Annotated in this window: 51 protein-coding genes (1 of these 51 running past the window's edge); 26 read left to right on the top strand and 25 right to left on the bottom strand. The window is 67.7% G+C overall.

All coding sequences use genetic code 11. The features are described from left to right. The 6 genes from ACWDUA_RS21585 to ACWDUA_RS21560 form a co-directional block, all read right to left on the bottom strand. Positions 1-683, bottom strand: the 5' portion of a protein-coding gene (locus ACWDUA_RS21585) for a metal ABC transporter permease (protein WP_449753055.1). Its footprint begins 193 nt before the window's first position; 683 of the gene's 876 nt are visible here — the first part of the coding sequence; the start codon lies at positions 681-683; the stop codon falls past the left edge of the window. Next, complete coding sequence (locus tag ACWDUA_RS21580) at positions 680-1,459, bottom strand: metal ABC transporter ATP-binding protein (protein WP_449753054.1); 780 nt, start codon at positions 1,457-1,459, stop codon at positions 680-682. Before ACWDUA_RS21580 ends, ACWDUA_RS21585 begins: the two co-directional genes overlap by 4 nt. After that, the gene (locus tag ACWDUA_RS21575) at positions 1,456-2,385 is read right to left on the bottom strand and encodes a metal ABC transporter substrate-binding protein (protein WP_449753053.1); all 930 of its coding nucleotides are present in this window, start codon (positions 2,383-2,385) and stop codon (positions 1,456-1,458) included. The genes ACWDUA_RS21580 and ACWDUA_RS21575 overlap by 4 nt, the downstream gene beginning before the upstream one ends. A 130-nt stretch (positions 2,386-2,515) precedes the next feature. After that, positions 2,516-3,871, bottom strand: coding sequence for an AAA family ATPase (locus ACWDUA_RS21570; protein ID WP_449753052.1), 1,356 nt, complete (start codon positions 3,869-3,871; stop codon positions 2,516-2,518). A 205-nt stretch (positions 3,872-4,076) separates the two neighbouring features. Continuing rightward, positions 4,077-4,268 (bottom strand): hypothetical protein, encoded by a 192-nt coding sequence (locus ACWDUA_RS21565; protein ID WP_449753051.1) that lies wholly within the window; start codon positions 4,266-4,268, stop codon positions 4,077-4,079. Then, positions 4,265-5,440, bottom strand: coding sequence for an LLM class flavin-dependent oxidoreductase (locus ACWDUA_RS21560; protein WP_449753050.1), 1,176 nt, complete (start codon positions 5,438-5,440; stop codon positions 4,265-4,267). Before ACWDUA_RS21560 ends, ACWDUA_RS21565 begins: the two co-directional genes overlap by 4 nt. Before the next feature lie 186 nt (positions 5,441-5,626). On the opposite strand from ACWDUA_RS21560, the gene ACWDUA_RS21555 reads away from it, so the two are divergent. Together ACWDUA_RS21555 and ACWDUA_RS21550 are read left to right on the top strand one after the other, a co-directional pair. Further along, positions 5,627-6,796 (top strand): LLM class flavin-dependent oxidoreductase, encoded by a 1,170-nt coding sequence (locus tag ACWDUA_RS21555; RefSeq protein ID WP_449753064.1) that lies wholly within the window; start codon positions 5,627-5,629, stop codon positions 6,794-6,796. Continuing rightward, the gene (locus ACWDUA_RS21550) at positions 6,793-8,157 is read left to right on the top strand and encodes an NtaA/DmoA family FMN-dependent monooxygenase (RefSeq protein ID WP_449753049.1); all 1,365 of its coding nucleotides are present in this window, start codon (positions 6,793-6,795) and stop codon (positions 8,155-8,157) included. Before ACWDUA_RS21555 ends, ACWDUA_RS21550 begins: the two co-directional genes overlap by 4 nt. Here ACWDUA_RS21550 and ACWDUA_RS21545 read toward each other — a convergent pair. The 4 genes from ACWDUA_RS21545 to ACWDUA_RS21530 form a co-directional block, all read right to left on the bottom strand. Continuing rightward, the gene (locus tag ACWDUA_RS21545) at positions 8,129-8,548 is read right to left on the bottom strand and encodes a DUF1801 domain-containing protein (RefSeq protein ID WP_449753048.1); all 420 of its coding nucleotides are present in this window, start codon (positions 8,546-8,548) and stop codon (positions 8,129-8,131) included. The genes ACWDUA_RS21550 and ACWDUA_RS21545 overlap by 29 nt on opposite strands. Positions 8,549-8,691: 143 nt before the next feature. Continuing rightward, positions 8,692-9,087, bottom strand: coding sequence for a VOC family protein (locus ACWDUA_RS21540; RefSeq protein WP_449753047.1), 396 nt, complete (start codon positions 9,085-9,087; stop codon positions 8,692-8,694). A 2-nt stretch (positions 9,088-9,089) separates the two neighbouring features. Further along, positions 9,090-10,727, bottom strand: a complete 1,638-nt coding sequence (locus ACWDUA_RS21535; protein WP_449753046.1) for an AMP-binding protein — start codon at positions 10,725-10,727, stop codon at positions 9,090-9,092. 91 nt (positions 10,728-10,818) lie between these two features. Then, positions 10,819-11,721, bottom strand: coding sequence for a bile acid:sodium symporter family protein (locus tag ACWDUA_RS21530; protein ID WP_449753045.1), 903 nt, complete (start codon positions 11,719-11,721; stop codon positions 10,819-10,821). A gap of 335 nt (positions 11,722-12,056) precedes the next feature. Here ACWDUA_RS21530 and ACWDUA_RS21525 point away from each other — a divergent pair, with 335 nt between their 5' ends. From ACWDUA_RS21525 to ACWDUA_RS21515, 3 genes are all read left to right on the top strand, one after another. Continuing rightward, positions 12,057-12,662, top strand: a complete 606-nt coding sequence (locus tag ACWDUA_RS21525; RefSeq protein WP_449753044.1) for a TetR/AcrR family transcriptional regulator C-terminal domain-containing protein — start codon at positions 12,057-12,059, stop codon at positions 12,660-12,662. 196 nt (positions 12,663-12,858) lie between these two features. Beyond that, the gene (locus ACWDUA_RS21520) at positions 12,859-13,665 is read left to right on the top strand and encodes a hypothetical protein (RefSeq protein ID WP_449753043.1); all 807 of its coding nucleotides are present in this window, start codon (positions 12,859-12,861) and stop codon (positions 13,663-13,665) included. Between the two features lie 52 nt (positions 13,666-13,717). After that, the gene (locus ACWDUA_RS21515; RefSeq protein WP_449753042.1) at positions 13,718-15,220 is read left to right on the top strand and encodes an alpha-amylase family glycosyl hydrolase; all 1,503 of its coding nucleotides are present in this window, start codon (positions 13,718-13,720) and stop codon (positions 15,218-15,220) included. A gap of 388 nt (positions 15,221-15,608) precedes the next feature. Here ACWDUA_RS21515 and ACWDUA_RS21510 read toward each other — a convergent pair whose 3' ends face one another. Then, positions 15,609-16,529 carry a phosphatase PAP2 family protein gene (locus tag ACWDUA_RS21510; RefSeq protein WP_449753041.1) on the bottom strand — a complete coding sequence of 307 codons (921 nt, stop codon included), beginning with the start codon at positions 16,527-16,529 and terminating at the stop codon, positions 15,609-15,611. A 225-nt stretch (positions 16,530-16,754) separates the two neighbouring features. On the opposite strand from ACWDUA_RS21510, the gene ACWDUA_RS21505 reads away from it, so the two are divergent. The 12 genes from ACWDUA_RS21505 (at position 16,755) to ACWDUA_RS21450 (ending at position 29,310) form a co-directional block, all read left to right on the top strand. Then, entirely contained in the window at positions 16,755-17,138 is a 384-nt protein-coding gene (locus ACWDUA_RS21505) for an ethanolamine utilization protein (protein WP_449753040.1), read from the top strand. 5 nt (positions 17,139-17,143) lie between these two features. Continuing rightward, on the top strand, positions 17,144-17,752 hold the full coding sequence (locus tag ACWDUA_RS21500; protein ID WP_449753039.1) for a dimethylamine monooxygenase subunit DmmA family protein: 609 nt from the start codon (positions 17,144-17,146) through the stop codon (positions 17,750-17,752). Beyond that, positions 17,749-18,741: a PDR/VanB family oxidoreductase gene (locus tag ACWDUA_RS21495; RefSeq protein ID WP_449753038.1), complete on the top strand. Its 993-nt coding sequence runs from the start codon at positions 17,749-17,751 to the stop codon at positions 18,739-18,741. Before ACWDUA_RS21500 ends, ACWDUA_RS21495 begins: the two co-directional genes overlap by 4 nt. A gap of 5 nt (positions 18,742-18,746) precedes the next feature. Beyond that, positions 18,747-20,330, top strand: a complete 1,584-nt coding sequence (locus ACWDUA_RS21490; protein ID WP_449753063.1) for a heme-dependent oxidative N-demethylase subunit alpha family protein — start codon at positions 18,747-18,749, stop codon at positions 20,328-20,330. Further along, entirely contained in the window at positions 20,327-21,346 is a 1,020-nt protein-coding gene (locus ACWDUA_RS21485) for a PDR/VanB family oxidoreductase (protein WP_449753037.1), read from the top strand. Before ACWDUA_RS21490 ends, ACWDUA_RS21485 begins: the two co-directional genes overlap by 4 nt. After that, on the top strand, positions 21,343-22,398 hold the full coding sequence (locus ACWDUA_RS21480) for a heme-dependent oxidative N-demethylase family protein (RefSeq protein WP_449753036.1): 1,056 nt from the start codon (positions 21,343-21,345) through the stop codon (positions 22,396-22,398). Before ACWDUA_RS21485 ends, ACWDUA_RS21480 begins: the two co-directional genes overlap by 4 nt. Before the next feature lie 58 nt (positions 22,399-22,456). Beyond that, positions 22,457-23,794, top strand: coding sequence for an ammonium transporter (locus ACWDUA_RS21475; RefSeq protein ID WP_449753035.1), 1,338 nt, complete (start codon positions 22,457-22,459; stop codon positions 23,792-23,794). A gap of 224 nt (positions 23,795-24,018) precedes the next feature. Continuing rightward, positions 24,019-25,365: a type III glutamate--ammonia ligase gene (gene glnT, locus ACWDUA_RS21470; RefSeq protein ID WP_449753034.1), complete on the top strand. Its 1,347-nt coding sequence runs from the start codon at positions 24,019-24,021 to the stop codon at positions 25,363-25,365. 66 nt (positions 25,366-25,431) lie between these two features. Beyond that, positions 25,432-26,328 (top strand): glutamine amidotransferase, encoded by an 897-nt coding sequence (locus ACWDUA_RS21465; RefSeq protein ID WP_449753033.1) that lies wholly within the window; start codon positions 25,432-25,434, stop codon positions 26,326-26,328. Continuing rightward, entirely contained in the window at positions 26,316-27,038 is a 723-nt protein-coding gene (locus ACWDUA_RS21460; RefSeq protein ID WP_449753032.1) for a GltB/FmdC/FwdC-like GXGXG domain-containing protein, read from the top strand. The genes ACWDUA_RS21465 and ACWDUA_RS21460 overlap by 13 nt, the downstream gene beginning before the upstream one ends. Before the next feature lie 54 nt (positions 27,039-27,092). After that, on the top strand, positions 27,093-28,445 hold the full coding sequence (locus ACWDUA_RS21455) for an FMN-binding glutamate synthase family protein (protein WP_449753031.1): 1,353 nt from the start codon (positions 27,093-27,095) through the stop codon (positions 28,443-28,445). A 178-nt stretch (positions 28,446-28,623) separates the two neighbouring features. After that, on the top strand, positions 28,624-29,310 hold the full coding sequence (locus ACWDUA_RS21450; RefSeq protein WP_449753030.1) for a helix-turn-helix domain-containing protein: 687 nt from the start codon (positions 28,624-28,626) through the stop codon (positions 29,308-29,310). A gap of 387 nt (positions 29,311-29,697) precedes the next feature. Here the strand turns inward: ACWDUA_RS21450 and ACWDUA_RS21445 are convergent, their stop codons facing one another. Next, positions 29,698-30,309: a hypothetical protein gene (locus ACWDUA_RS21445; RefSeq protein ID WP_449753029.1), complete on the bottom strand. Its 612-nt coding sequence runs from the start codon at positions 30,307-30,309 to the stop codon at positions 29,698-29,700. A gap of 56 nt (positions 30,310-30,365) precedes the next feature. Then, the gene (locus tag ACWDUA_RS21440; protein WP_449753028.1) at positions 30,366-31,316 is read right to left on the bottom strand and encodes an ERCC4 domain-containing protein; all 951 of its coding nucleotides are present in this window, start codon (positions 31,314-31,316) and stop codon (positions 30,366-30,368) included. Between the two features lie 121 nt (positions 31,317-31,437). On the opposite strand from ACWDUA_RS21440, the gene ACWDUA_RS21435 reads away from it, so the two are divergent. Continuing rightward, on the top strand, positions 31,438-32,628 hold the full coding sequence (locus ACWDUA_RS21435; protein WP_449753027.1) for a lipase family protein: 1,191 nt from the start codon (positions 31,438-31,440) through the stop codon (positions 32,626-32,628). A 140-nt stretch (positions 32,629-32,768) separates the two neighbouring features. Here ACWDUA_RS21435 and ACWDUA_RS21430 read toward each other — a convergent pair whose 3' ends face one another. The 3 genes from ACWDUA_RS21430 to ACWDUA_RS21420 form a co-directional block, all read right to left on the bottom strand. Then, positions 32,769-33,653, bottom strand: a complete 885-nt coding sequence (locus ACWDUA_RS21430) for a TY-Chap domain-containing protein (RefSeq protein WP_449753026.1) — start codon at positions 33,651-33,653, stop codon at positions 32,769-32,771. A gap of 146 nt (positions 33,654-33,799) precedes the next feature. After that, entirely contained in the window at positions 33,800-35,713 is a 1,914-nt protein-coding gene (locus tag ACWDUA_RS21425; protein WP_449753025.1) for a SulP family inorganic anion transporter, read from the bottom strand. A gap of 322 nt (positions 35,714-36,035) precedes the next feature. Then, positions 36,036-37,562, bottom strand: a complete 1,527-nt coding sequence (locus ACWDUA_RS21420; protein ID WP_449753024.1) for a PucR family transcriptional regulator ligand-binding domain-containing protein — start codon at positions 37,560-37,562, stop codon at positions 36,036-36,038. A gap of 181 nt (positions 37,563-37,743) precedes the next feature. On the opposite strand from ACWDUA_RS21420, the gene ACWDUA_RS21415 reads away from it, so the two are divergent. Both ACWDUA_RS21415 and ACWDUA_RS21410 read left to right on the top strand, forming a co-directional pair. Beyond that, the gene (locus tag ACWDUA_RS21415) at positions 37,744-39,276 is read left to right on the top strand and encodes a cytosine permease (protein WP_449753023.1); all 1,533 of its coding nucleotides are present in this window, start codon (positions 37,744-37,746) and stop codon (positions 39,274-39,276) included. Between the two features lie 33 nt (positions 39,277-39,309). Continuing rightward, the gene (locus ACWDUA_RS21410) at positions 39,310-40,881 is read left to right on the top strand and encodes an amidohydrolase family protein (RefSeq protein ID WP_020792597.1); all 1,572 of its coding nucleotides are present in this window, start codon (positions 39,310-39,312) and stop codon (positions 40,879-40,881) included. A gap of 18 nt (positions 40,882-40,899) precedes the next feature. Here ACWDUA_RS21410 and ACWDUA_RS21405 read toward each other — a convergent pair whose 3' ends face one another. From ACWDUA_RS21405 to ACWDUA_RS21395, 3 genes are all read right to left on the bottom strand, one after another. After that, positions 40,900-42,024: a protein kinase domain-containing protein gene (locus tag ACWDUA_RS21405; RefSeq protein ID WP_449753022.1), complete on the bottom strand. Its 1,125-nt coding sequence runs from the start codon at positions 42,022-42,024 to the stop codon at positions 40,900-40,902. Between the two features lie 114 nt (positions 42,025-42,138). Further along, positions 42,139-43,335, bottom strand: a complete 1,197-nt coding sequence (locus tag ACWDUA_RS21400) for an acyl-CoA dehydrogenase family protein (protein WP_449753021.1) — start codon at positions 43,333-43,335, stop codon at positions 42,139-42,141. Further along, on the bottom strand, positions 43,332-44,699 hold the full coding sequence (locus ACWDUA_RS21395) for an LLM class flavin-dependent oxidoreductase (protein WP_449753020.1): 1,368 nt from the start codon (positions 44,697-44,699) through the stop codon (positions 43,332-43,334). Before ACWDUA_RS21395 ends, ACWDUA_RS21400 begins: the two co-directional genes overlap by 4 nt. 121 nt (positions 44,700-44,820) lie before the next feature. Here ACWDUA_RS21395 and ACWDUA_RS21390 point away from each other — a divergent pair, with 121 nt between their 5' ends. From ACWDUA_RS21390 to ACWDUA_RS21375, 4 genes are all read left to right on the top strand, one after another. Next, positions 44,821-46,485, top strand: a complete 1,665-nt coding sequence (locus tag ACWDUA_RS21390) for an ABC transporter substrate-binding protein (protein ID WP_449753019.1) — start codon at positions 44,821-44,823, stop codon at positions 46,483-46,485. Positions 46,486-46,502: 17 nt separating this feature from the next. Further along, complete coding sequence (locus ACWDUA_RS21385; protein ID WP_449753062.1) at positions 46,503-47,501, top strand: ABC transporter permease; 999 nt, start codon at positions 46,503-46,505, stop codon at positions 47,499-47,501. A gap of 131 nt (positions 47,502-47,632) precedes the next feature. Next, positions 47,633-48,439, top strand: coding sequence for an ABC transporter permease (locus ACWDUA_RS21380; RefSeq protein ID WP_449753061.1), 807 nt, complete (start codon positions 47,633-47,635; stop codon positions 48,437-48,439). Continuing rightward, positions 48,436-50,133: a dipeptide ABC transporter ATP-binding protein gene (locus tag ACWDUA_RS21375; protein ID WP_449753018.1), complete on the top strand. Its 1,698-nt coding sequence runs from the start codon at positions 48,436-48,438 to the stop codon at positions 50,131-50,133. Before ACWDUA_RS21380 ends, ACWDUA_RS21375 begins: the two co-directional genes overlap by 4 nt. A 101-nt stretch (positions 50,134-50,234) precedes the next feature. Here ACWDUA_RS21375 and ACWDUA_RS21370 read toward each other — a convergent pair whose 3' ends face one another. Both ACWDUA_RS21370 and ACWDUA_RS21365 read right to left on the bottom strand, forming a co-directional pair. Further along, a complete protein-coding gene (locus tag ACWDUA_RS21370; protein ID WP_449753017.1) occupies positions 50,235-51,611 on the bottom strand; it encodes an LLM class flavin-dependent oxidoreductase in 1,377 nt (458 codons plus the stop codon). A 46-nt stretch (positions 51,612-51,657) separates the two neighbouring features. Beyond that, complete coding sequence (locus ACWDUA_RS21365; protein WP_449753016.1) at positions 51,658-52,851, bottom strand: acyl-CoA dehydrogenase family protein; 1,194 nt, start codon at positions 52,849-52,851, stop codon at positions 51,658-51,660. A 183-nt stretch (positions 52,852-53,034) separates the two neighbouring features. Here ACWDUA_RS21365 and ACWDUA_RS21360 point away from each other — a divergent pair, with 183 nt between their 5' ends. Continuing rightward, positions 53,035-53,646 (top strand): histidine phosphatase family protein, encoded by a 612-nt coding sequence (locus ACWDUA_RS21360; protein WP_449753015.1) that lies wholly within the window; start codon positions 53,035-53,037, stop codon positions 53,644-53,646. A gap of 33 nt (positions 53,647-53,679) precedes the next feature. On the opposite strand, the gene ACWDUA_RS21355 is transcribed toward ACWDUA_RS21360, so the two are convergent. Next, positions 53,680-54,882: a TY-Chap domain-containing protein gene (locus ACWDUA_RS21355; protein WP_449753014.1), complete on the bottom strand. Its 1,203-nt coding sequence runs from the start codon at positions 54,880-54,882 to the stop codon at positions 53,680-53,682. Positions 54,883-54,888: 6 nt separating this feature from the next. Beyond that, positions 54,889-55,338, bottom strand: coding sequence for a TY-Chap domain-containing protein (locus tag ACWDUA_RS21350; RefSeq protein WP_449753013.1), 450 nt, complete (start codon positions 55,336-55,338; stop codon positions 54,889-54,891). Between the two features lie 262 nt (positions 55,339-55,600). Between ACWDUA_RS21350 and ACWDUA_RS21345 the strand changes: the two genes are divergently transcribed. Continuing rightward, on the top strand, positions 55,601-56,173 hold the full coding sequence (locus ACWDUA_RS21345) for a hypothetical protein (protein WP_449753012.1): 573 nt from the start codon (positions 55,601-55,603) through the stop codon (positions 56,171-56,173). A 32-nt stretch (positions 56,174-56,205) separates the two neighbouring features. On the opposite strand, the gene ACWDUA_RS21340 is transcribed toward ACWDUA_RS21345, so the two are convergent. Together ACWDUA_RS21340 and ACWDUA_RS21335 are read right to left on the bottom strand one after the other, a co-directional pair. Then, positions 56,206-56,496: an HNH endonuclease domain-containing protein gene (locus ACWDUA_RS21340; protein ID WP_449753011.1), complete on the bottom strand. Its 291-nt coding sequence runs from the start codon at positions 56,494-56,496 to the stop codon at positions 56,206-56,208. Beyond that, on the bottom strand, positions 56,424-56,918 hold the full coding sequence (locus ACWDUA_RS21335) for a hypothetical protein (protein ID WP_449753065.1): 495 nt from the start codon (positions 56,916-56,918) through the stop codon (positions 56,424-56,426). Before ACWDUA_RS21335 ends, ACWDUA_RS21340 begins: the two co-directional genes overlap by 73 nt. Between the last annotated feature and the right edge of the window lie 753 nt (positions 56,919-57,671).

Raw genomic sequence — 57,671 nt, 5'->3', positions numbered from 1 at the left:
GCGATGAGCAGCATGCGGTGGAACCTATCGGTGAGCAGGTGTGCGGTGGCCCCCGGGATGATCAGCATCGCGACGACGAGGACGATGCCGACCACCTGCAGGGCGGTCACCGCGGTGAGGGCGAGCAACCCGAGCAGCAGTGCGCCAAGGAGTTTGGGGTTGAGTCCGATGGCGTACGCATGGGTGGGGTCGAAGGCATAGAGGGTGAGGTCGCGTCGTTTGACGATGAGCACGATCGCCACGATGGCCCCGAGTACCGCGATCTGGATCAGATCCGAGCGCGAGACGCCGAGCAGGTTGCCGAAGATGATGTGGTTGAGGTCGGTTTGGCTGGGGGTCACCGAGATCAGGACGAGGCCGAGCGCGAACAGCGTGGTGAACACGATGCCGATGGCGGCGTCTTCCTTGATCCGGCCGGGATTGCGGACGGCACCGATGAGTCCGACGGCGAGAAACCCGAAGACGATGGCGCCCAACGCGAACGGCACGCCGACGATGTAGGCGAGGACCACCCCCGGCAACACCGCATGTGAGACGGCGTCACCCATGAGCGACCAGCCGATCAGCACCAGCCAGCACGACAGCAGCGCACACACGAGGGAGGCGATCAGTGTCGCGGCGAGCGCGCGGGTCATGAAGGAGTAGTCGAACGGGTCGAGGAGGAGATCGACGATCGTGGTCATGGGTGCTGTTCCTGGGGGCCGGCCGTGGGGGAGGCGTCGAGGGGATCGATACCGAAGGCACGGATGAGGTTGTCGGGGGTGATCACCACATCGGGGGTGTCATGCACCAGGACCCGGCGCATCAGCAGTACGGCCTGGTCGGCGAGTCGGGGCAGGGCGTGCAGGTCGTGGGTGGAGACCAGGATGGTGGCCCCGCCGTCGGCCAGCTCCCGCAGCAGCGTGCTGATGGTGGCCTCGGTGCGTTTGTCGACGCCGGCGAACGGTTCGTCGAGCAGCAGGATGGACGCCTGTTGGGCGATGCCGCGGGCGACGAAGGCACGTTTGCGTTGCCCACCGGAGAGTCGGCCGATCTGGCGGTGCTGGTACTCGCCGAGTTCGACCCGTTCCAGCGCCTCGTCGACGGCGGCGTGGTCGGCGCGGCGCGGTCGACGGGTCGGCCCCAGGTGTCCGTAGCGGCCGGTCATCACCACCTCGCGCACCGAGATCGGGAACGACCAGTCGATGTCCTCGGACTGCGGGACGTAGCTGATCGCGCCGTTGCGGCGGGCGGCTGCCGGGGGCCTTCCCCCGACGCGGACCGTGCCGGCATCGGGGCTGATCATCCCCATGATGGCCTTGAACAGCGTGGACTTGCCGGAACCGTTCATCCCGATCAGTCCGCAGACGGTGCCCGTCCCGAGACGCAGCTCGGCGCCGTCGAGGGCCACGGTGTCGCCGTACCGGACGCTGAGGTCACGCACGTCGATCACCGGTTGCTGTGCGGTGGATTCGGTCATGATGCGGGGCTCGTTCCGGTCAGCCCGGTGACGATGGTGTGGACGTCATGGCGGATCAGGTCGAGGTAGGTGGGGACGGGACCGTCCGCCTCGGACAGGGAGTCGACGTAGAGGGTGCCGCCGAAGCGGGCATCAGTGGCCGAGACGACCTGCTGCATCGGCTTGTCGGAGACCGTGGACTCGCAGAACACGGCCGGCACCCGGTTGTCGTGGACGAAGTCGATGGCCGCCGCGACCTGCTGAGGGGTGGCCTGTTGCTCGGCGTTGACCGGCCAGATGTAGCGCTCGGTCAGCCCGGCGTCTCGGGCGAGGTAGGAGAACGCGCCCTCGCAGGTGACCAGCGCCCGTTCGTTGGCGGGCAGGGCGTCGAGCGAGGAGACGAGGTCCTTCTGTACCGCCGCCAGCTCGTTCTTGTACGCGGCGGCATTGGCGCGGTAGCCCTCGGCGCCGTCGGGATCGAGTTCGGCGAAGGCCTCGGCGAGGTTGTCGGCGTAGATCCCGACGTTGAGCGGACTCATCCATGCGTGCGGATTCGGTTTGCCCGCATAGGCATCCGAGGTGATGTCGATCGGTGTGATGCCATCACTGACCACCACGTGCGGGACATCGAGGTCGTCCATGAACTGGGCGAACCAGGCCTCCAGGTTCAACCCGTTGTCGACGATCAGCGATGCCTGCGCGGCGCGGCGGATATCGGCCGGGGTCGGCTCGTATCCGTGGATCTCGGCACCCGGTTTGGTGATCGACTCCACCTGCAGCCGATCTCCGGCGACGTTGGCGGCGATGTCGGCCAAGACGGTGAACGTGGTCAGCACCACCGGCTTGTCACCGTCGTCCGACGACGTGGTCGAGCACGCCACCGCGGTCCAGGCGACCAGCAGCGAGGCCATCAGTGTCGCGAGGAGCCGCACCCTGTGTTTTGGCATGCCGATACTATAAGTTCGGACACCCTGATTTGCGCAAGTGGCAGATTCCGGACAAGGGGTGACCCGGGGGTTCGTGGTCCCGCAGGAGCGCGGTGTCGGGGTGCCGACGCGACGCAGTCCCCACCCTCGGCTACAGGTACTGCCCCTGCACGGGGGCTTCGGCGCGATAGCGGCCCGAGCCGATCTCGGCCAGTAACGCCCGGGTCGTCAGAGCTCCGTCACTGCCGCCGAGGACCGCGCGGCGCACGATCTCCCGCAGGTCACTGCCGCTCGTCCGTTCCGGCAGCCGGGCCGCGACCGCTGCGCAGTCCACCTCCCCGGGCATGTCCTCGACCAGTGCGGCGAGGATCCGTGCGGCTGCGGCGGTGTCGGGGTAGCCGACCTCCACGATGCTGTCGAACCGTCCGGTCCGGACCGCAGCGGCGTCGAGCGTGGCGGGGTCGTTCGTCGAGGCGAGGGTCAGGATGCGTGCATCGGAGGCGATGTCCATGGCCTGCAGCAACTCGCCGAGCCCGCCGCCTCCTTCGCGGCGGTCCCGCACGAACAGGTCCACATCCTCGAGCACGATCACCACCGGCCCGCCCAGCCGCTGCGCCTCCTCGATCACCTTGGTCAGCAGGTACTTTCCGGCGTCGGCCTCCACATAGATCACGGTGAAGCCGGCCTCGACCGACTCGGAGGCGACGACCGCAGACACCGCACTCTTGCCGGTCCCCGGCGGACCGGCCAGCAGAACTCCCCGGCGGGAACCGAGACCGTGCGCGTTGAGGATCTCGTGGCGATCACGCACCGCGGCGATCCCGAGGTCGATCTCCCGCCACACATTCGCGTCGACCACCACCGTCTCGCGGCGCAGTGCCGCAGGCAGGCTCACCGCGGAGAACCTCAAGACCTCGCCCGCACCCGCGCGGACGATCCGCCCGCGGTACGGATGCAGCGCGTAGGCGCGCGCCATCAGCGTGTCCAGTACCCCGCGTGCCTCCACCTGATGCCCGCGCGTCACGAATGCGGTGATCTCGGGCTCGTGGTGGATACCGGTCCGAGCGTCGATACCGATCACCATCGGTGCACCGTGGAGCAGCGTGCCGGCCGGGAAGATCGCCCGCAGGAGCTTCGGGTGGTGGTACGCCGTCTCGCCGACCGTGGTCTGTGTGTAGGAGGGAGGGATGGTGTAGTCCTCGGGACCGAGCTCGGCGTCATACCGCGAGATCAGCTCGCCGAGCGCGAGAGCGACGGACATCGCCTGCACACCATTGAGATCCGTACTCTCGTAGAGGATTCCGGACCAGCGGGCGAGGCCGAGTCCACGAACCGTGAACATCTCCTCGGTCTCGGGCTCCGCGTGGTGCCGGGTGGTGCCGACGAGCAGCTCGCCGAGGGCTCGCAGGGCCTGCGTCGAACCGTCGGGCAGCGCATCGATCCACGCCGCGGCGTCGGTGATGGGGGCCTGTACAGCTCTGGTCGTACCGGTTTCGGTCAGTGTCATGGGTATCCGTCGTGGCGGGCAGCCCCGCGTCGCCGACACCATGGGTGGTGAAGGTTTCCGTTGTACACGCTCATCCCGACGATGTCACGCGGACAAGCGGCCGCACCTGCGGACTGATGTTGTCGGTGCAACGATGCTCACCGAGAACACACGTTGCGACGCAACATGTTACGACATCTCGTTCCCTGTGCCGGCCGAGCGCCGGTCACCCAGACGTGCGGTCCGCACCGAGCGGTATCGACGTGCGTGGTGCCTCGGGATGAAGGGCCGCGGCGGCGGCCAGGGCGCTCGGGTCGACGTCGAGTCGGTGTACCCACCGGGTGACACAGGTGGTCACCGCACTGTTCAGACGCGCGTGGATGGCCCGCCCGGGTCGTATCCCACCGATGTCGGTCATTCCGATCCCTCCGCCAATCCCCAAGCACGGGCGAGTAATTCGTGAGACGCGAGACGATGGTGGAAGTCGTGGGTGACACTCGTGATCACCAGCTCGTCGGCCCCGGTCACCCTGGCGAGGGTGCGCAGGCCGTCGACGATGGTGTCGGGCCCGCCGACGAACTGGGTGCGGATCCGGTCGTCGACCAGCGCACGGGCGTCCGCGTCGAGCGGCGGTGCGGTGTCGGGGTCGGGATACGGCTGCGCGCCCGCCCCGCTGCGGATGCCGTGCACCCAGTGTCCGTACGTCGAGGCCAGGTGTGCCGCGGTCGCATCGTCGTCGGCGACGACCACATCCGCCGACACCACCACGTAGGGTTCGGCGAGGTCGGCCGACGGTGTGAACGCGCTACGGTAGGCCTCCACCGCCTCGAGGACGGTGGACGGGCTGACGTGATAGTTGGCGACGAACGGCAACCCACGTGCCCCGGCGGTCTGCGCGCTCTGCCCCTTGCTGCTCCCGAAGATCCACACCGCGACGTCGGCCCCCTCACCCGGGACCGCCGACAACCCGATGTCATCGTGCCGGAATCGTCCTTCCAGCAGGGCCAGCACATCGCCGACGGCGTCGTCGAAATCCGGGGGAGTCGCACCGTCGAACTGGGTCGCCTCGAAGGCCGCCACGATCCGGGGTGCGCCGAGCAAGGTCTCGACGGGGAACGGTGCCGGGATCAGCAGACCGTCGACGACCTGGTCGGGCTGGGGCGTCGACGCCACCACGGGCGGGATCGACCCGGCCAGCTCGGTGCGACGCTGCGCCGACCGCCCCAGACCCAGATCCAGGCGTCCCGGGTACAGCGCATCGATCGTACCGAAGGCCTCGACGATCGACACCGGCGTGTGCAGGCCGCTCTGGACGGCCGCCGAGCCCACCCGGATGGTGTCGGTGGCGGCGGCGACCAGCCCGATCAGTGTCGTCGTGGACGAGCTGGCCACCGCGACCAGGTGATGTTCGGCCAGCCAGTACCGGCGATATCCGAGTCGCTCGACGTGTCGGGCCAGTTCGACGCTGCGCCGAACGGCGGTCGCGGCGTCGCTGCCCTCGGTCACCGGGGCAAGGTCGAGCACCGACAGCGGGATCGGGGGCGCGGGTGTCGGGGACGCGGGGATCGGAGTTGCGCCGGCTTCTGACATGTCGCTCCTCGTGCGATCCGGATCGCCGCGTACGCAGCCTGCCCTTCCACCGAAGCCCGAAGGGCGTGCGATCGACAGGGTTTGACCCACGCCGATTCGATCCCGCAGACCATGGAATCCCGCCCGCCGGCCGATGGTTCGTGGCGAGGACGGCAAAGTCAGACGATCCGACCGATGGAGGAAGTGATGGCCGACCACGTGCACCTCGCTGTCGCGCTCGAGGGTGCGGGATCGCACCCGGGCGCGTGGCGGGCACCCGATGCCCAGCCGCAGGCGCTGACGCGAGCGGACTACTGGCGTCGACTGCTCGTCGAGGCCGAGTCCGGACTGCTCGACTTCGCCACGATCCCGGATTCGTTCGCGCTGCATCGTGGACGTCCCCGCACCGACCGTGCCGTGGGCCGGCTCGACGCGGTACTCCTGGCCTCTCGGCTGGCCCCGGCCACCGGTCACATCGGGCTGGTCCCCACGACCACCGTCACCCACACCGAACCGTTCCACGTGTCCAAGGCGATCGCCACCCTCGACCACATCAGCGAGGGGCGCGCCGGGGTCTCGCTGCGCACCACCGCCGATCCCGACGAGGCCGCACTGTTCGGCCGGCGTCGCTTCGCCGACAACCCTTCCGTACTCTCCGACCTCGCTTCCGAGGCAACCGATTTCGCCACCGTTCTGTCCCGATTGTGGGACTCGTGGGAGGACGACGCGGAGATCCGTGATGTGGCGACCGGACGCTTCGTCGACCGCGACAGACTGCACTACATCGACTTCGTCGGCGAGCACTTCGCCGTCCGCGGTCCCTCGATCACCCCGCGGCCGCCGCAAGGGCGGCCGATCATCGCCTCCACCGGAACCCATGCCACCGATCTGCAGCTCATCGGCGCAGCCGCCGACGTCGGCTTCATCACCCCGCGTGACCCCGACGACGCCGCCCGCGCGGTGACGGCCATCGCCGCCGCGCGTACCGCAGCAGGTCGCGCAGAGGATCCGCCGGCGCGAGTGTTCGTCGACCTGTTCGTTGTCCTCGGATCATCGAATGATGCTGCTGTCCAACGCCTCGAGCAGCTCGATGCCTGGGCAGGGGAGGGTCACACCGCTGCGGGGACCGTCGTCGGGACCGCGCAAGGCCTGGCCGACGAGATCGAACGCTGGACCTCGGTGGACGGTGTGCACGGCATTCGTCTGCATCCGGCGTCGTTGCCGTACGACATCCAGGCCATCGTCGCCGATCTCATCCCAGAATTGCAGCGTCGCAACCTGTTCCGCACAGAGTACGCCGAGCGGAACCTGCGGCGACGCCTCGGGCTCACCCGCCCGCAGAACCACTTCACCACACGGAAGACCGGTGTCGCATGACCAAGCAGGTACATCTGGCCGCCCACTTCCCGGGGGTCAACAACACCACGGTGTGGAGCGACCCGGCGTCGGGAAGCCAGATCGACTTCGCATCCTTCGTCCACCTCGCGCAGACCGCCGAGCGTGGCAAGTTCGACTTCTTCTTCCTCGCCGAGGGATTGCGACTGAGGGAGCAGAACGGGCTGATCTATGACCTCGACGTCGTCGGCCGGCCCGACACCTTCACCGTGCTGTCCGCGCTCGCCGCGGTCACCACCCATCTCGGCCTCACGGGCACCATCAACTCCACCTTCAACGAACCCGTCGACGTCGCACGGCAGTTCGCGACCCTCGACCACCTGTCCGACGGGCGTGCCGCATGGAACGTGGTGACCTCCTGGGATGAGTTCACCGGGGAGAACTTTCGGCGCGGCGGCTACCTGCCCGAGGATCAACGCTACGCCCGCGCCACCGAGTTCCTGGACGCCGCGGCCGTGCTGTGGGACTCGTGGCGCGACGACGACATCCTCGCCGACAAGGCGGACGGCCGATTCCTCGCGCGCGAGGATGCCGGTGAATTCGATTTCCACAGTTCCCAATTCGACATCCACGGGTACTTTCCCGCGCCCCGCCCACCGCAGGGCCGGCCGGTGATCTTCCAGGCCGGTGACTCCGACGAGGGGCGTGAGTTCGCCGCGGCCACCGCCGATGCGATCTTCTCCCGGCACGCCACCTATGACGCCGGCCGCGCCTTCCACGCCGACGTCAAGCGACGCCTGCCGTCCTACGGGCGGCGCGCCGAGGACCTCCTGGTGCTGCCTGCGGCCACCTTCGTCGTCGGCGACACCGATGCGCAGGCCGCCGAGCTGGCCCACGAGGTGCGGTTGCAGCAGGTCAGCGGCCAGACGGCGATCAAATTCCTGGAGCAACTGTGGAACCGGGATCTCTCCGATCACGACCCCGACGGCCCGCTGCCTCAGGTGGATCCGCTCCCGGGGGAGAACACCGTCGCCAAGGGCCGGGCGAGCGTGCGCATGCACCGCGATCCGATCGCGGTGGCGCGGGAGTGGCGGGACCTGGCCGAGGCCAAGAATCTGACGACCCGTGAACTGATCATCGAGGTCACCGGGCGGCAGGCGTTCATCGGCTCCCCGGAGACCATCGCGCACACCATCAACCGTTTCGTGCAGGACGACGTCGCCGACGGCTTCATCCTGGTCCCACACATCGTGCCCGGCGGCCTCGACCGGTTCGTCGACGACGTGGTGCCGGTGCTGCAGGATCTCGGTGTCTACCGCACGGAGTACGAGGGCACCACTCTGCGTGACCACCTCGGGTTGGCGCGGCCGCAACTCAGCGTGGCGGATCGTCCGGTCGCGTGAACGCGATCCGGATGAGCTGCCGGAGCACCTGCTCATCGATCCGGTCGAGCCGTTTGACGTAGACGCATCCGGCGCCCTCGGTGTACTCGCCGAGGCGCGGCAGCAGGGCCGCGCCGTCGGGGAGGTCCTTGAGTCCATACAGCGAAATCGCCGACTTGCGGGGCGAGAACCCCACCTTGGGCCAATCACCCTCGGTGCGTGACGTGGTCGACGGTGACACATGGTGATAGGTGCCATAGCCGACGATGGATGGTCCCCACATCACCGCGGTGGCGCCGGTCTCCTCGCGCATGATCGCATCGAGCCGATGCCCCTCGTCGACGCGTCGCGCAGGGGTCGCGGCGTCGAGGAACTCGGGCACCGACGCATCGGTGGGTCGGGTCTTCGCCATCCTTCGAGGGTAGGTGGCGTGCCCGCCGTCGGATCGGTGGGGAGCACTCCACGGTTGTGGACGTGCTCCCCCGAGCTGTCCGGGATCGCCCTACAACGTGAGTGCACCCGGCGCCTGGTGAGCACCACGCTCCATCCTGCCTCCTATGTGGTCACGAAATAGCGCCGAGACTCGGGTTCGGTGACGGTGAAGAGTTCCATGAGAAGGCCGTCCGGCCCCTGAGCCATCGCGAACCCACCACCGGGGGTGACGGTGATATCGCTGACCTCGACACCTTGACTGCGGAGTTCTGCCACGAAGTCCGGGAGGTCGTCGATCATGAAGCCGATGTGGTGGAAGACGTTGCGGGCGCGCGGGGGCGCCTTGCGCGATTGGAATAGGTGGATACGGCCCGTCCCGATCGTCATGAAGACGTTGCGGTCGCCATCGATCTCGGCGTCATAGACGACCGTTGCGCCGAAGTGCTGCTCGAAGAACTCGCAGAACGAGGTCACGTCGTCGGTGACGAGATGGACATGGTGCAAGGAAACATCGGCCATGGTCAGGATTCCTTTCGTGTGGGTACGAGACTGCGCTTCTTGAGATCTCGGCAGTCATGCAGGCCGGGCACGGGGGCACTGCCGTCGAAGCCCGCCGGAGTGAGGAGATGCTTTTGGACCTTCTGTGTGCCGGTCGTCGGCAGGGTCGCAACGAACCGTATCCAGCCGGGGATCTTGTAGTAGGCCAGTTGTTCTCGAGCTGCGAGACAGATCGAGCGGGCGACGAGCTCGTCGGCCGAATCGTCGTGGGGGACGATGACCGCCAGAACCTCTTCGTCGCGCATGGCGTCTGGCACGGCGAGGACAACTGCCTGCGAGACGCGGGCGTCCTCGGTCAGAACGGCCTCGACCTCCGCGGACGAGATGTTCTCACCGCTCCGACGGATGATGTTCTTCGCGCGGTCGACGAAGTAGAACATTCCCGAGGCATCGCGCCTGCACAGGTCACCGGTGTGGAACCATCCACCGAGCCAAGCTGTCTCGGTGGCATCGGGGTCGTGTAAGTACCCGGTGAAGAAGCCCCTGCGCGGGTCTTCGGCGCTGTCGCGTACGACGAGTTCACCGAGTTCACCGTCGTCGGCGGTGCTGCCGTCCTCGCGTGCGATCCTGGCCTCGATACCCATCGGCCGGCCGCAGGCCCGGGTACTGATCTGTCGGGGCTCGTCGGCAACCAGAAGCCCCCTCCCCGTCTCTGTCATTCCCCAGACCTCATGCAGCGGGATGCCGAATCGCTCTTCGAATGCACCGTGCACCACGGGATCAACCCCTGCCCCGAAAGCACTTCGCACCGAGTGCTTCCGATCCTCGGGACTGGCCACCGCGGTCATCAGCGCCGGGATCATGATCCCGAGGTAGTGAAACCGCGTCGCGCCCGTCTCGCGGATGTCGTCCCACCAGTTCGACAGGCTGAAACGCCCGGGAACAACGAGACAGGCACCTCGGTCGACCACGCCACCGAAGGTGAGCATCAGGGAGTTCATGTGGTAGAGGGGTAGCGGGTTGAACACCCGGTCTGCACCCGGCCGGAGGGTGAGGGCCTCGGTGGATGTGCCGTAGTTCCGCCCGGACTCGAGTGCGTAGAGATTGTCGATCACACACCCTTTGGGTCGACCGGTGGTACCGGACGTGTACAGGATCGCGGCAGGATGCCGGATCGGGTCCATGTCGTTTGTGCTGTGCCGGGCGCGGTTGGCCGACGCGTCCGGTAGATCCTCTGGCCCACCGGCCACAGGCAGATCACGGTCGGTCATCGCCGCGGCAGCGCCGACTATGTCGCGCAGAGTGTCGAGACAGACCGTCGCGCACGCACCGGAATGATCGAGCACGTAGGCGAGCTCCGGCGCGGTGAGGTCGGTGTTGAGCGGAACGGTGCAGGTGCCGATGCTGTTCAGCGCGAGATGGTGGAGAAGGTGTTGAGGCCGGGAATCGAAGGCCAAGGCAATGATGTCGCCGTTGCCGTAACCGCGGTGTGCGTAGGCCGAGGCCAGCGCGTCGACCTGGTCGAGGGCGTCGGCATAGGTGGTCTCGGCGGGAAATCCCCATTCCCCGCACAGTCGTCGTGGTACCGCGAGGACCGGGTGATCGCGGAACGTTGTGGCGCGGTCGGCGAAAAGGCCGTAGATGCTGCTGTGCCCGCTCATGTGGTCTCCTTCGGGTTCCTTCTGATGGCTGGTTGAGTCGTGATCGCCATGTCTGACGCATCCGCTCAGCTGCTGTGTCTGTCGCATCCGCTCAGTGCGCATCGAGCTCCGTGACCACGCTGCGCTGCGCACGGCTCTGCCGCGCCAGTCGGACCAGCGCCACACCGAACAACGGGGCGGTGACGTACATGACGACGGAATACACAGCCGTGGGCAGGGCCAGCTGGACGTCGCCGAGAACACCGACGGCGACGAAGATCGCGAGCGTCGAGTTGTGGATTCCGACCTCGAAACTGATGGCTGTGGCATCGCGATGGTCGAGTCGCGCTCCCCGGCTCAGCGCATAACCGAGACCCAGCGCGGCGAGGTTGAAGATCAAGACGGGCACGCCCAGTGTGGCGAGGTTGTCGACGACGTCACTCCACTCCGAGGCGATGGAGGCCAGCACCACGATCACCAGCACGGCCGCGCTGAACACCTTGACGGGCTTTTCCATCCGCGCTTTGAGCGCGGGCCATCGCGCTCCGGTGATCATTCCGAGGATCACCGGTATCACGATCATCAGGATGACCTCGGTGAGTTTGCCGAACTGGAGTGGGACGACCTGTTCGTCGGTCGCGAACTGGTGAATGGCCAGGTTCACGATGAGCGGGATGCTTGCGACGGCGACGATGGTGTTGACAGCGGTCACGGTGATGTTCATCGCGACGTTCCCACCGAACAGGTGTGAAAACAGGTTCGCTGAGATCCCACCCGGTGAGGCGGCGAGGATCATCATTCCGACCGCGAAGACGGGGGAGATGTCGAAGCCCACGATGATCGCGGCGCACACCGCGGGCAGAACGATCAGTTGGATCACGATCGCTACGACCACCGGGACGGGATAGCGCACCACGCGCACGAAATCGCCGGTCGTGAGTGAGAGTCCCAGGCCGAACATGACGAGCGCCAGCGATGCCAGCAGTGCGTTCGCGAAGATCTCGATCGAGCTCATGCAGCCTCCAGGGTGCCTGAAGCGGTAACTTGTATCGGGACCAAATTAGTATCAGATACAAGTTTTAAGCGTCAAGGGTCACCTCGTTGCGTCGAACGCCTCGCGGAACGGGGGTTCTCGTTCCTCAGCCGGCGACGTCGGTCTCTCGGTTTCGGGCATAAGGCCGGTGGCATGATGGGAGACCGTCGACCAATCGATCAGCGTGGCCGACGCTGACGGTGGATGGATATGTCGCGGAGGTGCGTGTGGACCGGACTCGCGAAGCGGGTACTGCACGGTGGGCCACGGGGCCCGGCGCGGGAGACCTCGACAGATTGCCCGGCCTGGAACCGCAGGTGCAGCGCCGTGCTCGCAACGACGGGGAGCGGACCCGGGCGGCCCTGCTCAACGCCGCCATTCCACTCTTTCTCGAGCGTGACTTCGACAAGGTGTCGGTTGCCGAGGTCGCGGCTGCAGCGGAGGCATTTCCGAACCAGGTCACCTACCATTTCGGTGGCAAGGAAGCACTGTTCGTCGAGGCGGCTTGTCGTGCCGTGCTGCGAACCGCGATGGAGGCCGAGCGTCGCACTCGTGCGAGCAATACCCCGGACGAACACAGGCGAACCCTGATGGAGTACCTCCTCGGCTCGGGAGCCGGAGCCGTTGCACTCTTCGCCGACGCAATGCTGATGGCCCGGCGCAAGGAGCCGCTCCGTGAGATGGTGCGCGGCACAGTACATGAGCTACATGTCGCCGGTGAGGCGGCAATGGTCGATACCTTTCGACGCACCGGGTGGCCGGTTCGCGCGAGCCCCGAATCGATCACGCGTGGATTCTGGACCGTGGTGCTCGGATTGGCGCTGGAGAAGGCCGCACTCGGGCAGGCCTTCGACGACACGAGCACGGATGCTGCCCTCCGTATGCTCGCCAAGGTGAACGCACCGGACGAGACCGACGCCTGATTACAGTGCTGCCGACTCCCGCGGTGTCGGAGTTCGAGGCCGTACGGCGGGCATGAGATCGTCGATGGGGAGAAATCCCCAGGTCTGCGGGTGCATCGTTGAATGGACAAACCCCTTCCCGCACGGCGTCCGCGGGTCTACGTTTGCCTCGAATCCCCCAAAACCGATCCACAGCACACCCCGATCCGAGGCAGCCATGTCCTACCCCGACCCCCAGTACCGTCCGAACAACGCCGTGCCCGGCGGAACACCGCCGTGGCAGCCACCGGCCCAGGTCGACCCGGCCGCGCCGACACAGGTCCACGGCGCGGCGTCGGCCGGACCTGCGCAACCCGGGTATGCCCAACCGGGACCCGCACAGCCGGGATACGGTTCCGCCGGACAAGCACAGCCGGGATACCCGCAGCACGGATCCGCCCCGCAGGCCCCGCCACAGTTCGGGCACGGTGGGCCACCGCCGGTGCCGGACTTCGCGCAGCCGCAGCACGCCTACGGCCAACCCCAACCGGGACAGGCCGTCCCCGGTCAGCCCGGCTACGGGCAACCTGCCCCGTACGGCGCCACACCGGCCACACCGGCCCCGGCGTCGGGCCCGATCTCCGTAGCGGTCTCCGTCATCGCAGGTCTGATCGCATTCTCGGGCCTGGTCCTGATCGTCTCGGCATTCCTGCCCTGGGTCGCGGGCTTCGTCACCGTCAAGGGCCTCGGTGATTCCGACACCGGCGCCACCGACGGCGCCCTGACCCTCGTCATCGGTGCGGTGCTGCTGATCCTCGGCGGTGTCAGCGCGATCATCCGCAAACGGTCGGTGCTTCATCCGATCGCCGGGGTCGTCGCCGTTCTCGCCGGCGCGCTCACCGCATTGATCGCCCTCGTCGACATCAACGATGTCAGAGATCTGTCGTTCCTCGATGTCCACGTGGGGATCGGACTGTGGCTCACCCTGGTCTTCGGGATACTCGCCGCGATCGTCGGGATCGTCGCGATCGTCAAGCGGTCCTGATCCCGATCGACATGGTGAGCGCACGTCACCGACCTCTGGCAGGGTGGACGCCATGCGCGCCGAGCACGTGCCGATCGCACGCCACCCGGTCATCTACGAGATCAACACCTGGCCCTGGCTGTCCGGCCTGAGTTCCACGTTCGGACGCGAGGTGACGCTCGGATCGGTGCCGGAGGAGATCTGGGACGAGGTCACCGCATCATCCATCGGCTCCGGTCCGATCGACGCGGTGTGGCTGATGGGTGTGTGGCAACGTAGTCCCGCGGGTGTCCGCATCGGACTGGCCGACGACCCGCTGGTCGGCACCTTCCGGGCGGCGCTGCCCGATTTCACCGCCGACGACGTGGTCGGCTCGCCGTATTCGATCCGTGACTACGTCGTCGACCCCCACCTCGGCGGGCCCGAGGGGCTGGCTGCGGCCCGCCGCGCGCTCGCTGCGCGGGGTGTCGGTCTGATCCTCGACTTCGTCCCCAATCACGTTGCCACCGACCATCCGTGGGCCACGGCGTCTCCGCAGCGATTCGTCGCCGGTACCGACGCCGATCTCACCGCACATCCCACGGAGTTCGTGCAAGTGGGCGGCACGGTGATCGCCAACGGCCGGGATCCCTACTTCGCACCGTGGCGGGACGTTCTGCAGCTCAACGCCTTCGATCCGGGTCTTCGATCGGCGGCTCGCGACACGGTGCGTTCGATCGCCGAACAGTGCGACGGTGTGCGCTGCGACATGGCGATGCTGATGTGCAACCGGATCTTCGGGGAAACCTGGTCCGGCCGGGTCGGTCCGGCCCCGGAGGTCGACTACTGGGACGCGCTGATCCCCGCCATCCGGGCCGATCATCCCGACTTCCTGTTCATCGCCGAAGCCTATTGGGGCACCGAGGGTCTGCTCCGATCGCAGGGCTTCGACCATTGCTATGACAAGGGATTCACCGATGCTCTCGAGCACCATCCGCACAGCGTCGGCACGCTGATCGCCGAGGCGCCCGATCGCGACGGTGCGGTGCACTTCATCGAGAACCACGACGAGTCACGCGCGCAGAAGGTCTTCGGTGATCGCCATCGGACGGCGGCGATCACCGCGTTGACCCAGCCGGGCGCCCGGCTGGTCTACGAGGGTCAGTTCGACGGCCGCACCGTGCGGTTGCCCGTGCAGTTGCGCCGCGAGCCCGAGCAGCCGGTGGTGGAAGGACTCCCCGACTTCTACCGGCGCTTGTTGGCCGTCCTCGGCGACGAGGCCCTGCATACGGGCGGGTTCAGTGCGTTGGAGATCCACGGCTGGCCCGACCATCCCGCGGGTCCGGGGCTGGCGGCATGGTCGTGGTCGGGTCCCGGGCGGCGGTGGCTGTTCGTCGTGAACCTCGACGACGCCGGCGGCGCGGGCCTGGTGCATACGGTGTGGGACGATCTGGCCGGCCGCCCGGCAACATTGTCCGATCCGATCGCCGACGTCACCTACGAGCGTCCCGACGACCGGGACCCCACGATCTTCGTGATGCTCCCGCCATGGGGTGCCCACGTCTTCGAGGTCGACGGCACCGACCCCATCAGGTGATCGAGCCGGGATTCCCTGTGCTGATTGAGCCGGGACCGAGCATCGCGAGGACTCGTGTCGAAATCTGTGGAGGTTGCCTCGGGTGGTGTCCACTTCGGTGGTGGTCATGTTGGCGATGTCGGCTGTCTGAGGTTTCGACTCGCCTTGTCGCTGCGCTCCTCGTCGGCTCAACCACCGTTGTTGATCGGGAACGGCGCCTTGTCGCTGCGCTCCTCGTCGGCTCAACCACCGTTGTTGATCGGGAACGGCGACGTGTCGCTGCGCTCCTCGTCGGCTCAACCGTCGACTGCCGCTGTTTCTTTCGGTGATTGAGCCGGGACCGAGCATCGCGAGGACCCGTGTCGAAATCTGTGGAGGTTGCCTCGGGTGGCGACCACCGCAGAGGTGGTCACCTGCCGCGCCCGGAGGTCCGCCCGACGCTCCGACGCGCCCCGTACGCACACGGCCGGTAGACGAGTAGTGCGAGTCCCACCACCACGGCGATCCCGCCCGCGGTCAGCACCTGCCGTGTGTCGGCGTAGGACTGTCCGACGAGCAGAGGAGTCGCGATCACCGAGGCGAGCACGGCGAGTACCGAGAACACGCCGGTCCCGCGTGGTGCCGCCGAGGCCGCATGCGGATCCGGGAGCAACGCTCCGAGGCCGATCACGATCAGCACCGACATCACCACATCACTCGGCCGATGCCAGCCGTCGGCGATCAGCCCGAACGCGATCACCGACGCCCACGTGCCGCCGAGCGCGATGACGATTGGCCGCAACCACTTGGGTGCGGCAGCGATGAGCACGACGACACACGACATGACGGCCGCGGTGTGTCCACTGGGTGCGGAGTTCGACGTCTCGACGATCCAGTCGTGCAGCTGGGGCCGGGGTAGGACCACGTCCCGCAGGAACCGCACCACCAGGATCACGAGGGGCGGGAACGCGAGGAGCACGGCCGTCCGGCCCAGTGTCGGTCCCAGCCGCGACTGCCCGGTGATGCCGGGGACCAGGCTGCCGGCGATCGCCAGGGCGGCCGCGACGAGCCACACCGTGGGATCGGTCACAGCGTCGACGGTCAGCAGGTGGGGCACATGCGCCACCGCCGATGACCGGCGCACGGCGTCGAGGACGTACTGGTCGACGAGTTGTCCGAACGACGTCCAGATTGCGACGGCGTAGACGCAGCCGGCGAGCAACAGCGCGATGACCGCCAGGGCGATCGATCCGCCGATTCCCGAGGTGCCTCGACCGGCCCCGCCACCAGCGGTACGGCCACGAAACGGATCGACACCACCGTTCCGCGGCGCCGTTGCCAGGACACTCATGGAGTCGAGGTTAGGGGACGAGCCTGGGAGAACCCTGGGTCCAACCCGTGGATGACCGGCCACTTGTCATGTTGCGGGTGATTAAACACACCCGACATCCACTGGAAACATCCCCTGCGTCTAATAACAGGCAACAAGTTTCCTGCGGTGATCCACACCGATCACCGACCACAGACCGAGATCGACACGACCGACGAGATCGGCACAACAAAGGAGAACACACTCATGACCGTTGAGACCGGCAGCGCCGTCGAGTTCCGCGTCACCCCCGACGCCTGGAAGGACCTGCCCAAGATGCCGGAGGCGGAGTACCCCGGCACCGAGGGCTTCATCGGCGACGTCTACGAGAACCCGGGCGGCAGCGTGATGTGCTCGGGCTACTTCGAGCTACGCCACACCGACGCCCCGCTGTACTACGAGTACGAGTACGACGAGATGAAGGTCGTCCTCGAGGGCGAGTTCCTGTTGGAGAACAAGGAGACCGGCCAGAAGACGGTCGCGAAGAAGCACGACGCGATCTTCTTCCCGAAGGGATCCAAGATCTACTTCACCACTCCCGACTACGCACTGGCCTTCTACGCCGGCCATCGCGACGCGACCCTGCTCTGAGTCCCGTGTCGACCGCCGAACTGTCCGCCGACATCTCGGCGGGTACCCGCACGCAGCTCCCGTTCACCAGCATTCCCGAATGGGCTCGTCCGACAACCGATTCCGACGAGATGGACGCGATCCCGGTGCCGCAGTTCACCGGATCGTCATACCTTCTCGTCGGGATCGGTCCGGCGGCGTACTCGGTGACGTCGGCGTGGGCACCGGCCCTCGCCGACGTCCCGGGGCGGCTGATCCAGGCCGATGACACCGATATGGCGATCGAGTCCCTCGGCGCCGCGCTGGCCGAGGCCACCGTGGGGGTCCGGGTCCTGGTGACCGGGCCGATCGGGGCGTGCCTGTCGGCCCGTGCCACCGCCGTCGCGGCGGGGGTGGAGGACGACGAGATCCAAGTCTTCCCAGTCGGTTCCGGACCGATCGACGTGTTTTGTTCACACTGCCGCACCATCACCACCGCCGACGCCGGGCTGGACGCGATCGTCGACTGTGACGGGTGCGGCCGCGGACTGCTCGTCTACTACCACGTGTCCCGGCGTTCGGGCAGCTTCCTCGGCTTCATGGCCGACGCCGAGACCGCACCTGTCGACAACCCCTCCCAGGAGTCACCGGCATGACCCTTGTGACCGACGCCGGCGCCACCCCCCACACCGCGCCCGCATCCGACGGCACCTTGCAGCTCGTCGTCACCTCGATCGCCCGGCCCGGCGCCGACATCGCGACCTTCACGCTCGCCGACCCCGACGGCCGACCGCTGCCCGCATTCCCGCCGGGCAGCCACCTGGTGGTGCACGCGGGCGCCAAGACCAACGCCTACAGCCTCACCTGCGACGGCACACACCCCGACCACTACTCGATCTCGGTGCTGCGCGTCGATGACGGTGACGGTGGTTCGCGCTGGCTGCATGATCAGGTGACTGCCGGCGACACACTCTCGGTTCGCCTGCCGCGCAGTGCTTTCGCTCCACTGGCCCGAGCCCGCAAACACCTCCTGATCGCGGCCGGGATCGGAGTCACACCGGTCGTCTCCCACCTGCGCGCAGCCCGCCGCTGGGGCCGGCAGACACAGGTGCTCTACACCTACCGCCCCGACAACGCCGCACACGTCGACGACGTCGTCGAACTCACCGACGGCGACGCCGAACTGTTCACCGGCCGTGCACAATTCCTGCCAAGACTCGATACCGTACTGCGTGAGCAGCCGATCGGAACGCACCTCTACGTGTGCGGCCCGGGCGCGCTGATCGATCACGTGGTGGACGCCGCCACCGCGGCGGGCTGGCCCGCATCACGAATTCACTTCGAACGCTTCGGAATCGATGCTCTCGACGCCGGCGATCCGTTCACCGTGCGACTGACCGCCACCGACCGTATCCTCGACGTACCGTCGGGCACGAGCATGCTGGAGGCCATGGAGGCCGCCGGCGTCAGCGTTCCCAATCTGTGCCGACGGGGAGTCTGCGGCGAATGCCGCATCCCGGTGTCGGCGGGCACGCCCGTCCATCGAGATCTGTACCTGACCGACGACGAGAAGACCGCCTGCGACGCCGTCATGCCCTGCGTGTCGCGGGCCGCCGACGGAGCCACCCTGGAGGTACCGCTGTGACCCTCATCGACACCCCCGCCCTCGCGCCCGCCGCAGACCTGATCGGCGGCTTCCCCTTCCCGTTCCCCGAGGATCGGTACCGCTACAGCACCAATGTGGAACCGGCGGGCGAGCCGCACGCCACCCCGGCCGGCACCTGGGGTGACGCGATCGTCGACATCGACGCCGAGTACCACCACGAAATAGAGGCGCGCGCACGGGTTCTCGCCGCCGATCCCAGTCGGCATGCCGTGCTGCCGCATATGATCCCGGCCACCTGGGACGCCATGCTCACCCTCATGCGAGAGCTGTCGACGTCCCACCCGGACACCATGCACCTGGAGTCCCTGGGACCCGACACCTGGCGTTGGCGCAACGACCTGCTCGGCATCACCCAGGAATTCCGCTACGGCGACGCCACCACCCTGCCGGTAGAACCGTTGCGCTACATCACCGGTCAGGTACAAGAAGACATCGCGCTGCTCGACCAGCGGTCGGATCAGCTGTTCGTCGACGCCGGGGTGGTGACCTTCGCCGCGGACTGGAGCTTCGGCTTCGACGTCGGTATGAGCTTCCTGGAGATCCACGGCCCGGTCCCGCGGGTGCGTCAGATGGGCGTGATCACCCGCGCCCACGAGTTCCTCAAGCGCCTGCAACCCCACGAACCGTACCGGCGCACCAACTGGACGCTCACCATCGACCGCCGACTCGATGTGTCCACCGAGATCTATCCCGAGTGGGGGCCCGACCGCGAGACCATCCAGACCGTCGACGACGCCGAGTTCGGGCGGCGCGTCCACCTGCGGGTGGAGGTGCAGCACCTCATCCGCCTCGCCGACTCCGGCGCCCTGATGTTCCTGATCCGCACCTACATGCTCCCCCTGGACCAGCTCGCGACAGTGGAACCGTGGCGGGCCCGCGCCGCCGAGGTGTTCGCCGAACTGCCCGACGACATGGCCGACTACAAGGGCATCATCAAGTACCGCGACCGTGCCGCCGCCTGGCTGCGCGCCGCAGCTCCCGACCCGGCCCCGCCCTCACCCGGTCTGCCCGACTGGCCCACCTCGCCGCCGGAGGTCGACGTCACCGGTGCCTCCTTTCTGATCCTCGCGATCGGCACCGACGACGACGCCGTGGTCGCCGGGAACATCGCCCGCAGCTGGGTGAACACGGCCTCCAACGCGGGCCCGACCCGACTGATGGTTCTCGATTCGCTCACCGAACCAGATGATCTCGCCGCACTGCGACAGTCGCTGGCCGAATCGCGCACGGGCACCAGGATTCTCGTCACCGGCGGACAGTACGACGTGATGACCGCTCTCGCGACCGCCCGTGCGGCCGGTGCCATCGCCCCAGAACTCGCCGCCTTCGTCACCCACACCCGGGATCTTCCGCTGTACTGCGCGCACTGTGCGGGTACGAACCGCGTGGTGGGTACCCCGGGTGACGTGGTCGTCTGCCCGGGTTGCGATGTCGCCGTGGAGATCCACGCGCACCACTCGGCGGCGTTGGGCAGCTTCCTCGCCAGCGCGGCAGAACCCGGCACTGCAGAACGCGGTGCCGCGGCACCCGTAGCTGCCACACCCGGAACAGTGGGGGAGGACGCATGACCGTCACCGATTCCGCCACCGCCGAATCCGCCCCGACCCATCTGCATCCGGGCTACTCGACCGAACCGCGTCCGATGCGGGTGGTGGAGGTGCGCGAGCTCACCGGGAGTATCTCGCACTTCCGGTTCGTCCCGGTGGACGCACCCGGCACCATGCTGACCCCGTTCCAGCCGGGCAGTCATCTGATCGTGTCGGCTGGGGAGCACCGAAACGCGTACTCGCTCGTCGACGACGGACTGTTTCCCACCTCGTACGGTATCTCGGTACTGCGGCGGGGTGAGGGCGGTGGATCGGACTGGTTGCACGACAACGTGACCGAGGGCGACGTCCTCGAGATCGAGGGCCCGCGTTCGATGTTCGCGCCGATCACCAACCAGCACCATGCGCTGCTGGTGGCCGGCGGGATCGGGATCACCCCGATCCTCTCGCACGCCCGCGCCATCGTGCGCGATGGCGGCACCGCCGACATCCTCTACTCCTATCGGCCCGGGCACGCCGCGCACCTCGACGAGTTACGTGCTCTGTCGGCCCACGACGGCATCACGCTGTTCGAGGCGACCACGGTGGACGAGACCATGGCAGTCCTGCGCGCACGATTTGCACTGCAGCCCTTGGGGACCCATGCCTACGCGTGTGGCCCCGGGCCGCTGCTCGACACCTACACGGAGCTGGCCGCCGCGGCCGGCTGGCCGGGTGCCCGCGTGCATTCCGAGCGCTTCACCGCTCCCGAACAGGATCCGGGTGAACCCTTCTCCGTACGGATCGCGGCCACCGGAGAGACCATCGACGTCCCGGCCGGGATCTCGCTGCTGCAGCGGCTGCTCGACAACGGGATCGCCGTCCCGAATCTGTGTCGGCAGGGTGTGTGCGGGGAATGCCGTATCCCGGTGTCCTCCGGTGCGGTGCTGCACCGGGACTTCGTCCTGTCCGACGAGGAGAAGGCCGCCGGAGACTCCATGCTGTGCTGCGTGTCCCGGGCACAGGACGACACCACCGAACTCGAGGTGAACCCATGACGCTCGCCCGACCAGAAGCCCCGAACCTCGCGGAGACGCAGCGACTCTCCGTGGCCGCCCAGGCCTACCTGGGTCAACCGGTCGACCATCTGTCCACCATCCCGTGGCCGTTCCCGGACGAGCTCGAGGAGTTCTCCTACTCGGTCAACGTCGAACCCGCCCGCATCCCGCGCCGCACCCGGGGTGGCGAATGGGGCCGGTATCTTGTCGACCTCGGCGGGGCCGAGTACATCGACTACATGCGTGAGCGCCGACGGATTCTCGACACCGACCCCACCCGGGTGCGGATGCGGCCGGGCATGGACGTCGCCTGCTGGGATCTGTTGCTGTACTACCTCCGCGATCTCGCACTCTCGTACCCGGACGTGATGCATCTCACGGAAGGCGTTGACCGGCAGTTTCATTGGGTCAACGAGTTGCTCGGAACCGACCAGGAGTTCGTTCTCGGCGAGCTCGACACCCTGCCGTCGCACCCGATCGAGTTCCTCGCGCGAGAGGTCCCCGACGACCTGTTGCTGGTGATCGAGCGGGACGGCCGACTCTACTTCGACGCCGGTGTCGTGACCTTCGCCGCGGCCTGGTCGGTGGGTTTCGACGTGGGCATGGACATGTACGAAATCCATGCTCCGGTACCGGGTTTGACGCGCGCAGGGATCGTAGACCGAGCCGAGCAGTTCCTTCGCCGGCTTCCCGCCGACCAGGTCTACCGGCGGGTCAACTGGACGCTGTCGGCGTCGGATTCACACCTGCTCGACGTGAGCCTCGAGCAGCTGCCGGCGTGGCGTGATCACGTGCCTGGGATGGTCGCCGACGCCGACTTCGGTCGTGCCCGGCTGCGTATCGAATTGGAGCATTTTGTCCGGTTGCCGACCTCCGGTGCCGTGACGTTCAATATTCGCACGTTCATGGCCTCCCTCGAGGAGGTGCGACGGATCCCCGAGTGGGCCGGTCAACTGGCGACCGTCATCGAGACGCTCGACCCGGATATTGCCGCCTACAAGGGATTTCTGGACTATCGCGACGACGTTGTCGCCTATCTCCGCGGGCAATGACGCCCGTCTCCTGACCGATCCACGAGATCCCCGATCAGAAAGACCCGAGGACACCCCTATGGAACCGGTACTCGCCGCCAACGCCGATCTGGCGTGGATGCTCGCGGCCTTCGTCTTCGTCCTGCTCATGTTCCCCGGCCTCGCCTTCTACTACGGCGGCATGGTGGGCGCGCGCAACGTCCTGAACATCATGACGATGGTCATGTCGACGCTGGGCATCACCGCAGTGCTCTACGTGCTCTTCGGTTATGGCCTGGTGCACGGTGAGACCGCCGGTGGCCTGGGCATCATCGGCAACCCGTCCGGCTACTTCGGACTCACCGACTTCATGGCCGACGACGAGTCCGGCAGCATGCAGACTCTCTACTTCGCCGCATGGTTCATCCTGTTCGCCGCCATCACCATCGCGATCGTGGCGTCGGGTGCGGCGGGCCGGATGAAGTTCAGCGCCTGGCTGGTGTTCGCCCCGCTGTGGCTGATCCTGGTGTACTTCCCGGTGGCGCACTGGGTGTTCGCCGCGGACGGCTTCTTGCTGAACACCGTTCAGATCCACGACTACGCCGGTGGTACGGCGGTGCACATGAACTCCGGTGTCGCCGCGCTCGCGCTCGCGGTGGTGCTCGGTGCCCGTCGTCGTCGTGGTGAGCGCCCGCACAACGTCCCGATGGCCATCCTGGGTGGCGGCATCCTGTGGTTCGGCTGGTTCGGCTTCAACGGCAGCTGCGCCCTGGGTGCGAGCTTCCTGACACAGGTCGTCGTCCTGAACACCCTGCTCGCGGGCTGTGCGGGCATGATCGGCTACTGCATCGTGGAGCGCTGGCGTGAAGGCCATGTCACCTCGCTGGGCATGATCACCGGTGCGGTCGCCGGCCTGGTCGGCATCACTCCGTCGGCCAACACCATGAACCCGCTCGGTGCGCTGATGGTGGGCCTGCTGGCCTCGGCGGTGGTCGCCTTCCTGATGAGCTTCAAGTCGCGGATCGCGGTCGACGACAGCCTCGACGCCTTCGCCGTCCACGGCGTGGGCGGCATCGTCGGCACCCTGTGCATCGTGCTGTTCGCCGCCGAGTCGGCCCCCGCCGGCGTCAAGGGCATCCTGTTCGGTGGCCCGATCGACATCCTGTGGCGTGAGCTCGCCGGTATCGTGATCACCTGCGGGTACTCCTTCATCGTCACCTGGCTGATCGCCAAGGCCCTGGACAAGACCATCGGCCTGCGCGTCGACACCGAGACCGAGATCGAGGGCCTCGACCCCACCCTGCACGCGGAGTCGGCCTACGAGATCCCGTCCGCGGGTGTCGGCCACGGCGGGCTGTCCGGTATGTCGCCGGCCAGGGCCGTCGGGACGGTGGAGGACGCTCTGCCGAGCTCCTCGCCGACCGCTGCGACCACCTGATCGCTGTCACCACCCCGAAGTGGGGGCTCGCCGGATTCCGGTGGGCCCCCATTTTGTGTTGTGTGGCCGAGTCTTTCGATTCCGTCCGGCTGGATACCTCGTGCTGACAGTTCGGAAACACAACCGCAACACTCGGGGGGTCTACTGGTTCCAGGTTCACTACAAGTGGACAAAGGATCATCCGAGTAGACATACTGATCTCGACACCACCCCCGGAGAACGCCATGACTGACACCTCGCACGATCTCGCCGAGCTGTGCGCCAAGAGCGGCACCAAGTTCATCCTCGCCATGTTCGTCGACCTGCGTGGCAAGCCCTGCGCCAAGCTCGTCCCGGTCGAGGCCGTCGACGAACTCGCCACCGACGGTGTGGGTTTCGCGGGATACGCGGTGGGTGCCATCGGGCAGGAGCCCAAGGATCCCGACCTGATGGCGATCCCGGATCCGTCGTCGTTCCTGCCGGTCCCCTTCATCAAGGAGGGTCTGGCGATCGTCCACTGCGATCCCCACGTCGAGGGCAAGCCCTGGCCGTTCGCCCCGCGCAACATCCTCAAGGCGCTCATCGCCCAGGCCGACGGCGCCGGTTTCGAGCCGTGGGTCGGCGCCGAGGTCGAGTACTTCCTGCTCAAGCGGGACGCCGACGGGTCGCTGATCACCGCCGACGCCAACGACGACTCCGACCGTCCGTGCTACGACGTGCGCGGCCTGACCCGGATGTACGACCACCTGACCTCGGTGTCGACGGCGATGAACCAGCTCGGCTGGTCCAACTACGCCAACGACCACGAAGACGGCAACGGCCAGTTCGAGCAGAACTTCGCCTACTCCGACGCCCTCACCACCGCCGACCGCGTCGTCACCCTGCGCTACCTGCTGTCCACCTTCGCCGCCGAGCGCGGCATGATCGCCACGTTCATGCCCAAGCCGTTCGCCGAGCGCACCGGCTCCGGCCTGCACCTGCACCTGTCGCTGACCTCCAACGGACACCCGGTCTTCCCCACCGAGTTCGACGACGCCCGCGGCCTCGGCCTGTCCGACGTGGCCTACGGCTTCGTGGCCGGTGTCCTGGAGCACGCTCCCGCACTGCAGTCGGTGATGGCCCCGACGGTCAACTCCTACAAGCGAACCGGTGCCACCGCCACCCGCTCGGGCGCGTCGTGGGCCCCGCGCGTGCCCACCTACGGCGGCAACGATCGCACCCACTACGTGCGCATCCCCGACGACCAGCGCGTCGAGCTGCGTGGCGGCGACGGATCGGCCAACCCGTACCTCGCCATCGCCGCGGCACTCGGCGCCGGCCTCGACGGCATCAAGCGCAGCCTCGACCCGGGCACCCTGGGTTCGTGCCCCGCGCACATCTCGGCGCTGCCCCTGACCCTGCTGCACGCGGTCGACGCACTCGACGCCGACCCGGTGATCGCCGCGACCCTCGACGCGGCCCTGCCCGCCGACTGGGACGCCGAGAAGGAGACGGTCTCGACGTACTTCGCCAGGCTCAAGCGCGAGGAGTTCTTCTCCTGGCATTCCGCGGTGTCCTCCTGGGAGGTCGACCAGTACCTGACCGCCTTCTGATCACCTCTTGACCGCGGGCCTCCGGGCCCCTGAGAACCAACAACTTTCACGAGAAAGGGCCACACCATGTGCGGAATCGTCGGGTTGCACCTGCGCAACCCCGATCTGTATCCCCGGCTCGGGGAACTGCTCTCCGGGATGCTCGGTGAGATGCAGGACCGCGGAGCCGATTCGGCGGGCATCGCCGTGTACGGCAACCCCACCTGGGCGCCGGCGGGCCATACCTGCGTCAGTCTGCTCGAGATCGATGTCGACCCCGCCGAGGCGGCCGCCGCGCTCGGTGCCGCGCTCGGTGCGCAGGTTGCCGCGCACTACGTCGACAACACCCTGGTGGTGTCGGCCGACGTCGCCACCGACGACCTGCTGGCCGCCGCACGTGCCACCTACCCGACGGCGCTGGTCGCCGGCTTCGGCAACGATCTCACCGTCCTGAAAGGCGTTGGCGCGCCTCGTGATCTGGCCGCGTCGTGGGATCTGGCGTCGGCCTCGGGCTGGCAGGGTGTGGGTCACACCCGGATGGCCACCGAGTCCGCCGTCACCCCGGCCGGCGCACATCCGTACGCGGTGGGCCCCGAGCAGTGCCTGGTGCACAACGGGTCGTTCTCCAACCACGCCACCATTCGCCGCGAATTGCGGGCGCAGGGAGTCGAATTCGATTCCGAGAACGACACCGAGGTGGGCGCCCGCTTCGTCGCCCACCAGCTCGCGCAGGGCCGCGACGTCGAGACCGCACTGAAGGAGGTGTGTGCCACCTTCGACGGCTTCTACACCCTCGTCGTCTCCAACCGCGACTCCTTCGCGGTGGTGCGCGACGCCATCGCCTGCAAGCCGGCCGTGATCGCCGAGACCTCCGATTGGGTCGCGATGGCCAGTGAATACCGTGCCCTGGCACATCTGCCGGGCGTCGAGAATGCCCGAATCTGGGAACCGGAACCCGAGGTGGTCTACGCATGGACACGCTGAACAACACCGACACGCTGAACAACACCGACACGCTGAACACGACCTTCGATCTCGCCACCACACCCCTGCGCGAAGTGAATTCGGCTCTGCACGGTGACATCTCGGGTGAGGTCGAGATCATCAACCCGGCCGGGGGGCACAGTGTGGCCGCCGGCGTCAACGCGCCGGTCAAGATCACCATCGAGGGTCACGTGGGCTACTACGCCGCCGGGATGAACCAGCAGGCAGAGGTCACCATCAACGGCAACGCCGGCACCGGCGTCGCGGAGAACATGATGAGCGGCACCGTGGTGGTCAAGGGCAATGCGTCGCAGTCCGCGGGCGCCACCGCCCACGGCGGTCTGCTCGTCATCGAGGGTGATGCGGCGGCACGCTGCGGTATCTCGATGAAGGGTGTGGACATCGTCGTCGGCGGCAACGTCGGTCACAACAGTGCGTTCATGGCGCAGGCCGGGCGGATGGTGATCCGCGGTGACGCCGGCCAGGGCCTGGGTGACTCGATCTACGAGACCCGCCTCTATGTCCGTGGTGAGGTCGCCTCACTCGGCGCCGACTGCGTCGCGAAGCCGATGAAGGCCGAGCATCTCGAGGAGCTGGCCGGTCTGCTCAAGGCCGCCGGCTTCAAGGACGACGACCCCGCCTCCTACACCCGCTACGGCTCGGCCCGCACGCTGTACCACTTCCACAGCGACAACTCCTCGGCGTACTGACCGCCGAGAACTGCTGCGCCGCAACCACACATCACCCCGATTCCGGAGAGAACCATGACCGACAACCGCTCCCTCGAGCAGCGCGGACTGCGTGAGTCCGCGACCTTCGACCGCACCACCATCGCGGCCATCCAGCGGGCCGCCGAGACCGGCATCTACGACATCCGGGGTTGGGGTGCCAAGCGTAGGCTCCCGCATTTCGACGACCTGCTGTTCCTCGGTGCCTCGATGTCGCGGTACCCGCTCGAGGGCTACCGCGAGCGCTGCGACACCGACGTCACCCTGGGTGGTCGACATGCCAAGTACCCGTTGCATCTCGAGACCCCGGTCACCATTGCGGGGATGAGCTTCGGTGCACTCTCGGCCGGTGCCAAGGAGGCACTGGGCCGCGGCGCGTCCGAGGTGGGCACCTCCACCACCACCGGTGACGGCGGCATGACGCCGGAGGAGCGCGGCCAGTCCAAGCACCTCGTCTACCAGTACCTGCCGTCCCGCTACGGCATGAACCCCGACGACCTGCGCAAGGCCGACGCCATCGAGGTGGTCCTGGGCCAGGGTGCCAAGCCCGGTGGTGGCGGAATGCTGTTGGGTCAGAAGATCTCCGAGCGGGTCGCGGGCATGCGCACCCTGCCGGAGGGCATCGACCAGCGGTCGGCCTGCCGCCACCCCGACTGGACCGGTCCGGACGACCTCGCGATCAAGATCAACGAGCTGCGCGAGATCACCGACTGGGAGAAGCCGATCTACGTCAAGGTCGGCGCCTCGCGCACCTACTACGACGTGAAGCTGGCCGTGCACTCCGGCGCCGACGTCGTGGTGGTGGACGGTATGCAGGGTGGCACCGCGGCTACCCAGGAGGTCTTCATCGAGCACGTCGGCATCCCGACGCTGGCCGCCATCCCGCAGGCCGTGCAGGCGCTCGAGGAACTCGGCGTGCACCGCAAGGGAGGCAGTGATGGCGTGCAGCTGATCGTGTCCGGCGGTATCCGCAACGGTGCCGACGTCGCCAAGGCCATGGCCCTCGGTGCCGACGCCGTCGCGATCGGTACCGCGGCCCTGATCGCCCTGGGCGACAACGATCCGCGCTACGCGTCCGAGTACGAGAAGATCGGTTCGGCCGCAGGCTACTACGACGATTTCCAGGACGGCCGTGACCCGGCGGGCATCTCCACCCAGGATCCCGAGCTGTCGGCACGGTTCGACCCCATCGAGGGTGGGCGTCGTCTGGCCAACTTCCTGCGGGTCACCACCATGGAGGCCCAGACCATCGCCCGCGCCTGCGGCAAGGCCCACCTACAGCACCTCGAGCCGGAGGACCTCGTCGCCATCTCGATGGAGGCGGCCGCCATGGCCCGCGTACCGCTCGCCGGCACCGGGTGGATTCCGGGCACCGGAACCGGCTTCTGAGTCAACCGATCGATCTGCGAATCCGCCACTCCGGCACACGGTGTGGCGGATTCGCGATACCCCGGGAGGGGGTGGGTACACCATGTGCGCGTTGCACGGTGGGCAGCGGGTGGCCGGTGCGGTCGGAGCACTGCCCCGGTTCCCGACAGTGGACGATGTTTCCCGTTATGCTGGCTCGATGGAGGACACGCCGGGCGCGCACGCGACCACTGGAAACGTGAACGACGATGCCCTGATCCGCAATCAGTCGGGTATCGCCCGAGATCGTCCGTCCGATCAGTCCGTCGAGGAGCTCGAACTCGAGACCGCGATCGCCACCAACGTCCGCAGACTCCGACTCCAGGAGGGGCTCACGGTGGGCGACATGGCCGCTCGCGTCGGCATCTCCAAGGCGATGCTGTCGAAGATCGAGAACGCCCAGACCTCGTGCAGTCTGAGCACTCTCGCCCGTCTGGCGACCGCCTTCGACGTCTCGGTGACCTCACTGTTCCGGGGTGCCGACGTCGAACGGTCGGCGGTGTACGTCAAGTCGGGGGAGGGCTCGCGGATCGTGCGTGCCGGCTCCAAGGAGGGTCACGACTACGAGCTGCTGGGTTCGCTGCGAGGCGAGCACAAACGGCTCGAGTGTCTGCTGGTCACCCTCACCGAGGACTCGGTGACGCAACCACTGTTCCAGCATCCCGGCACCGAGTTCATCTACATGCTGTCCGGCGTGATGGAGTACGCGCACAGCCGCACCGTGTATCGGCTCGCCCCCGGCGATGCCATGCAGCTCGACGGTGAGGGACCGCACGGGCCGGTGGCGCTGTTGGAGATGCCGTGCCGGTTCCTCTCGGTGATCGCATTCCCGGATTCGGCCGTCTGACAAGCGCGTTGCGGTGGCCAGAAACCTGCCAGGTGGATGCCAACCGCGGGCCAGGATGGGGCGGCATCGTCGATCTCGTCAGTGAGAGACGCCCCCGGTGGGGGACCAACCCCCGCAGCGGATCTCGACTCGATGATGAGAGGACACCGTCACATGGCCCAGCCCCGGAACAACAACCCTCAGCAGCAGGGCCCCACTCGCCGCAAGCGCCGTGTTCGTCAATTCGACCCGCGCAGCCGTCGCTGGATCTGGACCTGGAACTGATTCTCCCGCAACGACTTCAGTCAGCGGATCTCCACGAGACGCCGATCGCCCCGCCGGTGCACGCCGGGCGGGTGATCGGCGTTCCCGGCCCCGGGCGGGGAAACGCGCCGGAGTCGACGATGATCAGGCTGCCAGCAGCGGCAACAGCACGAGGAGCATGGCGAACAGGAAGATGATCGCGGTGATCCCGATCATCGCGCCGAGTCCCTTGTACGGCTGCGGTCCCGGACCGAGTGATCCACCGCTGAAGGCCCACAGGGGAGCGCGGTACTGGAGTTCGACGGGCTGATTCGGCTGGACCAGGATCGGCAGATCCGCCTTCCCGATCTTCGGCGGAAGAAAGTACGGCACGAACACGTGCAGGTGGTGCTGTCCCGGGGTGAGCGGGATCTCGTTGCGGCCCCACACCGCCGCCGGCAACTCGTGGCCGTCGACGACGATCTTGGGCTTGATGAAGAACAGGATCCACATCAGCGGGAAGAACTGGGTCGTGATCGCCACACCTTGCCCCTGTGCCCCGGGCAGTGCCTGTCCGTACGCGGGTTGCGCGTACGGATGTCGGCCGTGCTGGGCCTGGCCGGGTTGCGGTTGCGCGTACTGGGGTTGACCGTGGTGGGGCGGTACCTGCTGGGGATGGCCGTGGCCCGGCTGACCATAGGGCTGACCGTATTGGGGTTGTTGTCCGAATTGTGGTGCGGCGTAGGGATTCTGGCCCTGCGGATACGGCGAATTCATGGTGTCCCCCGGAGGTCGATGACGACTGATCGCCTCAATCTAGCCGGTGAGCGGCGTCACCGTCGTTCGGCCGACAGATACGCGGTGAGCACATCGGCAGGGATTCGACCACGGTCGGACATCGTGTACCCGGCTTCTCGGGCCCACGCCCGGACCACGGCCGGAACGGGTGGGTCGCGGGGGCTCAGGGCCCGTGGGGCGGCATCGGAGGCAGTGGTCAGCAGGTACTCGTCGAGACACGCCCCGAACCAGCGATACAGCCATTCCTGAGCGAGCGGTCGGGTCTCGCAGAAGACGATCGGTACCGCGGGGAATCGGGCCTGTGCCTCGGCGGCGGCGTCGGCCACCGCCGACGCCGACACGTGCTCGAGCTTGAACAGGGCCGAATACCCGGAGTCCACCACGAGGGCCGCGCGCGGTTGCCGGGCGAGGTCGGCGAGCAGATAGGTGAGCTTGCCCGACAACAGGCTGCTCGAGAGGTCTTCGATGCTCTTGCGCTCGGCCGCCGCGATCAGGATCTCGCCGTGGAAGACCGCGTAGTCACCCACCGGCAGGGCGCGTTTGCTCACCGTCGCCTGCTGGGCGGAGAACGTGTAGGCGTAGCGCTCCCTGGTGTCGACGACGATCTCGACCACATGCCCGTGTGCCCGGGCCCGGGGGGTGACCACATTCGGCCGGGCCTGCTTGGCGGTGCGCCGCGACTGCCAGAACACCACCTCCCGGCCTCGTGCCCGCGTCAGGACGAACTGCGAGCGGTTCTCTCGCGAGCGGTCCAGAACCAGGTCGATGGCCGCGCCGCGTCGGCTGATCGACCGCACGGGGACCCGCTCGATGATCTCCGCCTCGGCCGGCCACTGCTCCACCCGATGGCAGTAGACCTTGGCCGTACGTGGCCAGGTGTCACGGGTCTTGAGCACGATGCCGTCCACCCCGAGCGGCAACCGGATGACGTAGGGCAGCGACGAGTCCGCCTCGGCGTTACGCGCGATCAGGAGTTCGTCCGGCATCGCCTCTCAGGATGCCGCATCGGAGGGCCTGCGGCCACCCCGTGGCGCCTGCCCGAAACAATCGTTTAGGCTAACCTAATTCCCGAATGTTGTTCGGTTGATCGAAGGGAGTGCGATCGTCGTGCGTGCACTGATGAGAACCGTGGTGATCACGGTCGTGGTAGGGGTCGTCGCCGTGGTGGCGGGGATCTTCCTCGGCTCGGCCCCGGCCGCTGCCGCGCCGCGGCCGACCTCGCAGCAGGGGGCCGGCAGCGTCGTCGAGTCCACGGACATCACGAACCAACCGAACTCCCGGATGGCCGGCGCCGGTCGCGTCATCGCGGTCACCTACCTGTCCGAGGACTCCCACGGCGAACTCGTTCCGGTCCGTGCGACGGTCTCGATCCCCGAGCGCAATCCGCGCGGCGGTGCGTACCGAATCCACGCCTGGGGCCACGGCACCTCGGGCCTCGGCGACCAGTGCACCGTCACCGACCGCATGGGCACCAAGATCGACGGCAAGGGCCGGTGGGACGACTGGTTCGGTCCATGGCTGAACGACGGATACGTGCTGGTGGCCACCGAGTACGCCGGTCTCGGCGGACCGGGTGTGCACGCGTACGCCGATGGCGAGATGCAGGGCAAGAACATGATCGACTCGGTCCGCGCCGCCCGCACCGTGATCGAGCAGTACACCGGGGAGACCGCGGGCACCGAGTACCTGACCTCCGGTGGATCACAGGGCGGCCAGACCGCCGTGTGGGCCGGGCATCTGGCCCCCACCTATGCTCCCGAGCTGACCAACGTCGGCATCGCCGCACAGTCGGTGCCGGTGGACACCTCGCGTCTGCTGGCCGCGGTCGCCCCGGGCATGCCGCCGGTCGAGGTGCCCGACTACGTCACCTATGTCTCGTACGTCCTGGCCGGCACCAAGGTCGCCCGCCCCGACATCGACGTCGACTCCTACCTCACCCCGCTGGGCAAGAAGGTCGTCGACGACGCGCAGACCCTCTGTTACCCGAATCAAGGTCGTGCCACCAAGGGGCTGACCGTCGGGCAGCTGGTCGCCAAGCCGCTCTCCGAGGGGCCGCTTCTCGACGCGGTGCAGGACTTGGTGAAGGTCCCCGACACCGGATACCGCGCGCCGATGCTGATCCAGCAGGGGTTGTTCGACCTGGTCGCACCCGCGCCGCTGACCAGCGCATGGGTCGATGGTGTCCGTGCCGGTGGTGGTCGCGTCGACTACCGCGAGTACCAGGCGACGCACGGTCTCGGGGCCTACGCCGAGGAGGCGGCGCGGACCTGGGCGAACGGTCTGGCGTGGTCGCACTGACCTGAATCCGATCCACCCGAACCCGACGATGCCGGTGATTCCCGCGGGGGAGTCACCGGCATCGTCGTGTGAGAGGGTCAGGTGGTGTGGGGGCCCGGAGTCACCGGGCAGACCGCATCGGCACTCTGGTGCCTGCCCGGTCAGGGCTTGCGGCGAGGGACGGGTTTCGGCGAGCGCGGCGGCAGCGTGTCGGTCAGCTCCGCGAGGATCTCCGGACGGACCTCGGCGACGAACTGCAACCACTGCGCGACGCCGACGGCCATGTTATGCCGGGAGAAGGCGGTCATCTCGACGGTCAGAACCGCCACCACGCACGTACCGTGGACCAGCAGTTTGATCCCGGTGTACTCCACCGACCGGGTGGCGACGAACTCGAAGGCCGTCTCGATGTCGCGGACCTCGGGGACGATGGTGCCGAAGAACTCCAGGGTCGGACGGTCGGGCATCACCCGCAACCACGAGCGGACCTCGCCGGTCGGCAACGGGATGTCGCCGTCGTCGTCCACCACCAGCGGTTCCCCGGCCATCGCCTCGAGTGACTCGACCACCAGCGTCCGTAACTCCCGATGGTCATGGGGCAGCCTCGTCCATTCGAGGACGGGCTCGCGCGGGCCGGGATCGGGGCCGTCGAGGAACACCGGATGCACCACACCCCAGATCTCCCGGAACGTCGCCACGGCGCGGGATGCCAGTTCTTCGGCGCGGCGGCGTCCCACCTCACTGATGTGGTCGCCGTCGCGCAGCTTCCGCCAGCCGAGCAGGCGCAATCCGCGTGCCAGGGTCGCCTGCGCCCCAGGGGTGGCGGCGAGGTCGTCGGATCTGATGGTGGCGCGGACGCGATGGGCACCGGTGACGGTGAAATGGATACGGACATGTCGCCCCTCGGGGATCTCCGAGGTGTGCCCGACCACGTAGTGATCGCCGATCGCCAGGACGGTCAGCAGACCGCCGAGGTGATGTCGGTAGTCGCCCCAGGCATCGGCCATGGCTGTGTCGATGTCGAAGTCGAAGTCGAAGTCGCCCATGGTCACTCCCTCCCCGGGTGTGGCATTCTTCTGTCGGCGACACTACGTCCGTGTCCGTCCAGAAGCGATGGAGCTCGCGCTAAACCCCCCGTTCGTAGGACGGCTGTATCGCCGACGCGGTCGCCGGTCCGGGGTGACCGTCCCGTTCAGCCGTCGTCGCGTCGTCCACGCTCGCGTTTCTTGTCCACGACGCCCTCGCGGTGGCCGACCGGACCGTCGTTTCCCCCGACCGTGCCCTCGGTGTCGTTGACCGTGCCCTCGGTGTCGTCGACTGGGCGCTCGGTGTCGTCGACTGGGCGCTCGGCGTCGCCGACCTCGGCCGACCCGTCGATGTCCACTCCGGTGATGTCGGTGCGTAGATGTCCCGTGATCTCGTCGATCCGAGCTCCCGTCGTCGGTGCGAAGTGGAAGTTGTCGAAGCGAGGCCTCCCGTCGACGGTCAGTCGGTACCGGGCCAGTTGGTCGCGGACCGGGTCCTTCATCTCGGCGAACAACAGTTCGATTCCGTGCGAGCGCAGCCAGTCGTCGAGTTCCACCAGCTCGTCGACGGCGGTCGCATCGATCTCGGTGATCGGCTCGGCGGCCACCACCACGGTCTCCACCGCTCGTCCGTCGGAGATCGCGGTGCGCACCTTCGAGCGGACGAAGTCGTCGAACATGCCGCCGTTGGCGAAGAACAGTGGTGCATCGAACCGCACGATCACCACCCCGGGTATGCGTTCGGCAGCCGGGTAGCGACTCAGGTCGTGGTAGCCCCGTATACCCGGCACCAGCCCGAGCTCGGTCCGGTAGGGGCGCCACGCGAGGTTGACGAAGGCCACCAGCGACAGTGCGATCGCGACGACGATGCCCTGCAGCACACCGATCAGCGCCACCCCGAGGAATGCCGCGACGCTCAGTGCCCCCTCCACCGGGTTGATCCGGAACAGGGCGACGACGCCTCGCACATCCACCAACGCCATCGCCGCCGAGATGACCACCGCGGCCAGCGCCGACGACGGCAGATACGCCGTCACCCCCGGCGCCACCAGGATGAACACGACGATGAGGACCGCCCCGACCAGCGGTGCGAGCTGAGTCCGCGCCCCGGCCTGCTCGGCGACAGGTGTGCGCGACGACGACGCCGAGATCGGGAAGCCGCCCAACACCCCGCCGGCGACGTTGGCCACACCCACGGCGCCCATCTCCTGGCTGCCGTCGACGGAGGTCCCGGACCGCGCGGCGAAGGTCCGGGACAGCACGCTGGTGTCGGTGAAGGCGATCAGCGCGATACCGACCGCGGGCCCGATCAGTGACACCGCGTCGTGCCAGGTCACGCCGCTGAGCTGTGGAGAAGGCAGGCCGCGGGGCATCGCGCCGACCACCGGCAGCCGGTCGGCCCAGCCGAACGCCGCGACCACCACGATCGACCCCACCACCGCAACCAGCACTCCCGGGATCGCCCGGTACCAGCGCTTGAACCCGAAGATCACCGCCAGGCATGCCAGGCCGATCGTCGTCGGCAACCAGTCCACTTCCCCGTGGGCGATGCCGCGGACGATCTCCGCGGCCTCCTCGATCACCGACTCCCCACTGGTGCTGAAGCCCAGCAGCTTCGGCAGCTGGCCGAGCAACACCACCAATGCGATGCCGTTGAGATAGCCGATCCGGATCGGTTTGGACAGCAGGTCGGTCACGAATCCGAGCCGCAGCAGCGCGCCGAGGAGCAGTACCGCGCCCACCTCGATCGCGAGGATCCCGGCGAGTGCGACGCGCTCACCCGACACCGCGGCGAGGGGGATGATCGCGGCGGCGATGATCGGTGCCAGCGAGGAGTCGGGACCGAGCACCAGGATGCGCGACGGCCCGACGATGGCATAGGCGATCAACGGCACCACCGTCGCGTACAGGCCGTTGACCGGTGGCAGCCCGGCGACCTCCGCATAGCCCATGCCCGCCGGGATGAGCAGCGCGGTCAGTACCACCCCGGCCACCAGATCTCCGCGCAACCATGTGCGGTCATAGCGGCGGACGACGTCGAGTCCGGGCAGCAATCGGGCGAGACCGGCCGGTGTGCTCATGAGGCGATTATTCGCCTTCCCGCCCCGCCTCGACTTCGGATGCGCCGATTGCGGGTCGAGCCGAATGCTGGTTGAGCGGATGGGGAGCGGAGCGACGGGGCGTGTCGAAACCTCGGTTGGTCGGGGCTGGTGGGTGAGTACTGCGAGGGTGGTTGCGGGCGTTTTGGGGCTTGCTGGGTCTCGACTCGGGTCCTCGCCCTGTGGGGCTCGGTCCCGGCTCGACCATCGGGTGGTTGTTGCTGGTTGAGCCGATGAGGAGCGGAGCGACGAGGCGTGTCGAAACCTCGGTCGGCCGAAGTCGTCGACGTAACCACCGCCGACGTCAGGGAGCGATGCCGCGTCGCACCAGTTCCAGTTCGGCGGCGACGATCAGTGCGCCGCGGGCGCCGGTGGCTTCGTCGGGCAGCCCACCGAGGATGACGCCGATCCGGTCGAGTCGTTGGTACATGGTCTGACGGTGGATGTTCAGGGTCTGCGCGGCGGCCACCCGGGAACCACAGCGGTGCAGCATGACCAGGGTCAGGAGGAGCTCGTCGGCGCGGTCGGAGTCCAACAGCGGACCGAGCACCTCTGTGCAGAATTCGCCGACGGCGGCGGCGTCGAGATCGTCGAGCAGGTGCGCCACCACCACATCGCGGGCCCGGACGACGTACACGCGCGCCGACGCCGACGCCGCTGCTGTGCGGGCCGTCGCCATCGACGGGGCCAGCGAGAGGATGTCCGGGGCCGGTTCGGTGACCCCGATCCGTAGGTCCCCGGGCAGGGCCGACGAGGTGAGGAGGTCGACCACGTCGGCGCCGGTCGGGGTCGAACCGCGGATCGGTATCCGCACGATCGAGCGGTGGGCGCCGTCCCGGATCTCCGACAGCACATTGTTCCCGTTGCGGCGCAACGCCTCTGACAGTTCCACCGTGTGCAGTGTGCCACTCACGGAGATGGCCACCACGCCGGCGAACAGGCCGGGACCGTCGAGACCCAGCCCGGCGGTGGCGACCTGGGCGGCGAGAACGTCCTCGGGGCGTCGGCGATTGTCTCGGTCCGCGCCGACGGCGAGCAGCCGGAAGATCTCGCGCACATGCTGATCCGACCGTGTGAGCGGTTGTCCGCGGAGCAGTGCCAGGGCGAGCGGTTCCGGGGCGCGTCGGCAGGCGGCCTCGATGAGGTGGAGATCGACGCCCGGGCGGGGGGTGAGCTCCAGGGTGGCGACGGTCACGCCGGCCGAGTCGATCGGCGCCACACGTGCGTAGCCGCGGGGACGGGCGTCGGCGACGGCGGTCTCGGCGATCACCGCCCCGGCCATCGAGCGCACCGTCACCGAGCATCCGGTCAACTCCGACAGCGCCTCCACCATCGATGCGATATCGCCTTGGGCGGCAAGGATTCCGGCGAGTGCATGGGTGACCTGGTCGTTGGCCTGGAGTTCGCGCACCTGGGCCGCGACCAGTCGGCTGTTGATCGCATGGGTGACGTCGACGAAGCGCACCACCTCACCGAGCTCGATGAGTGGGAAGCCGCGGGCGGCGGCCTGGTGGACGAGCGGCTGTGGAACACCGCCGAGGCGCGGTCCTTCGACGGCCAGGCCGGCGGCCCCCACGTCGGCGAGCGAATCGAGATAGGCGCGCATCGCGGCCTCGTCGGCGTCACCGAGGAGTACCCCGGCCACCAACACCAACTCACCGCCGGAGAGCAGGTCGGCCACGTCGAGCACCTCGCTGGTGTGCACCCAGCGCAGCGGGGTGCCCAGTGCGTTCCACCCGGCGAGAACGGTCGGCCGGGCGGCGGCGAGCGCGGGATCGTCGAGCGCGTCACGCAGGGTCAGACCACCGGTGGTGTCGGAAAGATCGCTCATCTGGTCTCGCAGGCCGGTGTGGGTTGAGCACGGTCGGACGTGATGAGCACATCGTCGACACTCATCGATCAGTCACAGACATTATGTACATAGTCCCCGGGAGTTCGCGCCGTGATGATTGATGGGAGCGCAAAGGCGCGCCGATCCCACTGGACCTCCCTTCCCGACAGGAACCCCCATCATGACCTCACTTGCCGCACTCCGATCGGTGGTGAAGCGCTCTGCAGTGGTCACCGGCGACACCACTGATCTCGACACCGTCACCCGTGCCGGTGGCGAATCCGACACCCGACCCCGACCGGATCAGACCGCCGGCCCCGACCACGGCGACCACGAGGCCGAGCTCGAACTCATCCCCGAGTCGGCCAAGACCCATGACCTGCGTGGACAGTTCTGGATCTGGGCGGGCGCCAACATCGCACCGATCAACTGGGTTCTGGGTGCGCTCGGCGTGGGCATGGGGCTCGGCCTCTGGGAGACCATCGCCGTGCTCGTGGCGGGCAACGCCATCGGCATGGCGCTGTTCGGCCTGTTCGTGGTCATCGGGCAGCGCACCGGGGTCACCGGAATGGTGTTGTCACGCGCCGTGTTCGGCCGTCGCGGTGCCTACCTGCCGGCCGCCGTCCAGGCCGTGGTGTGCATGGGCTGGTGTGCGGTGAACACGTGGATCGTGCTCGACCTGGTGATGGCCCTGCTCGGCCGCATCGGCATCATCGACGCGGGCGGCACCAACAACGGCGCCCGCATCCTGGTCGCCGCGGTGATCATGATCACTCAGGTCACCATCGCGTGGTTCGGCTACCGCGTCATCTCCACCTTCGAACGCTGGACCGTCCCACCCACCGTTGCGATCCTCATGGTGATGACCGGTGTCGCCTGGATCGGACTCGACGTCGACTGGGGCCACGCCACCGACCCGTCGCTGGGTACCTCCGCGCACTGGGGTGCGATCACCACCGTGATGACGGCGATCGGAATCGGGTGGGGACTGACCTGGCTCGGCTACGCGGGTGACTACTCCCGATTCGTCTCGCGTGATGTCCCGTCCCGGAAGTTGTTCCTGGCCAGCGCGCTCGGTCAGTTCATCCCGGTCATCTGGCTCGGTGCCCTCGGCGCCACCCTGGCCACGCTGAGCACCTCTGGGGACCCGGGTCAGATCATCGTCGACGCCTATGGCGCCCTTGCCATCCCGGTTCTGCTGTTGGTCGTGCACGGTCCGCTGGCCACCAACATCCTCAACATCTACACCTGCACCGTGTCCACCCAGGCCCTCGACATCCGGAAAGACCGTCGCATCCTCAACGTCCTGATCGGCGTCGTGGCCATGGCCGTGGTGGTGTTCTTCGTCCTCAACAGCGATTTCGCAACCATCATCGACACCTGGCTGGTCGCCATCGTCGGCTGGGTGACCCCTTGGGCCGCGGTGGTTCTCGTGCACTGGTTCTACGTGGCACGTCAATCCGTGAACGCCGCAGACCTGTTCGCGGCACCGGCGGAACGTCGTATCCCGATGGTCCGGCCGACCGCTCTGATCGCCCTCGCGATCGGCGTCCTGAGCACCTGGATCTTCATGTACGGCACGCTGTCGATCCTGCAGGGCCCCGGAGCGAAGGCCCTCGGCGGGCTGGACCTGTCCTGGCTGGCCGGCGGAATGACCGCCGCATTCGCCTATGCCGCACTGGAATTCGGCCGCACCCGGCTCGCGGCCCGCTGACCACCTTTCCGAGCCTCCGAAGGGACGACGACGATGACCCACGCATCCACCACCCAGAAACCCTCTGCCCTCAACCCCGACGGCCGAAATCTGTTCATCCGCAACGCCACCGTGCTCACCATGGACGACGTCCACGGGGCCACCCCGATCACCCGGTCGATCCGGGTCCGTGGTGGCCAGATCACCGAGATCGGCACCGACCTCGTCATCGGTCCGGACGAGACCCTCATCGAGGGTCGGGATCGGCTGGTGACACCCGGATATGTCAACGCGCACACGCATTCCTGGGAGGCGCTGTACCGGGCGCGGCTCGACAACCTCCCGCTCGAACACTGGATGCTGCTGTCCTATCCGGTGCTCGGCCTGGAGCCGATCTCCCCCGATCTCATCCGGTTGCGTTCCCAGCTGGTGGCACTCGAGTCGCTGCGCAACGGTGTCACCACCCTGGTAGACGACGTCCTGGAGATCCCCGGGCAGTCGGAGGGTCAGCTCGCCGCGGTGTTCGATGCCTATGACGAGATCGGCATCCGCGCCAACATCTCCGGGCACGTGATGGATGTCCCGTTCATCGATCACTTCCCGTTCCTGCGGGACACGCTCGAGCCGGAGCTGCGTCGCGAGCTCGACGCGCTCGCCGTCACCGGCACCGACGACTACCTGGCGTTCGCCCGTGCAGCAGCCACCCGCTACGCCGACTTCGGGGACGGGCGGCTGCGCTTCATGGTGGGCCCCTCGGCGCCGCAACGATGTACCCCCGAGATGCTGGTCGGCACAAGCGAACTCGCTCGCGAGTTCGACCTCGAATTCCATATCCACGTGCTCGAGACCCGAACCCAGGCGGTCACCGCCGAGGAGAGGTTCGGCAAGACGATGGTCGGGCACCTGCAGTCCCTCGGCGTACTCGACGAGCATGTCACCATGGCCCACGGGATCTGGCTCACCGACGACGATCTCGACGTGATCGCCGGCGCCGGGGCGTCGGTCTCGCACAACCCGATCTCCAATCTCAAACTCGGCTCGGGGATCGCGCCGTGGCGCAAGTACATGGACAAGGGGATCACTGTCGGGCTCGGCACCGACGGTATGTCGAGTTCGGACACCGCACGGATGTCCGAGGTGGTCAAGACCGCCGCCCTGCTGCACAAGGTGACCGGTCCCGACCACCGCCGCTGGCCCACCGCGCAGGAGGTGCTCACCGCGGGCACCCTCGGCGGGGCCCGCTCGGCGCGTCTGGGTGACACGGTCGGCAGCATCGAGGTCGGCAAGCGTGCCGATCTGGTGTTCTACGACATGACCACCCTCTCGTTCACCCCGCGCAACCGTCCCGAATACCACCTCGTGTACTCCGAGAACGGATCGTCGATCCGGACCGTCGTCGTCGACGGCCGGATCGTCCTGGACGACGGGGTGATCACCACTGTCGACGAGCAGGCCGTGCTCGCCGAGCTGCAGGAGCGGGGTCCGCAGATCCGCGCCTGGCAGGACGAGCTCGAAACCCGCAACCGCGCGCTGCTGCCGGCCTTCGAGCGGCAGTACGCCACCACCATGGCGCGCGACACCGCCGTCGACCGCTACAGCGGCAGAGGGGAGTGCTGGGTCAACTGAGCGTGCGGTGTCGGTGTCTCACCGGGACACCGACACCAGACCCACCAGCTTGCACAGACGCGTCTCGTCGATCACATGGATCTGCTGGCCACGGCGTTTACGCTCGTGTACGGCGAACAGGATGCGGCCCTCGCCGACGCCACCCGTGGCGCCGTCGGGGGCCGCGCCCCGCACCAGCACGGTGGTCTCGTCGGTGACGGTGGAGCCCATCGTCCCGCCGGCCCCCTCGATGAGGTGGTGCAGTTCGCGTTGGGTGCCGGTGTCGAAGCGGCCGGTCACCACCACGTGATGGCCGGTCAACGCGACCGGCCCCCGTTTGGGCCCCATGTCCACCGACCGCAGATCGACGAGCGCGGTCAGGGCCTGGGTGCCGTCGACGTAGCGCAGTCCCTTGCCCGCGGTGGCATGCCAGATCCAGCACCGCAGATCCTCCGGAGCGGGTAGGGACCGGATGCGGGAGACGTCGTCGTTGGTCCAGTCCTGGCCGGTCAGGAGAGTGCAGGCGAGCAATCCCACCTGGTAGATGTCGATCCACGTGGCCCAGTGCCTGCGGTGCTCCATGTCGGTGGGGGTGTAGGCGGGGGTGTAGGCGTCGACGGGGGAGTTCTTGGGGCTCAGGGAGTGCTTGGCGATCCCGAAGTCACCGAGCACCAGGTTCCCGTCGCGCAGGAACACATTGTCGGGCTTGATGTCCCGATGGGTGACCCCGGCCGCGTGCATCAGCCGCAGCACACCGAGCAGGCGCTGGATCTCACGGCGCACCGTCGTCGCCGACCACCCACGCCAGACGTCGTCGGCGATCCGGTCGGCGACGGTGCCCTCCCGCAGGTACTCGGTGACGACCGCATAGCGGGTGGGGCCACGGGAACCGGTGGCGAAGGCGAAGGCGTCGAGCATCCTCACCACCTCGGGCTGATCGGCCAGGAGATTGCCCATATGTGCCTCGCCGTGCCAGTCGGCGGCGCTGGCGCAGACCTTGACGCAGACAGTGCGCAGTGACCGATCGCTCGCATGTGCCAGCCGCGACGCACGATAGAGGGCGCCGTACCCGCCGGAACCGAGGCGTTGGTCGATGCGATAGCGGTGGCCGGTGTCACCGGTGATGATCTGACCGAGCCGCAGACGTGGTGGAGCTGACGTCACGGGTACACGCTAGACCCCGCCACCGGCGTCCGGGCGGTGATGGTGCACCACCGCCCGGATCCGGGTCCGCCGCGCCCAGGTCCGTCGAGCACGGACACCTGGCGGGAACAGCGCTCAGAAGTAGCCGTTACGTGGTAGCGGGTTCCCGTTGACCAGCAGGTCACCGACCGCCACCGCCTTGTACGACGTCGGGTTGTGCAAGGTGATCGTCCGGATGTTGCGCCAGTGCCGGTCCAGATTGCGGGCCCGACTCGCCGACGACGCACCGCCTGCCTCGAACAACGACGACGCCGCGGGCAGCGCCACCCGGTCGACGTGCACCTTGACCCGTGCCGCCGCGAGAGCGGCCCGGTCGAACAGGCCGGGATCGATCTCGCCACGCCGGGCGGCGACGGTCGCGGCCTCGATGTCGGCACCGGCGGCGAGGACGGCCGCCCGGGCCACATGCGCCGCCGCATCGATCTCGCCCACGGTGGCCAGCAGGATCGGGTCGTGCCGTGGTGAGGGGTCCGGGGCATGCGCAAAACTCCGCGTCCGCGAGCGCAGCAGACCGGCCGCGTCGTCGGCCACCGAGAACAGGATGCCGGTGATCAGCGCCTGCAGGAACAGCTGCAGCAGCGGGGCATCGTTGGCGATCGGGAGCTCCGACGCCGGATCGAGGATCGCGAGGATCTCGTCGTCGGACACCGCGACGTCGGTGAAGGTGGTCGACCCGGTCCCGGTCCGGTGCTGACCGATCCCGTCCCAGTCGTCGATCACCGTGACGCCCGGCCGGTCGACGGGAACGATCACCCGGGCGATCCGGTTGCTGCCGTCATCGATAATCGCCTGTGCGGCAACGTAGTCGGAGAACGAGGTGCCGGTGGAGTAGAACTTCTCCCCGGTCAGCACCCAGCCGGAGCCGATGGGTGTCAACCGCGTGCTCAGTTCGAAACTTCCTGCGGTGCCGGTACGTTCGCTGCTCGCATTGCCGAAGATCCTGCCGGCGGCGATCTCTGCGCTCCAGCGATCGCGCACCGGGCCGTCGGGGAGCCGTCGGATCTGCTCGACGAACCAGAAGTGGGCGCGCAGGATATGGGCGGTGATCGGATCGGCGCGGGCCAGATCGATCACGAAGTCCAGCAGTTCCACCGGATCTGCACCGCCACCACCGTGTTCGGTGTCGAGGGTCAGTGCGGTGAGCCCGGCCGACCGCAACAGTTCCACCTGTTCGGCGGGGTCCTGTGCGGCGCGTTCACGGGCGGCCGACTCGGCTGCGATCTCGGCGAGGACGGCGGTGCGGTCGCCGACGATCCGGGTGGCGACGGTCATGCCGGCACCTCCGCGAATGCGCCACGGTACCGGGCCGCCGGATGACTCTCCGGGAGCCGATCCCGGCCGCTCAACTTCCTCCGTGCGGTGCCTTCGGCGTAATCCTGCTGTGCCAGACCACGTTCCCGCAGCACCGGCAGCACATGCTCGGCGAACTCGATGTAGCTGCCGGGGATGGTCGCGTTGATTACGTTGATTCCCCCGACACCGGCGTCGCGCCACCCCGACAGCGCGTCGGCGATCTGCTCCGGGGTACCCACGACACGTCCACTGCGGCTGCGCAACTGGGCGAGATCACGCACGGTGGGCTCGCGGTCCGGGATCGCCTCCCGCAGCCAGATCCCCAGGCTCTGGCTGCCCTGGGTCTCGATCTTGCCGATCGGGGTGTCCAGATCGTAGAACCCGAGGTCGACGCCGATGCCGCCGGCCGAGTGCGCGATGATCGTCGACGGATCGATCAGCTCGTCGAGCTCGCGTGCCTTGCGCTGCGCCTCCTCCTCGGTGCTGCCGACGACGAACGAAAGCCCTTGATAGAACTGGATGTCCTGTGGGTCGCGGCCCGCCTCGGTGGCCAGCCTGCGGGTGTCGTCGATCAGCCCGCGGGCGGCGTCCGGTGACGGTGACACGATGAACTGGGCCTCGGCGTTACGGGCGGCGAACCGTCGGCCTGTCTGCGACGATCCGGCCTGGAACAGCACCGGGGTACGCTGCGGCGACGGCGACACGAGATGGGGGCCTTCCACCGAGTAGCGGGGCCCGACGTGGTTGATCTTGTGCACCTTGTCGAAGTCGGCGTGCAGCCCGGATTCCTTGTCCTGCAGCAGGGCTCCCTCGTCCCAGGATCCCTCCCACAGCTTGTAGACCACGTCGACGTACTCGTCGGCCCAGGCGTAGCGGTCGTCGTGTCCGGTGATGCCCTCGTATCCGAAGTTGCGCCAGGCATTGTCGGACAGGCTGGTGACGATGTTCCACGCCACCCGGCCCTTGGACGCATGGTCGAGGGTGGAGATCTTGCGGGCGAAGTCGAACGGATGCTCCTGCAGGATGGAGCTGGTGATGGCGATGCCGAGGTTCTCGGTGTGCGAGGCGAGCGCCGAGGCCAGCACGAGCGGATCATTGGACGGGATCTGCAGGCCGGAGTCGACGAACTTCTTCCAGTCACCCTGGTAGTCGTCGTAGAGTCCCACCACGTCGGCGAAGAAGATGAAGTCGAACTTCGCTTCTTCCAATGTCTTTGCGAGATCGATCCAGTGGTCCAGCGAATTGAAGTCGGTTTGACGGGCCTCCGGTGCACGCCACGCACCATGCAGGATGTGCGAGGTCGTGTTCATCACGAAGGCAGAGAATCTCAAGGGCGCGGGCATGCGCTCGACGCTACGACGGCGCCCGTCACCGACGCCCACTTGGAATCAGGCTGACGACAAGCGATGTGCCCGGAGGTCGTTTGCCTCTAGCTTTGGCCGGTCCACCGAGCAAGGAGTTCTCGTGATCCGTCATGTCCGCATCCTGCGGACGCGCCTGCTGCCGGCCCTGGGTCTGGCGGCGTGTGTTGTCCTCGCCGCGTGCAGCGGCCCGCAGACCGGCGACGGCCGGTCCAGCGGCGTCCCACCCGCCGAGGGGGAGTACCTCTCCGGCGGAGTCATCGAGTACGGGCACGAGCAGGAACCACCGTGCATCCACGGCGGCTGGGTGCAGAACGCGTACCTGGCGCGCCAGTACCTCGACAATCTCGTGTCCCTGGACGACTCGGGCAAGGTGGTCCCGTGGCTGGCCACATCGTGGGACATCTCGCCGGATCGGCGTACCTACACCTTCCACCTCAAGCCCGGTGTGAAGTTCACCGACGGAACCGATCTCGACGCTGCGGCGGTCAAGACGACCTTCGCGAGCTACCTGAATCCCGAGGCGCCCAACGGCACCGTCGCCGCCTACATCGGCCCGTACTTCGCCTCCGACGAGGCCGTCGACCCGCTGACCTACCGAATCCACCTGACGTCGCCGTACGATCCGCTGCTGACGGTGCTCACCCAGGGCTACTTCGGGATCCAGTCGCCGACCGCCCTGGCCCGCGGGGCGAAGGCCAACTGCGAACAGCCGATCGGCTCCGGACCGTTCAAGATCGTCCGTTGGGATCGCAACCGCTCCATCACCTTCGAACGCAACGACAACTACAACTCCGCCCCGGCGAATGCCCGCCACCAGGGTCCGGCCTATGTCGACAAGGTCATCTGGAAGTTCCTCAAGGACCCGGTGCTGCGCTACGGATCTCTGACCAGCGGATCGTCGGACGTGATCTACAACGTGCCCGCGATCAACTGGGCGGATGCCACGCAACGGTTCCAGACCCAGCAGTACATCACCCCCGGTCGCCCGAATGCGATCACGCTCAACGCCTCCCACGCCCCGTTCGACGATCCGCTGGTGCGTCAGGCGCTGGCGTACTCCGCTGACCGCAAGAAGGCCGTGGAGACCGCCTATCTCGGGGTGGTGCCCTACAACGCCAACGGTGCGCTGAGCCAGAGCACCCCGGACTACGACCCGAACGCCGGCGACTTCCCGTACGACCCGGCCAAGGCGAACCAGTTGCTCGACCAGGCGGGGTGGACCGGACGGGATGCCGATGGTGTCCGCACCCGTAACGGACAACGCCTGACCGCCCGCGTGGTCTACCCGGCGGATTCGATCGTCGGCGCCGAGGGTGCGGTGATCCTGCAGGACGTGGCCGCGCAGGCCCGCGAGGTCGGCTTCGACCTTCAACTCCATCCGGCCACCCAGAGCGCCTACTTCGGCGGGCAATACGCCAAGCCCGACACCTACGATGCCGTCGTCGGCTACTGGACCAGCCCCACTCCCGGTCTGCTGCTGATCAATTGGCGCCAGCGGCTCGAGGACAACCCGAATCCGTTCAACAACGCCTTCTACAACGATCCGCACCTGCAAGGGCTGATCGAGCAGGCCAATGCGTCATCGGATCCGGCGCAGCGCACCCGGCTGTACTCCGACGCACAGCAGCTGATCGCCGACGACGCACTCGCGATCGGTCTCTACACCCAGACCACCTCGATCGCCTCGTCACCCGAGCTGCACGACGTGTGGATCGAGAAGTCCCAGGGCGAACCGGTGTTCGCGGATGCGAGGTTTGTGAAGTGACCATCACCGACGAGAAGATCGGCGGCACGACACCGGCCGAACCCGCACGGCCGGGGCGGACCGGCCTACGGCCCTCGCGCACGGCGGTGCGGTGGGCGGGGAAGATCGGCTCGGCCGTGTTCGTCCTGTGGGCGGCGGCCACCATCACCTTCCTGTTGCAGGTCTACGCCCCCGGCGACCGTGCCACCCTGCTACTCAATCTCTCCAGCGGGCAGAGCCGCGAACGCACACCGGAGGAGTTGGCCCCGGTCAACGCCCAGTACGGCTTCGACAAGACGGTGTGGCGGCAGTACCTCGACTATCTCGGCGGACTGCTGCACGGCGATCTCGGGGTCTCGTATCAGCTCCAGCAACCGGTGAGCCAGGTGATCGCCGACCAGATCGGTCCCACCCTGATCCTCACCGTCAGCGCGCTCGTCGTCGCCTGGTTGCTGGTGCTGTTCCTCACCACGCTCACCGCCGGACGCCGTGGGCCGTGGGGTGCGATCGGCTCGGTCGTCGAGACGGTCAGCGCCGGGCTTCCGCAGTACTGGATCGGCTCGATCCTGCTCGTCGTGTTCGCGATCAATCTCGGCTGGTTCCCGGTCGAGAGCGGCACCGGCGCCTGGGGCCTGGTGCTCCCGGTGCTGACCCTGGCGATCCCGCTCGCCGGGTTCCTCGGTCAGATCGCCCGCGACGAGTTCGCCCGCGCCCTCGAGCAGCCGTTCGTCCTGACCGCCCGCAGCCGTGGCCTCGACGACCTGTCGGTGCGGGCTCGACATGTGCTGCGGCACTCGGTGATCCCCGCCGTCACCGTCTCCGGCTGGGCAATGGGCGCACTGCTGTCGGGTGCGGTCATCGCCGAGACCGTCTTCGCGCGGGCCGGTATCGGCCAGACCTTGGTGACCGCCGCGTCGTCTCGTGACGTTCCCCTGGTCAGCGGCATCGTCATCTTCGTCGCCTTCATCTACACCATCGCCAATCTGCTGGTGGATGCCCTGTACACCAAGATCGACCCCCGGATCGAGGTCCCGTGACCACCACCAACACACCGTCCGGATCGACACCGTCGAATCCCGTCTCGAAGGGGTCCGCCGAGCCGGATCCGTCCGCCCTCCTCGCCGGGCTCAAGACCCGCAATCCGCTTCCCGCCGAAGAGAAGCGGCGACTGTCATTGCCCGCAGGGGTGATCGCCTCGCTGGTCGTCATCGCCCTGCTGGTGATCGCGCTCGTCGTGCCCGGCCTGCTCGCCCCCTATGATCCGTTTGCGATCGACCTCGACGCCACCCTGCAACCACCGAGCTGGGCGCACTGGTTCGGCACCGATCTCTCCGGTCGGGATCTGTTGAGCCGCATCATCTACGGCACCCGTGAGTCCCTCGGCATCGGACTCGGTGCGGTGGCGGTGGCGACGGTTCTGGCCATCGTGTTCGGTCTGGCCGCAGGTCTGTCCGGAAAGATCGCCGGCGCTCTCTCGAACCGGTGGATCGAGATCATGTTCGCCTTCCCCACCGTGCTCCTCGGTCTGCTGCTGACCTCGGTGTTCGGTCCGGGTTCGGCCACACTGATCTTCGCCATCGGGATCGGCATCGCCCCCGGCTATGCGCGCATCGTTCGTGGTCAGGTCCTCGCCGTCCGCAACGCCCCGTACATCGAGGCCGCCACCGCGCTCGGACACTCCCGGGGTCGAATCCTGCTGCAGCACATCGCCCCCAACTCGCTGCGCCCGATGATCGTCACCGTCACCCTGGGTGTCGGTCAGGCGATCATCTGGGCGTCGGGCCTGGCCTACCTCGGTCTCGGCGTGGCCCCGCCCGCGCCGGAATGGGGTGCACTGCTCGACTCCGGCCGCTCCTACATCACCGTCGCGTGGTGGCTGGAGATCTTCCCGGGCCTCGTCATCGTCGTCGTGGCACTGGCATTCACCACTCTCGGCCGCCACCTCGGCGCACGTCTGGAAGGAACCCGACGATGAGTATCGAGCTCGAAGAATCCACCACCGACCTCCCCCGCGGAGGTACCGGCCTCGCCGAGGCCACCCATCTCGTCGAGGTCCGGGACCTGCACATCGCCTTCGGTGGGCGCGAGATCGTCAAGGGGGTGTCGTTCACCGTCGAGCCGGGGGAGTGCCTGGCCATCGTCGGCGAGTCCGGTTCCGGCAAGTCGGTGACCGCCCGCACGCTGATCGGGCTCACCGGCGAAGGTGCCCGGATCGATGCCGCCGCAGTCGAGTTCGGCGGCCGGTCCCTGCTCGGCCTGTCGGATCGGCAGTGGCGGTCGATCCGCGGCAACGAGATCGGCTTCGTCCTGCAGGATGCGCTCGTGTCCCTGGATCAGCTGCGCACCGTCGGCGCCGAGATCGGGGAGGCCCTCTCCGCACATCCGCGCCGGGATGGCGGTCGACCCGGCCGGGCCGAGCGGCACGAACGGGTCGTCGAACTGCTCGAGCTGGTCGGCGTGCCCGAACCCCGCGTCCGCGCCAGGCAACGGCCCTACGAGCTGTCCGGCGGTCAACGGCAGCGGGCGCTGATCGCCTCGGCGCTGGCCAACGACCCGACGCTGGTGATCGCCGACGAGCCGACCACCGCCCTCGACGCCACCGTGCAGGCGCAGATCCTCGACGTGCTCGCCGAGGCCAAGGAACGGGGCAACGGCATCATCCTGATCTCGCACGACCTCGCCGTGGTCGGTCGGCTCGCCGACCGCGTCGCGGTGATGCGCGACGGTGAGATCGTCGAGGACGGCACCGTGGCCGAGGTGCTCGGGGATCCGCAGCACGAATACACCCAGGGACTGCTCGCGTCGGTGCCGTCGCGGGCATCGAAGGGAACGCTGCTCACCAGTGGTGCCACGCTGCCCGACCCCGCTCCCGTCGACGACGCGCAACCCCCCGCAGTACGGGTCCGGGACCTGCGCAAGACGTTCAGCGGCAAGAACGCCACCGAGCGTGCCGCGGTCGCCGGGGTGAGCTTCGACCTCGCACCCGGTCGCACCCTCGGGATCGTCGGCGAGTCCGGTTCCGGCAAGACCACCACCGCCCGCATGGTGCTGGGCCTCACCGTCCCCGATTCCGGAAGCGTCGAACTGAACGGGCAGCCCTGGAGTGGGCTGACCGACAAGCAGCGTCGGGATCGGCGGAATCAGATCTCGGTGATCTACCAGGATCCGCTCAGTTCGTTCGATCCGCGCTGGACCGTCGAGCATGTCCTGACCGACGCGCTGCGGGCCACCGGTCTGCGGGGTGCCGGTCTGCGGGGTGCCGCGGCCGATGCCCGGGTGTCGGAGCTGCTCGACCACGTCGGTCTCTCCGACGGGTTCCGCACCCGGCATCCGCTCAAGCTGTCGGGCGGTCAACGGCAGCGTGTGGCCATCGCCCGCGCCCTCGCGCCCGAGCCGTCGGTGATCGTCTGCGACGAGCCGGTCTCGGCGCTCGACGTGTCCATCCAGGCCCGCATCCTCGACCTGCTCGCCACCCTGCAGGCCGAAACCGGTGTGGCACTGTTGTTCATCTCGCATGATCTCGGCGTCATCCATCACATCAGCGACGAGATCCTGGTGATGCGCGGCGGTGAGGTGGTGGAATACGGCGAGGCCGACGACGTCTTCGAACGTCCGCAGCACGAGTACACCCGCGAGCTCCTCGCCGCCGTCCCGAGGATCGACGTCTGACAGAGTGATCCGCAGACCCTCCACACCTACGCAGAAACCCCGACCGAAAGTCGGGGTTTCCGCGTAGGTGTGGAGGGTTTGTCGCGTGTGATGGCCTGCTGTCACACCCCGACCGGGGTGAACGCGCCGCGGTAGCGCGCTGCGGGATGGCGCTCGTCGAGATGGTCGTCACCGAACACCTTGCGTCGCACCGTTCCCGGGGCGTACTCGGTCTGTGCCAGACCTCGTTGCTGGAGCACCGGGATGACGTGGTCGACGAATTCGACGTAGCTGCCCGGGATGGACGCGTTGACGACGTTGATCCCGTCGACGCCGGCATCGCGCCACAGCTCGAGCTGGTCGGCGATCTGGTCGGGGGTCCCGACGACCCGGGAGTTGCGTCCCTGCAGGCGGCCGAGGTCTTCGATGGTGGCCTCCCGGCCGTCGACGGACTCCCGCACCCAGTCGATCACGCTGCGGATGCCCTCGGTCTCGATCGCGCCGAGCGGGGTGTCGAGCGGATGGCTGCCGAAGTCGATGCCGATCGCCCCGGACAGGTGCGCGATCATCGCGTCGAGGTCGATGTTCTCCTCGAGCTCACGCTCCTTGCGCCGCGCCTCCTCCTCGGTGCTGCCGATGACGAAGTTCAGTCCCTGGAAGAACCGCAGATCGTGCGGGTCCCGGCCGTACTGCGGAAGGCGGGCGCGGGTGTCGTCGACCAGCACCCTCGCCTGCTCGGGACCGGGCGTGATGATGAACTGCGCCTCGGCATTGCGGGCCGCGAACTCCCGGCCGGCCGGCGACGATCCGGCCTGGAACAGCACCGGCGTGCGTTGCGGCGACGGTGCGACGAGATGCGGGCCCTCGACGCGGTACCGCTTGCCCTCGTGGAAGATCTTGTGCACCTTGGCCGGATCGGCGTGGATACCGCGTTCCTTGTCCTGGAGCAGGGCGCCGTCGTCCCACGAACCCTCCCACAGTTTGTAGACCACGTCGGCGTACTCGTTGGCCCAGACGTAGCGTTCGTCGTGTTCCTCGAGCTCGTCGAAGCCGAAGTTCCGGGACGCGTTCGACAGACCGTTGGTGACGATGTTCCAGGCGATCCGCCCGTTGGAGGCGTGGTCGAGGGTGGAGATCCGACGTGCGAAGTTGAACGGATGTTCCTGTAGCACCGAACTGGTGATCGCGATGCCGAGGTCGGTGGTGTTGTAGGCGATCGCGGAGGCGATCACCGACGGATCATTCGATGGGATCTGCAGTCCCGCCTTCACGTACTTCTCGTAGCCGCCGTCGTAGTCGCCGTAGAGCCCCACGACATCGGCGAAGAAGATGAAGTCGAACCTGCCGCGTTCGAGCACCTTCGCGAGGTTCACCCAGTGCTCGAGCGAGTTGAAGTTGATGTTGTCGGCGCCGTCGGTGCGCCACAGACCTTGCAGGATGTGCGACGACGTGTTCATCACGAACGCGGAGAACCGAAGGGGAGGTGGGGTGGTGGACATGGCTCCTCGAGAAGGTTGGTGACGATGATCGACCGGATGTGACCGATCAGAAGTAGCCGTTGGCCGGAAGCGGCTGACCGGCGAGCACATTCGCGCCGATCGCCTGTGCCTTGAGGCGAGCGGGATTGTGCAGGGTGATGGTGCGGATGTTGCGCCAGTGCCGGTCGAGGTCCTTGTCGCGGCTCGACGCCGACGCCCCGCCCGCCTCGAACAGCAGGGTTGCCGCACGGGTACCGATCTCGTCGACCACCACCTTGACCTTCGACGTGGCCAACGCCGCGGCCTGGGCCAGCGCCGGATCCTGGATTCCATCGACCGCCGATTCGGTTGCGGCGTCGAGGGTTTCCGCCGCGTAGAGGACGGCGGCCTCGGTCACGTAGGCCAGCGATGCGAGCTCGCCGACCACCTGCTGCAACGACGGATCGTCGACCGGGCGGGGAGCGGTGGCGTGCGAGAAGTTCCGCGCACGTCCTTCGACCAGGGCGGTGGCATCGGTGACCACCGACCGCAGGATGCCCGCGATGATCGCATGCAGGTACAGCTGCACGAACGATCCCTGGGTGGACTGCGGGGGCGTCTCGTCGAGCGGCAACACCCGCAGGATGTCGTCGTCGGTGACCACGACGTCGGTGAATCGAGTTGTGCCCGAGCCTGTTCGACGCTGACCGAAGCCATCCCAGTCGTCGAGGATGTCCACTCCGGGCCGGTCGGTGGGGATGACGATGGAGGTCAGGGTGGTGCCCTTTGCGGTCCACACGCTGACGTGGTCGGAGAACAGGGTGCCGGTGGTGTAGAACTTCTCACCGTTGAGCCGGTAGTGGTCACCGTCGGGTGTCAGGGTGGTGGTGAACTCGAAGTCGCCTGCGGGCTTGGGGCCACGTTCGCTGGTGGCGTTGCCGAAGACCTTGCCGTCGGCGATCAGCTGGAGGAATCGCTGCGCATTCGGGGTGCCGAGGGTGCGGAACTCCTCGGTCAGCCAGAAGTGGGTGCGGTAGATGTGTGCCACGGTCGGGTCGGCCTCGGCGAGATCGATGACCGCCGAGAACAACTCGCGCAGGGTCAGATCCGCGCCGCCGAGTTCGGCGGGCAGGCGCAGCTTGCCGTACCCGGCCTGCGCGGCCAGCCGTACCTGGTCGAAAGGATTGATGTTACCGAGTTCGCGGTCGACCGCACCGTCGGCGATCTGGGCGAGGACATCGGCGAAACGTTCACGGGTGGGTACGGCGGACAGTGAGGTCATGGGTTCTCCTGGGCGGATCGGTGGGCCCGACGGGCGACGAGAGCTGGTGCATGGAACTGCGGGGAAACCTACGAGCGGGGGTCGAGGTGGGGAACCCATGAGCGCAGCGCGGGTTAAACCGGAGCACTGCCCTTGGCGGTGACCTACGGGCCCCTCGGCAAGACGCTAGGGCACACTGGACCGATGGAATTGCTGCTGATCCGCCACGGCCGACCGTTTCACGTCGACGACCCGGCCGGCGCCGACCCGCAGCTCACCCCGGAGGGTGAGGACCAGGCGGCCCGCCTCGCGCAGGCCCTCGCCGCCGGCAGGCACGGCCGGGTCGAGCGGGTGGTCAGCAGCACCATGCGGCGTGCGCAGCAGACCGCACAGGCCGGCGCCGACGCCCTGGGTCTCGACCTGGATCTCGACCCGCGGCTGGCCGAGTTCGACCTGGGGTGGACGTCCTATGGCACCGATCTCGCCTCGTATGCCGATCGTCGCGAGATCTGGGCTGATCTCAACGCAGGACGGTTGCGCAACAACAGCTTTGACCCGGATGCCTTCCGCCGGCGGGTGGTGGCCGGTGTCGAGGAGGTGATCAGTGCGCGACGTGACGAGGGGGTCGGGCACGACGAGGCCACCGTCGCGATCATCTGTCACGGTGGCGTGATCAACGCCTACCTCACGCACATCCTCGGCCTGCCGCAGGCGTTCTTCACCGACCCCTTCTACACATCGGTGACCCGAGTGCTGGCCCGGCCCGGTGACCACCGCGAGATCCTGTCGGTCAACGAGGTCGATCACCTCCGGTGATCCTCCGGGCCCGCCCGACCCACGTGCGGCCGGTCATCCTGCCGAGCGTTGCACCAGCACGATCGCATGGTCGAGCATGCTCGACAGTGTCCGCAGGTCGGCGGCCATCCGCCGGTACATCGCGATCTCGTCGAAGGGTGCGTTCCGTTCGCGGGCGTCCTCGCCGCCGTGCTGACAGCCCTCGATCAGCTCGCCGCACACGGCGCGGTAGTGCCTGAGCTTGTCCACCTTGCCGTTGGTCAGGTGCACGATGCGATGCGCCGTGAGATCCCCGTCGTGAAACAGGTCGATGAGGGTCTGCAAGCCGATCGGGATGTCACTGTCCGGGCAGTCGTGCGCGCCGGGCCCGCCGGGATTCATGAGGGTGAACAGCTCGTCGCCCACCTCTGCGACAAAGGTGCGCCACTCGGCGAGCACCGTGACGAGGTTGTTCGGGTGGAAGACGGTGCACTCCACCGCCCGCATCGCATAGACGTGACCGTTGCTGTGGCAGAACGAGACGCCCTGGAATCGTTCCGAGTACCGGGTGAGCAGGGTGGCGAGCAGCGTCGTATCGGTCAGCCGGTGGGTCAGCGTCGCGACGAACACCACCCGGTGCCCGGCGTCGGGGACGTAGGCCCGCGAGGGGAGCGCGTCGGTGGCCGGCAGCGCGATCATGCCGCGCCCACCGATCGCCAACTGCTGACCCAGCTCCATCGACAGCACCTGCTGCGCCCACCCGAGCAGGCACCCGTTGTCGGTGATCACGATCGCCGGTGTCGTCGAGCAGGTTTCGTCGCTGTCGGTGAGCGAAGGGGTCGGTGGCGAGTCCGGTTCGGGTGGCAGTGGTGGTGCGGCCGAGTCGGTGACGGCGATGAACGACGGATGCGGGACGTCGAGGATGTCCCGGAGCACCCGGACCACCCGGGCCACCAGCAGCGTGAGATCACGGCGCCCGGATTCGGTGACCCACCGTCGCCGGACCTTCCGCCAGCCTTCGCCGAGATCGTCCCAGCACGCCGACAGCTCTCTCATCTGGTCGTCGACGGCGCCCGTCGCCGAGGGCAGGTTCTGGCCCAGGGTTGCGCGCACCTTGCCCGACCCCATCACCGTGAACACCATCAGCCTGCGGTTCGGCCGGTCCTCGGGGGTCAGCCCGAGGACGTGGGCCCGTCGGAGGATGCCCAGCCGGGAGGTGAGTTCGGCGGCAAAGGCGTGCCACGCAACATCCACCAGGTCATCGAACGATTCGGCCATCGGAGTTCACGCGGCCCGGTCGGCGCGGATCGTCGCCGACCGCGGGTCGCCGGGCAGGGTCTGCAGATGTGTCGGGAACACGATGTCGCACACCTCGCGCAGGGTGAGCACTGCCAGGTCGGTGAGGTCTCCGAGGCGTCGCCGATCTGCGTCGGCGATCACCTCACCACCCGTGCCGTCGCTCCACCCGAGGGCGGTGAGGGTGTCGATCTGCCGGAGGAACCGGCCGGGATCGACGTAGAGCTCCGCCGGGTGGATGCGCATCCGGATCCGTGCGGGCGTCGATACGACGATGATCCGCGCCCGGGGCCCGTGGCGCTGCGGCTCGGTGGCGATGACCAACGCCGTCCCGGCGTCGAGGCCGGCGATCCGCCGCAGCAACCCGATGCGGTACCGCCGCCACGCCTCCTCGCCCGTCTCGTCCAAGTCAGTGCTGTCGAAGTGGTTGTCGCTCATGGCCTCCCCCTGCCGTCATGCGTCACATCGTCGGTGGTGCACATCCCGATGCCCCCGAAGCGTAGGTGGGGAGACCGCCGTCATCCTGCAGGTCAGAGGGGTCGATGTGGACCGAGCCGGAGTTGTGGACAACCGGTCACGGGCTGTACTCGGGCGTTCGCACGTGTATTAGTCCGGGCAGATGAACCCGGATGCGAGTGGCTCCGCCGGGTGCGGGCGCAAACTACGCTTTCGTCGAGATCCCGACCGGACGGAGCGCATCGTGCCCATGTCCCGCGCCCGCCGCCGCGGGATCGTGGTCGGTGTCCTCACGTTGACCGCAGGTGTCGCCGGGTGCGGTGTCATCGACGACGATGACGATGATCCGCCGGTCGCGCGGACGATGGTGACATCCACCGCGCCGGTCTCGATGCCGGCCTCGTCCAACGGTTCGCCCTCGTCGACACAGCAGATCGTCGACGTCGATCCGCGTCGCTTCGCGTTGCCCGAGTCGGCCGGGTACTACCGCTGGACCTATCCCGGCTCACCGCCGCGGACCTGCGGCTTCTATCCGGCCGGCGGGGACATGGCCGCCCAGTGCTTCGTCACGTTCCCGACCGGTGCGCCGGACGTGCGCAACGGACCGTTCCACGGGTCACCCAACGAGATCCTGATCAGCGTCGGGCAGGTGGTGCGCTCGATCGGTGAGGAACTGCCCACGCCTGCGCAGCGACTGCAACCCGGTGAGCGGATCACCGTCAGCGGGATCTCGTGTACCTCCCTGGTCGGCGGGATCGAGTGCATCGACGCCGACGCCGGCTTCCGCTATGTCGACGGCCGCCTACGCGAGTGGTAGACAACTGATGTCGACATCGCGCTGGGTGTGAATCACGTTGCGCTGCCGCCAGACCGGGGTCGACGGTGGCTGGGTGGCATACAGTCCGTGGGCGATCGAGAACACCTGCTCGTACCGACAGGCCCAGTCGTTGGGGCCGGCGGGTCGAGCAGATCGCGACCACGATCGAGGGCCGGCATCACGTGGTCGGGCGCGGGCAGGTGATCCGACTTCGCCCCGTTGCACGTCGCACACGACAGGACGAGGTTGCTCAACCCATCGACCCCCACCCGTGACCAGGGCAGGACCGTGAGCAGGGCAGGACCGTGAGCAGGGCAGGACATGGTCGACGTGGCGACCGCCACGCAGACCGTGGTCGCAATAGACGCATGTGGGCCGAACTGCTCGGCGAGGACACCGGCCGGTCGCTGTAGCGAGATCCGTCGGTGCCGAACAGATGCCGGGCGAGGTCGGGCCCCTCGTCGAGCAGCCCCCGGTTCATCCGCCGCACATCATCCAGCCACGCCAACCGGAGGGCGGGTGTGACCAGCGGGGCGAGCCGGGCGAGCGAGTGGCAGGCGCCGGAGCACAGCTCGATCCGGTTGCCGTGAGCTGCCATCACCCGCGGGGAGTCGGTTCCTGGCCACGAGTCGTCGTAGAAAACTCTCGTGGTCTCCGGACCGCCGCGTTGCAACCGGTGCAGGGGGTAGCGCACCAGGATCTTCTTGATCAGGCGGTATGCCGCGGCACAGGTGTCCGGCGCCACCGGGCCGCGGCACCGATCGGTACCTCTCGAGAGGTCGCCGCTGCAACGGCCGCCCGGAGTGCACTCATCGTGAGCGAGGACGACGCCACGTCCGTCCGTCGACTGGCGTAGGACGTGGCTCTGGTCGAGGGGACGCCTCTGTCGCCAGTAGAGCTCCATCACCCGACCGGTGAGGTCGTCGAGATCGATCGAGACGACAGCGGCCGGGTCGGCCGGCACCGACTCGACGGCGAGGTCGAGTGGCGCTCCATCACGGCGTGCTCGTAGGTATCGGTGCGATGTCCACCCTCGAGAACGGCGACGAGGCGTTGTCCCAGTGCAAGGGGATCGGTGGGGACGGCAGCAATTCGTCGAGTTGTGCACCGTTGCAGGCCGCTGACCAGCCGATTTGATTCTTGCGTCACTCGTGCGTAACTTATTCGAAGTCAGCGCGCCACGGCGCCGCCCCGGATGGCCTTGAAAGAGGTTGTGGGGGAAGGGAAACCGAGTAGCGGCTGGCCACCCCGGGAAGATTGTTGGTCCGCATCTCGGTGCGGGGGAACGCTGCTGGGGTGTGCTGGATCTGGTCCGGCCGGTCGATAACCTTCGGGTTGACACCGCCGAGTGGGTCTAGTACGCTGGAGAAGTTGCCCGGGATCGGGTAGCGAATCCAAAAAGGCGAGTACAGCTCACTGGAGTTCGCCCCTTGTGTGGGGTGGTGTTGGTGGGTGTGTGTTCTTTGAGAACTCGATAGTGTGTTGGTGGATTGTTTGA

The sequence above is a fragment of the Gordonia sp. NPDC003376 genome (assembly GCF_053589235.1).
Note: the sequence above shows the minus strand (reverse complement) of the source record. Positions and strands in the feature narration are given on the sequence as shown.

Excerpts from the sequence above, each read along its gene's own strand:
- ACWDUA_RS21580 (WP_449753054.1), bottom strand. The coding sequence starts at position 1,459 with ATGACCGAATCCACCGCACAGCAACCGGTGATCGACGTGCGTGACCTC.
- ACWDUA_RS21575 (WP_449753053.1), bottom strand. The coding sequence starts at position 2,385 with ATGCCAAAACACAGGGTGCGGCTCCTCGCGACACTGATGGCCTCGCTG.
- ACWDUA_RS21570 (WP_449753052.1), bottom strand. The coding sequence starts at position 3,871 with ATGACACTGACCGAAACCGGTACGACCAGAGCTGTACAGGCCCCCATC.
- ACWDUA_RS21565 (WP_449753051.1), bottom strand. The coding sequence starts at position 4,268 with ATGACCGACATCGGTGGGATACGACCCGGGCGGGCCATCCACGCGCGT.
- ACWDUA_RS21560 (WP_449753050.1), bottom strand. The coding sequence starts at position 5,440 with ATGTCAGAAGCCGGCGCAACTCCGATCCCCGCGTCCCCGACACCCGCG.
- ACWDUA_RS21555 (WP_449753064.1), top strand. The coding sequence starts at position 5,627 with ATGGCCGACCACGTGCACCTCGCTGTCGCGCTCGAGGGTGCGGGATCG.
- ACWDUA_RS21550 (WP_449753049.1), top strand. The coding sequence starts at position 6,793 with ATGACCAAGCAGGTACATCTGGCCGCCCACTTCCCGGGGGTCAACAAC.
- ACWDUA_RS21545 (WP_449753048.1), bottom strand. The coding sequence starts at position 8,548 with ATGGCGAAGACCCGACCCACCGATGCGTCGGTGCCCGAGTTCCTCGAC.
- ACWDUA_RS21540 (WP_449753047.1), bottom strand. The coding sequence starts at position 9,087 with ATGGCCGATGTTTCCTTGCACCATGTCCATCTCGTCACCGACGACGTG.
- ACWDUA_RS21535 (WP_449753046.1), bottom strand. The coding sequence starts at position 10,727 with ATGAGCGGGCACAGCAGCATCTACGGCCTTTTCGCCGACCGCGCCACA.
- ACWDUA_RS21530 (WP_449753045.1), bottom strand. The coding sequence starts at position 11,721 with ATGAGCTCGATCGAGATCTTCGCGAACGCACTGCTGGCATCGCTGGCG.
- ACWDUA_RS21520 (WP_449753043.1), top strand. The coding sequence starts at position 12,859 with ATGTCCTACCCCGACCCCCAGTACCGTCCGAACAACGCCGTGCCCGGC.
- ACWDUA_RS21515 (WP_449753042.1), top strand. The coding sequence starts at position 13,718 with ATGCGCGCCGAGCACGTGCCGATCGCACGCCACCCGGTCATCTACGAG.
- ACWDUA_RS21510 (WP_449753041.1), bottom strand. The coding sequence starts at position 16,529 with ATGAGTGTCCTGGCAACGGCGCCGCGGAACGGTGGTGTCGATCCGTTT.
- ACWDUA_RS21505 (WP_449753040.1), top strand. The coding sequence starts at position 16,755 with ATGACCGTTGAGACCGGCAGCGCCGTCGAGTTCCGCGTCACCCCCGAC.
- ACWDUA_RS21495 (WP_449753038.1), top strand. The coding sequence starts at position 17,749 with ATGACCCTTGTGACCGACGCCGGCGCCACCCCCCACACCGCGCCCGCA.
- ACWDUA_RS21485 (WP_449753037.1), top strand. The coding sequence starts at position 20,327 with ATGACCGTCACCGATTCCGCCACCGCCGAATCCGCCCCGACCCATCTG.
- ACWDUA_RS21480 (WP_449753036.1), top strand. The coding sequence starts at position 21,343 with ATGACGCTCGCCCGACCAGAAGCCCCGAACCTCGCGGAGACGCAGCGA.
- ACWDUA_RS21475 (WP_449753035.1), top strand. The coding sequence starts at position 22,457 with ATGGAACCGGTACTCGCCGCCAACGCCGATCTGGCGTGGATGCTCGCG.
- glnT (WP_449753034.1), top strand. The coding sequence starts at position 24,019 with ATGACTGACACCTCGCACGATCTCGCCGAGCTGTGCGCCAAGAGCGGC.
- ACWDUA_RS21465 (WP_449753033.1), top strand. The coding sequence starts at position 25,432 with ATGTGCGGAATCGTCGGGTTGCACCTGCGCAACCCCGATCTGTATCCC.
- ACWDUA_RS21460 (WP_449753032.1), top strand. The coding sequence starts at position 26,316 with ATGGACACGCTGAACAACACCGACACGCTGAACAACACCGACACGCTG.
- ACWDUA_RS21455 (WP_449753031.1), top strand. The coding sequence starts at position 27,093 with ATGACCGACAACCGCTCCCTCGAGCAGCGCGGACTGCGTGAGTCCGCG.
- ACWDUA_RS21450 (WP_449753030.1), top strand. The coding sequence starts at position 28,624 with ATGGAGGACACGCCGGGCGCGCACGCGACCACTGGAAACGTGAACGAC.
- ACWDUA_RS21445 (WP_449753029.1), bottom strand. The coding sequence starts at position 30,309 with ATGAATTCGCCGTATCCGCAGGGCCAGAATCCCTACGCCGCACCACAA.
- ACWDUA_RS21440 (WP_449753028.1), bottom strand. The coding sequence starts at position 31,316 with ATGCCGGACGAACTCCTGATCGCGCGTAACGCCGAGGCGGACTCGTCG.
- ACWDUA_RS21430 (WP_449753026.1), bottom strand. The coding sequence starts at position 33,653 with ATGGGCGACTTCGACTTCGACTTCGACATCGACACAGCCATGGCCGAT.
- ACWDUA_RS21425 (WP_449753025.1), bottom strand. The coding sequence starts at position 35,713 with ATGAGCACACCGGCCGGTCTCGCCCGATTGCTGCCCGGACTCGACGTC.
- ACWDUA_RS21420 (WP_449753024.1), bottom strand. The coding sequence starts at position 37,562 with ATGAGCGATCTTTCCGACACCACCGGTGGTCTGACCCTGCGTGACGCG.
- ACWDUA_RS21415 (WP_449753023.1), top strand. The coding sequence starts at position 37,744 with ATGACCTCACTTGCCGCACTCCGATCGGTGGTGAAGCGCTCTGCAGTG.
- ACWDUA_RS21410 (WP_020792597.1), top strand. The coding sequence starts at position 39,310 with ATGACCCACGCATCCACCACCCAGAAACCCTCTGCCCTCAACCCCGAC.
- ACWDUA_RS21400 (WP_449753021.1), bottom strand. The coding sequence starts at position 43,335 with ATGACCGTCGCCACCCGGATCGTCGGCGACCGCACCGCCGTCCTCGCC.
- ACWDUA_RS21395 (WP_449753020.1), bottom strand. The coding sequence starts at position 44,699 with ATGCCCGCGCCCTTGAGATTCTCTGCCTTCGTGATGAACACGACCTCG.
- ACWDUA_RS21375 (WP_449753018.1), top strand. The coding sequence starts at position 48,436 with ATGAGTATCGAGCTCGAAGAATCCACCACCGACCTCCCCCGCGGAGGT.
- ACWDUA_RS21370 (WP_449753017.1), bottom strand. The coding sequence starts at position 51,611 with ATGTCCACCACCCCACCTCCCCTTCGGTTCTCCGCGTTCGTGATGAAC.
- ACWDUA_RS21365 (WP_449753016.1), bottom strand. The coding sequence starts at position 52,851 with ATGACCTCACTGTCCGCCGTACCCACCCGTGAACGTTTCGCCGATGTC.
- ACWDUA_RS21360 (WP_449753015.1), top strand. The coding sequence starts at position 53,035 with ATGGAATTGCTGCTGATCCGCCACGGCCGACCGTTTCACGTCGACGAC.
- ACWDUA_RS21355 (WP_449753014.1), bottom strand. The coding sequence starts at position 54,882 with ATGGCCGAATCGTTCGATGACCTGGTGGATGTTGCGTGGCACGCCTTT.
- ACWDUA_RS21350 (WP_449753013.1), bottom strand. The coding sequence starts at position 55,338 with ATGAGCGACAACCACTTCGACAGCACTGACTTGGACGAGACGGGCGAG.
- ACWDUA_RS21340 (WP_449753011.1), bottom strand. The coding sequence starts at position 56,496 with ATGTCCTGCCCTGCTCACGGTCCTGCCCTGCTCACGGTCCTGCCCTGG.